The organism is Rothia sp. HMSC061D12, from assembly GCF_001836735.1.
Lineage (GTDB): Bacteria > Actinomycetota > Actinomycetes > Actinomycetales > Micrococcaceae > Rothia.
Genome location: NZ_KV830305.1, coordinates 481274 through 537844, shown reverse-complemented (window position 1 = coordinate 537844; position 56571 = coordinate 481274). Strand labels below are relative to the sequence as shown.

General features: G+C 60.9%; 47 protein-coding genes. 42 read left to right on the top strand and 5 right to left on the bottom strand.

Going from position 1 to position 56571, the window contains the following annotated elements; all coding sequences use genetic code 11:
• Positions 1-461: 461 nt before the first annotated feature.
• Positions 462-1730, bottom strand: coding sequence for a DUF349 domain-containing protein (locus HMPREF2682_RS02080; protein ID WP_049327232.1), 1269 nt, complete (start codon positions 1728-1730; stop codon positions 462-464).
• Between the two features lie 312 nt (positions 1731-2042).
• Between HMPREF2682_RS02080 and hisS the strand changes: the two genes are divergently transcribed.
• From hisS to nusB, 18 genes are all read left to right on the top strand, one after another.
• Positions 2043-3404 (top strand): histidine--tRNA ligase, encoded by a 1362-nt coding sequence (gene hisS / locus HMPREF2682_RS02075; protein WP_070830923.1) that lies wholly within the window; start codon positions 2043-2045, stop codon positions 3402-3404.
• An 821-nt stretch (positions 3405-4225) separates the two neighbouring features.
• A complete protein-coding gene (locus HMPREF2682_RS09555) occupies positions 4226-4720 on the top strand; it encodes a DUF559 domain-containing protein (RefSeq protein WP_246827237.1) in 495 nt (164 codons plus the stop codon).
• A 238-nt stretch (positions 4721-4958) separates the two neighbouring features.
• Positions 4959-6731 (top strand): aspartate--tRNA ligase, encoded by a 1773-nt coding sequence (aspS, locus tag HMPREF2682_RS02065; protein WP_044145827.1) that lies wholly within the window; start codon positions 4959-4961, stop codon positions 6729-6731.
• A 193-nt stretch (positions 6732-6924) separates the two neighbouring features.
• Positions 6925-7452, top strand: a complete 528-nt coding sequence (locus HMPREF2682_RS02060; protein ID WP_070830916.1) for a P-loop NTPase family protein — start codon at positions 6925-6927, stop codon at positions 7450-7452.
• 106 nt (positions 7453-7558) lie between these two features.
• On the top strand, positions 7559-7993 hold the full coding sequence (gene dtd, locus HMPREF2682_RS02055) for a D-aminoacyl-tRNA deacylase (protein ID WP_070830913.1): 435 nt from the start codon (positions 7559-7561) through the stop codon (positions 7991-7993).
• A 185-nt stretch (positions 7994-8178) separates the two neighbouring features.
• Positions 8179-9684 (top strand): replication-associated recombination protein A, encoded by a 1506-nt coding sequence (locus tag HMPREF2682_RS02050; protein ID WP_070830910.1) that lies wholly within the window; start codon positions 8179-8181, stop codon positions 9682-9684.
• A gap of 718 nt (positions 9685-10402) precedes the next feature.
• Positions 10403-11035 (top strand): 30S ribosomal protein S4, encoded by a 633-nt coding sequence (rpsD, locus tag HMPREF2682_RS02045; protein WP_070830909.1) that lies wholly within the window; start codon positions 10403-10405, stop codon positions 11033-11035.
• A gap of 305 nt (positions 11036-11340) precedes the next feature.
• Complete coding sequence (locus tag HMPREF2682_RS02040; RefSeq protein ID WP_070830906.1) at positions 11341-11772, top strand: DUF948 domain-containing protein; 432 nt, start codon at positions 11341-11343, stop codon at positions 11770-11772.
• Positions 11772-12266, top strand: coding sequence for a peptide chain release factor 4 (locus HMPREF2682_RS02035; protein WP_070830903.1), 495 nt, complete (start codon positions 11772-11774; stop codon positions 12264-12266). Before HMPREF2682_RS02040 ends, HMPREF2682_RS02035 begins: the two co-directional genes overlap by 1 nt.
• Positions 12267-12398: 132 nt before the next feature.
• Positions 12399-15086 (top strand): alanine--tRNA ligase, encoded by a 2688-nt coding sequence (alaS, locus tag HMPREF2682_RS02030; protein WP_070830900.1) that lies wholly within the window; start codon positions 12399-12401, stop codon positions 15084-15086.
• Positions 15087-15088: 2 nt separating this feature from the next.
• Positions 15089-15652 (top strand): Holliday junction resolvase RuvX, encoded by a 564-nt coding sequence (gene ruvX, locus HMPREF2682_RS02025; protein WP_060824745.1) that lies wholly within the window; start codon positions 15089-15091, stop codon positions 15650-15652.
• Positions 15649-16842: an endolytic transglycosylase MltG gene (gene mltG / locus HMPREF2682_RS02020; protein ID WP_070830898.1), complete on the top strand. Its 1194-nt coding sequence runs from the start codon at positions 15649-15651 to the stop codon at positions 16840-16842. The genes ruvX and mltG overlap by 4 nt, the downstream gene beginning before the upstream one ends.
• A gap of 200 nt (positions 16843-17042) precedes the next feature.
• Positions 17043-17978 (top strand): shikimate dehydrogenase, encoded by a 936-nt coding sequence (locus HMPREF2682_RS02015; protein WP_070830895.1) that lies wholly within the window; start codon positions 17043-17045, stop codon positions 17976-17978.
• Positions 17979-18097: 119 nt separating this feature from the next.
• Entirely contained in the window at positions 18098-19315 is a 1218-nt protein-coding gene (aroC, locus tag HMPREF2682_RS02010; RefSeq protein ID WP_070616382.1) for a chorismate synthase, read from the top strand.
• Entirely contained in the window at positions 19315-20703 is a 1389-nt protein-coding gene (locus tag HMPREF2682_RS02005) for a shikimate kinase (RefSeq protein WP_070830892.1), read from the top strand. Before aroC ends, HMPREF2682_RS02005 begins: the two co-directional genes overlap by 1 nt.
• A gap of 25 nt (positions 20704-20728) precedes the next feature.
• Positions 20729-21859, top strand: coding sequence for a 3-dehydroquinate synthase (gene aroB, locus HMPREF2682_RS02000; RefSeq protein WP_070830889.1), 1131 nt, complete (start codon positions 20729-20731; stop codon positions 21857-21859).
• A 226-nt stretch (positions 21860-22085) separates the two neighbouring features.
• On the top strand, positions 22086-22649 hold the full coding sequence (gene efp / locus HMPREF2682_RS01995; RefSeq protein ID WP_005505932.1) for an elongation factor P: 564 nt from the start codon (positions 22086-22088) through the stop codon (positions 22647-22649).
• Positions 22649-23059: a transcription antitermination factor NusB gene (nusB, locus tag HMPREF2682_RS01990; RefSeq protein ID WP_005505934.1), complete on the top strand. Its 411-nt coding sequence runs from the start codon at positions 22649-22651 to the stop codon at positions 23057-23059. The genes efp and nusB overlap by 1 nt, the downstream gene beginning before the upstream one ends.
• Positions 23060-23430: 371 nt before the next feature.
• Here nusB and HMPREF2682_RS01985 read toward each other — a convergent pair whose 3' ends face one another.
• A complete protein-coding gene (locus HMPREF2682_RS01985) occupies positions 23431-24153 on the bottom strand; it encodes a hypothetical protein (protein WP_070830886.1) in 723 nt (240 codons plus the stop codon).
• A gap of 323 nt (positions 24154-24476) precedes the next feature.
• On the opposite strand from HMPREF2682_RS01985, the gene pyrR reads away from it, so the two are divergent.
• From pyrR to rpsT, 19 genes are all read left to right on the top strand, one after another.
• Positions 24477-25145, top strand: coding sequence for a bifunctional pyr operon transcriptional regulator/uracil phosphoribosyltransferase PyrR (gene pyrR, locus HMPREF2682_RS01980; protein WP_246827236.1), 669 nt, complete (start codon positions 24477-24479; stop codon positions 25143-25145).
• Complete coding sequence (locus tag HMPREF2682_RS01975) at positions 25142-26143, top strand: aspartate carbamoyltransferase catalytic subunit (RefSeq protein ID WP_049352494.1); 1002 nt, start codon at positions 25142-25144, stop codon at positions 26141-26143. Before pyrR ends, HMPREF2682_RS01975 begins: the two co-directional genes overlap by 4 nt.
• A 30-nt stretch (positions 26144-26173) precedes the next feature.
• A complete protein-coding gene (locus HMPREF2682_RS01970; RefSeq protein ID WP_070830883.1) occupies positions 26174-27475 on the top strand; it encodes a dihydroorotase in 1302 nt (433 codons plus the stop codon).
• A 144-nt stretch (positions 27476-27619) separates the two neighbouring features.
• On the top strand, positions 27620-28159 hold the full coding sequence (locus tag HMPREF2682_RS01965; protein ID WP_005508722.1) for a PH-like domain-containing protein: 540 nt from the start codon (positions 27620-27622) through the stop codon (positions 28157-28159).
• A gap of 165 nt (positions 28160-28324) precedes the next feature.
• Positions 28325-29512, top strand: a complete 1188-nt coding sequence (carA, locus tag HMPREF2682_RS01960; protein WP_049327218.1) for a glutamine-hydrolyzing carbamoyl-phosphate synthase small subunit — start codon at positions 28325-28327, stop codon at positions 29510-29512.
• Entirely contained in the window at positions 29513-32833 is a 3321-nt protein-coding gene (gene carB, locus HMPREF2682_RS01955) for a carbamoyl-phosphate synthase large subunit (RefSeq protein WP_070830880.1), read from the top strand.
• On the top strand, positions 32833-33729 hold the full coding sequence (gene pyrF / locus HMPREF2682_RS01950) for an orotidine-5'-phosphate decarboxylase (protein ID WP_049337434.1): 897 nt from the start codon (positions 32833-32835) through the stop codon (positions 33727-33729). The genes carB and pyrF overlap by 1 nt, the downstream gene beginning before the upstream one ends.
• 442 nt (positions 33730-34171) lie before the next feature.
• On the top strand, positions 34172-34552 hold the full coding sequence (gene mihF / locus HMPREF2682_RS01945) for an integration host factor, actinobacterial type (RefSeq protein WP_005508715.1): 381 nt from the start codon (positions 34172-34174) through the stop codon (positions 34550-34552).
• Positions 34553-34593: 41 nt separating this feature from the next.
• On the top strand, positions 34594-35151 hold the full coding sequence (gene gmk, locus HMPREF2682_RS01940) for a guanylate kinase (RefSeq protein ID WP_070830878.1): 558 nt from the start codon (positions 34594-34596) through the stop codon (positions 35149-35151).
• Positions 35152-35437: 286 nt separating this feature from the next.
• On the top strand, positions 35438-35896 hold the full coding sequence (rpoZ, locus tag HMPREF2682_RS01935; RefSeq protein ID WP_044150418.1) for a DNA-directed RNA polymerase subunit omega: 459 nt from the start codon (positions 35438-35440) through the stop codon (positions 35894-35896).
• Positions 35897-35927: 31 nt separating this feature from the next.
• A complete protein-coding gene (locus HMPREF2682_RS01930) occupies positions 35928-37367 on the top strand; it encodes a bifunctional phosphopantothenoylcysteine decarboxylase/phosphopantothenate synthase (RefSeq protein ID WP_070830875.1) in 1440 nt (479 codons plus the stop codon).
• 338 nt (positions 37368-37705) lie between these two features.
• Positions 37706-38620, top strand: coding sequence for an RNase adapter RapZ (gene rapZ / locus HMPREF2682_RS01925; protein WP_049362661.1), 915 nt, complete (start codon positions 37706-37708; stop codon positions 38618-38620).
• A gap of 108 nt (positions 38621-38728) precedes the next feature.
• Positions 38729-39781, top strand: coding sequence for a gluconeogenesis factor YvcK family protein (yvcK, locus tag HMPREF2682_RS01920; protein ID WP_070690807.1), 1053 nt, complete (start codon positions 38729-38731; stop codon positions 39779-39781).
• Between the two features lie 146 nt (positions 39782-39927).
• Entirely contained in the window at positions 39928-40893 is a 966-nt protein-coding gene (whiA, locus tag HMPREF2682_RS01915; RefSeq protein ID WP_005505961.1) for a DNA-binding protein WhiA, read from the top strand.
• 245 nt (positions 40894-41138) lie between these two features.
• On the top strand, positions 41139-42356 hold the full coding sequence (locus tag HMPREF2682_RS01910) for a ComEA family DNA-binding protein (RefSeq protein ID WP_070830872.1): 1218 nt from the start codon (positions 41139-41141) through the stop codon (positions 42354-42356).
• Positions 42356-44470, top strand: a complete 2115-nt coding sequence (locus HMPREF2682_RS01905) for a ComEC/Rec2 family competence protein (RefSeq protein WP_246827235.1) — start codon at positions 42356-42358, stop codon at positions 44468-44470. Before HMPREF2682_RS01910 ends, HMPREF2682_RS01905 begins: the two co-directional genes overlap by 1 nt.
• Positions 44471-44667: 197 nt before the next feature.
• The gene (holA, locus tag HMPREF2682_RS01900; RefSeq protein ID WP_070830869.1) at positions 44668-45702 is read left to right on the top strand and encodes a DNA polymerase III subunit delta; all 1035 of its coding nucleotides are present in this window, start codon (positions 44668-44670) and stop codon (positions 45700-45702) included.
• 15 nt (positions 45703-45717) lie between these two features.
• Positions 45718-46365, top strand: a complete 648-nt coding sequence (locus HMPREF2682_RS01895; RefSeq protein ID WP_070830866.1) for a type II toxin-antitoxin system PemK/MazF family toxin — start codon at positions 45718-45720, stop codon at positions 46363-46365.
• A gap of 261 nt (positions 46366-46626) precedes the next feature.
• Positions 46627-46890, top strand: a complete 264-nt coding sequence (gene rpsT, locus HMPREF2682_RS01890) for a 30S ribosomal protein S20 (protein ID WP_005505969.1) — start codon at positions 46627-46629, stop codon at positions 46888-46890.
• Positions 46891-47175: 285 nt separating this feature from the next.
• Here the strand turns inward: rpsT and HMPREF2682_RS01885 are convergent, their stop codons facing one another.
• Positions 47176-47733, bottom strand: a complete 558-nt coding sequence (locus HMPREF2682_RS01885; protein ID WP_070830863.1) for a hypothetical protein — start codon at positions 47731-47733, stop codon at positions 47176-47178.
• Positions 47734-48047: 314 nt separating this feature from the next.
• On the opposite strand from HMPREF2682_RS01885, the gene HMPREF2682_RS01880 reads away from it, so the two are divergent.
• The 4 genes from HMPREF2682_RS01880 (at position 48048) to hemW (ending at position 52952) form a co-directional block, all read left to right on the top strand.
• Positions 48048-48383, top strand: a complete 336-nt coding sequence (locus HMPREF2682_RS01880; protein WP_070830859.1) for a hypothetical protein — start codon at positions 48048-48050, stop codon at positions 48381-48383.
• Positions 48384-48491: 108 nt separating this feature from the next.
• A complete protein-coding gene (locus HMPREF2682_RS01875) occupies positions 48492-49514 on the top strand; it encodes a PAC2 family protein (RefSeq protein WP_070830856.1) in 1023 nt (340 codons plus the stop codon).
• A gap of 96 nt (positions 49515-49610) precedes the next feature.
• Positions 49611-51452, top strand: coding sequence for a translation elongation factor 4 (lepA, locus tag HMPREF2682_RS01870; protein WP_371440900.1), 1842 nt, complete (start codon positions 49611-49613; stop codon positions 51450-51452).
• Positions 51453-51665: 213 nt separating this feature from the next.
• Entirely contained in the window at positions 51666-52952 is a 1287-nt protein-coding gene (hemW, locus tag HMPREF2682_RS01865) for a radical SAM family heme chaperone HemW (RefSeq protein ID WP_070830853.1), read from the top strand.
• A 658-nt stretch (positions 52953-53610) separates the two neighbouring features.
• Here the strand turns inward: hemW and HMPREF2682_RS01860 are convergent.
• Both HMPREF2682_RS01860 and HMPREF2682_RS01855 read right to left on the bottom strand, forming a co-directional pair.
• On the bottom strand, positions 53611-54030 hold the full coding sequence (locus HMPREF2682_RS01860; RefSeq protein ID WP_044150421.1) for a DUF4870 domain-containing protein: 420 nt from the start codon (positions 54028-54030) through the stop codon (positions 53611-53613).
• Between the two features lie 263 nt (positions 54031-54293).
• Entirely contained in the window at positions 54294-55163 is an 870-nt protein-coding gene (locus HMPREF2682_RS01855; protein WP_049353068.1) for a DUF3097 domain-containing protein, read from the bottom strand.
• 229 nt (positions 55164-55392) lie between these two features.
• Between HMPREF2682_RS01855 and dnaJ the strand changes: the two genes are divergently transcribed.
• Entirely contained in the window at positions 55393-56529 is a 1137-nt protein-coding gene (gene dnaJ / locus HMPREF2682_RS01850) for a molecular chaperone DnaJ (RefSeq protein ID WP_049349589.1), read from the top strand.
• Positions 56530-56571 lie beyond the last annotated feature (42 nt).

Sequence of the window (56571 nt, the reverse complement as noted above, 5' to 3'; positions counted from 1 at the left end):
GACGATGGGTAAGAAGGATAACCCGAACCCGCGCCTACGCAAGGCCGATATCCGTACCGGTCAGCGTTGGCACCTGAACGACAATGGCGACGGGGACACGGAGTATTCGCTGCATCGCGACTGGCCCGATATGTAAACCAGTTCTGACCCGACATATAAATAACCGCTGCAGGCGGCCCCGAATGTTTGAACATTCGGGGCCGCCTGCTTTTTAGACAGAGGTTTTCGATAGGTTAGTGTCTTCACCGTGGGTCTTTAACCCGCGTTAAAGTCACTAACCTATCGAAAATCCATGAACCCGGTGCGCCCTCCATCTGCATCGGGTGGGGGCGCGAATATAACCCCCCCGCAGACATGCAGAAGCCACATGTGTTTCGAGAAGCCACCAAAGAAGTGGCTTTTCGAAACACATGTGGCTTCTCGGCGTTAATTAGACCGTTATTTAGGCCGTCGGCTAGACCCTAGTTGCCGAAGCCCTGCAGGGTTGCTGCCCAGGCGCGGCGCGCCTCCAGAGCTTCCTTAGCCTTGGCGATCTTCTTAGAGTCGCCGCCCTTTTCAGCTGCTGCGAGCTCTGCTTCCAGTTCGGCGAGGGAGTCCTCGATCTGTGCGAGCAGGGAGTTCGCGCGTGCCGCCTTGGCGGGGTCGTTGCGCTTCCACTTTGCCTCTTCGGCGCCGTTGATTTCGTCCTGAATACGGCGCAGTTCGCCGTCGACGCGGCGCAGGTCGTTGCGGGGTACGCGGCCTGCCGCATCCCAGCGGTCCAGGATCTTCTCGAAGGCTGCCTTCGCGCCCTCAATGTCTTCGACGGGCAGGAGTGCGCGTGCTTCTTCGAGCAGCGCTTCCTTGACCTTGAGGTTTTCGGCGTAGACTGCGTCCTGCGCTGCTTCGGCTTCGTTGCGGGCGTTGAAGAACACGTCCTGTGCCGCGCGGAAGCGTGCCCACAGCTTGTCGTCTTCGCGACGGTGGCCGCGGGGTACCTGCTTCCAGGCGCGCATCAGGTCGCCGTATACGCGGGAAGTCTCAGACCAGTCAGTCGAGGTGGACAGCTCTTCCGCACGTGCAATCAGCTCTTCCTTGGCGCGCTTGATGCGTGCGTTGCGGTCGTCGAGCTGCGAGAAGTGTGCGCGGCGGTTGCGGTCGAAGGTGGTGCGGGCTGCGCGGAAACGCTTCCACAGCTCGTCCTCTACGCTCTTTGCCAGGTGAATTTCGCGCTGTGCCTTCTTCCACGCTTCGAACAGTTCGTTCATGCGGGAGTGGGAGTTCTTCCAGTGGATCTGGTCGGGGTCCTGGCCGGCGATCTGCTCGGCTTCCGCGACGATTTCTTCGCGGACGGCGAGGGCGCGTTCACGGTTTTCGGTGCGTGCCTGCTGCTGCTTTTCGCCGAGTTCAGCGATCTGCTCTGCGAGGGAGATGAGGCGCTTCTGCAGACCGGAGTAGTCACCGACCATGTTGCGCACACCAATCTGTGCGCCGATGGAGGTGATGCCCTTCTGCAGGTCTGCGGCGGGGGCGTTGTTGGCGAGGCGGGATTCGAGCAGGGCAACCTGCGCCTCGACGTTTTCAAACTTGCGGGCGAAGTAGCTGAGCGCTTCTTCTTCGGAGGCGCCGGGCAGCTGGCCTACGGCGTATTCTTCGCCGTCGACAATGACGAAGACGTGGCCGTCCTCGGAGACGCGGCCGTACTGGCGTGCCTTTTCGAGGTTTACAGTGTCGTCGGGTTTAGTAGTCACCGCTATAACTCTTTCACTCGGGGGTGCTGGGGGTGGGGCGCCTTTGCGCTGTTCCCCGTGGTGGGCACCCGTTTGGGTGTGCGTGTGCACCTCCTAAGCATAGCCTCTGTGGGGTGTGTGTGAGTAGTGTCTGGTCGTGTTGTGTTGTGGGCGAACCTTCGCACGGACGGTTTGCGGCGGGTTTGTACGGGTTTACGCCGGACGGGGCGGGGGAGTGCGTGCTGTGCTGGGGTGGGTGTTGGTATGATGGGTAGATGTGCCCGGCGTGTTCCGGGGTTTTGTTGTCGAGTTCTTTGTCAAGGAGTATCGAGTATGGCTCGCAAGGCTTCGCTGTCTGGTTTTCCCGAGTATCTTCCGGCTGAGCGGTTGGTTGAGAATCATGTTCTGGACACTTTGCGTGAGACTTTTGAGTTGCACGGTTTCTCCCCGATTGAGACTCGTTCGGTAGAGACTATTGAGCAGCTGCTGCGCAAGGGTGAGATTGACAAGGAAGTTTACGCAATTTCTCGCCTGCAGGAGGATGAGGCCGCGAAGGCTAAGGAAAAGCTGGCTCTGCACTTTGATCTGACCGTGCCGTTTGCCCGTTACGTGGTGGAGAACGCCGGTTACCTGAATTTCCCGTTCTCGCGTTACCAGATTCAGAAGGTGTGGCGTGGTGAGCGCCCGCAGGAGGGTCGTGCCCGCGAGTTCACTCAGGCTGATATTGACGTGGTTGGTGACGGCGAGCTGCCGTTCCGTTACGACGTGACCCTGGCGCTGGTTGTTGTCGATGCGCTGTCGAAGCTGCCGATTCCCGACTTCAAGCTACGCGTGAATAACCGCAAGCTGGCCGAGGGCTTCTACCTGGGCCTGGGCCTGACCGACACCGCGGCCGTGCTGCGCTCCATCGACAAGCTGGAGAAGATTGGTCCCGAGCGCGTGGCTGAGGAGCTTCAGTCCGAGGCCGGTGCGAGCGCGGAGGCTGCCGCGGCCGCCCTGGAGCTGGCGCAGATCCGCACTGAGGACGCATCCTTCGTGGAGCAGGTGCGTGCGCTTGCTGCTAAGTATTCGGTGGAGCACGAGCTGCTGGATCAGGGTCTTGCTGAGCTGGCTGAGGTCATTGAGGAGGCGTCCCGCCGTGCGCCGGGTAAGGTGCTGGCTGACCTGTCGATTGCTCGCGGCCTGGACTACTACACCGGCACCGTGTATGAGACTGTTCTGGTTGGTCACGAGTCGCTGGGTTCGATTTGCTCGGGCGGCCGTTATGAGTCGCTGGCGTCGAACGGTAAGAAGACGTACCCGGGTGTTGGCCTGTCTATCGGCGTGACCCGAGTGGTGGCTCGCATCCTCTCGCAGGGTTTTGCGCAGGCGAGCCGTAAGGTGCCTTCGGCTGTGTTTGTTGCCTTGACGAATGATGAGGGCTGGTCGGCCGCGAATGATGTTGCGGATGCGCTGCGTGCCCGCGGTATTGCCTGCGAGGTGTCTGCGAATGCGGCGAAGTTCGGTAAGCAGATTAAGTACGCTGAGAAGCGCGGCATTCCGTTCGTGTGGTTCATTTCGTCGGATGAGTCGGGTGCCCCGGTTCACGAGGTGAAGGATATCCGCTCGGGTGAGCAGGTTGCTGCTGATCCGGCTTCGTGGATGCCGCCGGCTGAGGACCTGCACGTTCAGATTGTGCGTGCTGAGGGCCTGTAAATAGTAGGGGCCTGTAATCTTAGGGACTGTAATGCCTGCGGTGCTTGGCCGCTGTAGTATCTAGCTGCTTGTAGTGTTTGGCCACTGCAAGCCTGCATATGGATGTGTACCCGCCTGGTGGGGAGGATGTTGACCTCCCCGCCGGGCGGGTCTTTTTGTCGCACTTTCTGCCCTGTGAATTTGTGCCATGGTTTAGCGGCTTCTGTCGTAGGTAAAAACCATGGCAGAAAACGCTAAACTATGGCACAAAAATCTGGGGATACAACCTAAACCTGTGGATAACGGATATTTCCATAAAAACAGCGAAGTTATCCACAGATTTCACGAATAGGCCCCACAACTTCGCAGAGACTGCCAGGATAAAGCCTATGAACACCGCAAATATCCTGAACCCCCAAACCCAAGCCGCACAACCCCAAACCACACGCGCCGCCGAGCTGTATCCTCTCGTGCTCACCCCTCGCATCCTCAACTCACGAGGTATTGGAACCCGGCATATCCGCGCAATGGTAGCGGAAGGAACCCTACAACGTATCCAGCGAGGAGCCTATATTTATTCCCGCGATGCCCAGTCGCTCACTCCGGATGAGCGGCTTGCGGTACGGTGCATTGCTGCTCACCTCATGGGTCTTCAGGGGGTCTTTTCACACTCATCAGCCGCTGCACTTTGGGGGCTAGATGTACTCAATGCGCCCTCAATCGTGCACGTGTACAGTACTGCCACTAGTCCATCTGATAGGGGGCGCATCTGCAGGCACAGGCGAGGTTTTGATCCTAATGCGGTGACTACAATACCCGGTACACCCATCACGGTGACTACGGTGGCTCGCACTCTGCAGGATTGCGCTCGCACCATGCACTTTCGGGAGGCGGTGGTCCTCGCTGACTCCATCATGCGGCGGGGACTCTTGGAACCCCACGAGGTGACTGAGATTCTGCTGAACCTCACCGGGTACGGCGGTTCCTCCGGGCGTGCTCTGGCGCAGGCGGTGGATGCATCCAGCGAGTCGGCGGGTGAAAGCCTCACCCGGTGCCTACTCATGGAACACAGACTACCCCTCCCCGTAACGCAGTATCAGATTTCGTGCGAGGGTCGTAATTATCGGGTGGACTTCGCCTGGCCCGAGGCGCGTGTGATTCTTGAGTTCGACGGTGAACAGAAGTACCTGGACCACCCCGGCAGGGACCGGTATGAGGCAGCTCGCGACCGTGCCCTAGCCCGCGCCGGGTGGACGGTCGTGCATCTAACCTGGGCTGATATTTTTCAGAAAGAGCGGGAAGTTATTGCCCATCTTCGGGGGCTGCTCATGCGGTAAAGCCAACGTTACAAATTTCGACCATAGGTTAGCGTCTTCTGCCATGGTTTTTAACTACGACAGAAGACGCTAAACCATGGCACAAATCCACACCCCGCCTCCTCAACTCATTTTCTGACCCTCGACCTGCCCGGAGGGGATACAATATATGAGGCGCACGCAGTGTGCGCATATCATCAACCGCGTGTACCCGGCTACTGTCTATAGTCGTGAGGTGCCCGCTATGAAAGGAATGTCTGTGCTTCGCACTCACACCAACGGCGAGCTGACCGCCGCAAACATTGGAGAGACTGTTACCCTGACCGGTTGGGTGGCTCGCCGCCGCGACCACGGTGGTGTCGCTTTCGTTGACCTGCGTGACCGTGAGGGTGTCACGCAGTGTGTTTTCCACAATGAGGCTGATTTTGAGCACCTGCGCAACGAGTATGTGCTGCGTGTGACCGGTCTGGTGACTAAGCGCCCGGAGGGTAACGAGAACCCGAACCTGGCGACCGGCGAGATTGAGGTTGAGGTGTCCGCCGTTGAGGTGCTGAACACTGCCGCTCCGCTGCCTTTCCAGATTGACGAGCACGTTGAGGTGGGTGAGGAGGCGCGCCTGCGCTACCGCTACCTGGATCTTCGCCGCCCGGAGCCGGCTCGCATCATGCGCCTGCGTTCGGACGCGAACCGTGCGGCACGCAACCTGCTGGCCGAGGACGGCTACATTGAGGTTGAGACCCCGACCCTGACCCGTTCGACCCCTGAGGGTGCGCGTGACTTCCTGGTGCCGGCTCGTCTGGCTCCGGGTTCTTGGTATGCTCTGCCGCAGTCCCCGCAGCTGTTCAAGCAGCTACTGCAGGTGGGCGGTATTGAGAAGTACTACCAGATTGCTCGTTGCTACCGTGATGAGGATTTCCGTGCGGACCGTCAGCCTGAGTTCACTCAGCTGGACATCGAGGCTTCCTTCGTTGATCAGGAAGACATCATTGAGCTGGGCGAGCGCATCGTTGAGGCTGTGTGGAACCTGATTGATGTGAAGGTTCCCCGCCCGATTCAGCGCATGACCTACAAGGATGCGATGGAGAAGTACGGTACGGACAAGCCTGACCTGCGTTTTGGTCTGGAGCTGACTGAGCTGACCGAGTACTTCAAGGACACCACTTTCCGCGTTTTCAAGGCTCCTTACGTGGGTGCTGTTGTGATGCCCGGCGGTGCTTCTCAGCCTCGCCGTACCCTGGACGCTTGGCAGGAGTGGGCGAAGCAGCGCGGCGCTAAGGGCCTGGCTTATGTCCTCATTCAGGAGGATGGCGAGCTGACCGGTCCGGTGGCTAAGAACATTACTGACGCTGAGCGTGCTGGCCTGGCTGAGGCTACCGGTGCGAAGCCCGGCGACTGCATCTTCTTCGCTGCTGGTGAGGCTAAGGCTTCCCGTGCGCTGCTGGGTGCTGCTCGTGTTGAGATTGGTCACCGTACCGGCCTGATTAAGGACGGCGAGTGGTCCTTCGTGTGGGTTGTTGACGCTCCCATGTTCGAGTCTTCTGCTGAGGCTACTGAGTCCGGTGACGTGGCTCTGGGTCACTCCGCGTGGACTGCTGTGCACCACGCGTTCACCTCCCCGAAGCCCGAGTTCATGGATACTTTCGACACTGACCCCGGCTCGGCTCTGGCGTACGCTTACGACATTGTCTGCAACGGTAACGAGATTGGTGGCGGTTCAATCCGTATTCACCGCCGTGACGTGCAGGAACGCGTGTTCGCTGTGATGGGCATTGGTGAGGAAGAGGCTCAGGAGAAGTTCGGCTTCCTGCTGGATGCGTTCAAGTACGGTGCGCCGCCCATGGGTGGTATTGCGTTCGGTTGGGACCGTATTGTGTCTCTGCTGGCTGGCGTTGATTCGATCCGCGAGGTTATTGCGTTCCCGAAGACCGGTAACGGTTTTGATCCGCTGACTGCGGCTCCTGCACCGATTACTCCGGAGCAGCGTAAGGAAGCTGGCGTTGATTTCAAGCCGAAGAAGAAGGACGAGGAGTAATCTTCTCTAGTCTTTGGTCGTGCGCCCCGTAGGGGGTGCGGGCCTGTGCGGCGTGGGCCCGGCGGGCGTTGAGTTGTGCCGGGGTCGCCGTTGAGGGTGGGCTGTGTATTCTGCTGGTGCAGGGTCGCAGCCCACCTTTTGTATCAACTGGTGTGCGTGCCGATTTGTGTACTAACCAAAGGGGGAGGGGAACATGCGTATTCTGATTGCCGGCCCGAGCGGTAGCGGTAAGACGACGTTCGCGGCGCGGTTGGGGCGCCTCCTGGCCATTCCGCATACGGAGATGGACTCGTTGCATTGGGGTCCGAACTGGACTCCGCGCCCTAGTTTTGAAGCGGATGTTCAGACGCTCATTGAGCGGCCTGCGTGGATTACGGAGTGGCAGTATCCGCAGGTGCGCGGCCGCCTGCTGGAGCGTGCGGATGTGGTGATTTACTTGCACTATAGCCGTGCGGTGGTTATGTGGCGTGTGGTTCGCCGGACGGTGCGCCGTGCCGTGACGGGTCAGAGGCTGTGGGCTGATAATGTGGAGCCGCCGCTGAAGAATATTCTGCGCGACCCGGACAACATGATTCGGTACACGTGGAGGAGCTACCCGCACGTCGGGGAGTTGCTGGCGGAGGCTCGCGGGCAGCATCTGCAGAAGCGTTTTATTGAGTTTCGTACTCCGCGGGCGGCGAACCAGTTTTTGCGTGCCGTGCAGCTACGCGGTGTGCTCTGAGGCTGTTACTTCTAGAACTGCGGCTCCCCTAAACCAGCCGCCGAGAGTGGCGTCGAAAGAGATGTATGAGCCCGGTGAAGGCCGGCTCCAAGTTGAAAGGTGAACGATGCGAGTAGTTATTCAGCGCGTGACCCGCGCGGCGGTGCGCTTGAACGGCGAGACGGTCGGCGCGATTGACCAGCCCGGTTACCTGGTGCTGGTCGGCATCACGCACGGTGACGGTGCGGCGCAGATTGCGAAGCTTGCCGATAAGACCGCGAACCTGCGCCTGCTGGAGGGGGAGAAGTCCCTCCTCGATGAGGGCGCGCCCGTGCTGGCGGTCAGCCAGTTCACCCTCTACGGGGATGCGAAGAAGGGCCGCCGCCCCTCCTGGTCTGCTGCGGCTCCGGGTCCGGTGAGTGAGCCGCTGTTCAACGACTACGTTCAGGCGTTGCGTGAGCGTGGCCTGCACGTGGAGACCGGCGTGTTCGGTGCGGACATGCAGGTGGAGCTCGTCAACGACGGCCCGGTGACCCTGATTCTCGACAGCGAGACCCTCTAAGGTCGGCGCTTTCGATAGGTTAGTGGATTGCTCCTGGGTTTATAGCCTTGCCCAGGGGTTTAAAACCCACGGCGAAGACACTAACCTATCGAAAACCCGTGTGGTGTCACGCCGCGAGCTAAATCCGCAGCTATATATCCACACTCCGTACCCGCCTCCAGATTGTGAAACGATAGAGTAAGACTATGGCTGATTCCCTCTTTGATCTTGAGTTGCCCGATGACGGGGACCGCGTGAGCCTGATTGGTGCGCCCGCTGAGGAGCCCGCCTCCTCGCGCGCCTCTGCGTCGCGTGCGCACTCTTCCCGTTCGGCGTCTCGTGCACCTTTGGCGGTGCGCATGCGTCCGCGCACGATTGATGAGGTCCTCGGCCAGGAGCATCTGCTGACTCCGGGTGCGCCTCTGCGCGTTTTGGCGGGGGAGAACGCCGGCCCGGCTGGCCCGTCCTCGGTGATTCTGTACGGCCCTCCGGGTACGGGTAAGACCACTCTGGCGCATGTGATTGCGCGCGCGCCGGGCCGCAAGTTCGTGGAGCTTTCGGCGATTACCGCGGGCGTGAAGGACGTTCGCGCGGTCATGGATCGGGCGCTGCTCGACCGTGACATGTACGGCACGACCACCGTGCTTTTCCTTGACGAGATTCACCGTTTCACGAAGGCTCAGCAGGATGCGCTCCTGCCCGGTGTGGAGAACCGCTGGGTGATTCTGGTGGCGGCCACGACGGAGAACCCGTCGTTCAGCATTATTTCGCCGCTGCTATCGCGCTCGCTGCTGCTACGGGTTCATTCGCTGGAGCAGTCCGATATTGAGCGGCTGATTGACCGTGCTCTGGCTGACCCGCGCGGTTTTGGTGGTGCGGCGGTCATTGATGCGGATGCGCGCGCCCACCTCGCGGCAGTTTCCGGAGGCGACGCTCGCCGCTCCCTAACCTCGCTGGAGGCGGCGGCTGCGATTGCGTTTAGCGAGGCCGAACAGGCTTCGGCAGAATCTGCCCGCTCCGCTGAGGGTTCAGAAGACCCGGAGGGGGAGAAAGACCCGGAACCTACCGCGCCCGTGCGCATCACCCTGGCGCATGCTACGGAGGCGGTGGACCGCGCCGCGATCCGTTACGACCGTTCGGGCGATCAGCATTATGACGTGGTGAGTGCGTTCATTAAGTCCATGCGCGGCTCTGACGCGGACGCCGCGGTGCACTACTTGGCGCGCATGTTGGAGGGTGGCGAGGATCCGCGTTTTGTGGCGCGTCGCATCATGATTTTGGCGAGTGAGGATATTGGTTTGGCTGATCCGCAGGCGTTGCAGGTGGCGACGGCTGCGGCGCAGTCGGTGGCGCTGGTGGGCATGCCGGAGGCGCGTATTATCCTGTCGCAGGCGGTGATTTATTGTGCGCTCGCGCCGAAGTCGAACGCCGCGTATAACGCTATTAACCGCGCGATTGCGGATGTGCGTGCGGGTGCTTCGGGTCAGGTTCCGGTGCATTTGCGTGATGGTCATTATGCGGGGGCTAAGCAGTTTGGTCACGGCGTGGGGTATGTGTATGCGCATGATGAGCCGGGGCATGTGGCGGCGCAACAGTACCTGCCGGATACTCTGCGCGGTACGGTCTACTACGAGCCCACGCAGCACGGTTTTGAGCGTACGTTGACGGAGCGTCGTGAGCGTATCCGCAGGATTCTTGACGGCGGCAACTAGCCGCGCCGATTCATCGCGTGAACTAATCGCGCGAACTAGCCGCGCGCATCAATCACACGAAACCAGCCGCGCGGGAGGGTTCGCCGGGCAGCTTACTGCGCCTCCTAAAAGACCCCACCGCCTAAAAAGAGGGTAAACAGAAAGCGGTGCGCAGTACCTCGGTAGTACTGCGCACCGCATCAGAGTTTTGAGTTGTGATAGACGTCTTGACTGTCGGCCAATCCCGGAAGGGCGGAGGTCAAGCTTGTTATGGTCTCTAGTCTAGGCGATATGGGAGTCTGATTCAAGCTATTCCCATAGATTCACAGGTTAAAAATAACGAAATGATTACAATCCAACATTGTGGCGCCGCAATTTTTCGGGGAAGGCGCACCTAAATAGCGCTGACGGGTGCAAATATTTTCTGTTGGGGTTGTGTGGGTCAGTGTCAAAAACCCACATGCACCGTGATGTGGGCCAAAGATTCCCTGAAAGGCTGGTAAAGCCGGGGCGCATCCGGTAAGCTTGACGGGTCTGGCAATTACTGTGCCCGCATCCGTGCGTGCGTCAGTAATGTAGCTGCGGGGTACTCTGCCCCGAGCTCTCCGCCCCACCGCCGTACAGCAACGACCGAACCGGTCGCGTACGGATCCCGGCGGGGTCAACCGAGGAGGCCAGTATTCAACAGACCGAGGCCCCACCCGTGAGGGTGCAGGAGCCTCACATAGAAAGGTAGATTGTGGCTAAGCACAACCGCACCCGCCGTACCGTGCGTCAGTCCCGTGCCCTGGGCATTGCACTGACCCCGAAGGCAGAAAAGTACCTCGAGCGTCGTCCTTACGGCCCCGGCCAGCACGGCCGTGCCCGCAAGAAGGCTGACTCCAACTACGCTACCCAGCTGAAGGAAAAGCAGCGTCTGCGCGCTCAGTACAACATCCGCGAGGCACAGATGCGCCGCGCATACCTCGAGGCTAAGCGCATTGAGGGCCAGACCGGTAAGAACATGGTCGAGCTGCTCGAGACCCGCCTCGACGCTCTGGTTCTGCGTGCAGGCTTCGCCCGCACCATTGCACAGGCACGTCAGATGGTTGTTCACCGTCACATCATGGTTGACGGCGTTCGCGTGGACCGCCCCTCGTTCCACGTCAAGCCCGGCCAGCTGATCCACGTTCACCCCAAGGCTGAGAAGACTGCCCCCTTCCAGGCTGCGGCTGCTGGCGAGCACCAGGCAGTTCTGCCCGAGGTTCCCGCATACCTGAACGTTGAGATCGAGAAGCTGCACGCAAAGCTTGAGCGCAAGCCCAAGCGCGAAGAGATCCCTGTGATCTGCGACGAGCAGCTGGTCGTTGAGTACTACTCGCGTCTGGCATAATCTCGATTTTTCGAGAAGCAACCCGTCCTGCACCGGTTCGGTGGGGGCGGGTTGTTCCCGTTTAACGCGCGGGTTTTGGGGCTTATACACCAGAGGGGAGTGGCGCCGCTGAACCTGTGAATCTTCCGTCGCTGGGAGTTTCATGAGAGTTTAAGGGGCGCTTGAAGGATTTATCGACTAAAATAAGGGATTGAGCTGTGTATATAGTCCTGAACTGTGTATGCAGTCCGGCTGCGTGCCACGGTGGCACGCGGTCCTGTACGACTATTGATAAGCATCATGCATTGAGCGGAATGGGGTTATAGATGACCGGCGGAGATATTGCGGGCCTGATTGCAGCGGGAGTTTTTGCGATTCTGGTGGCTCTGCTTGCGCTACCCATTATTCGCTTGACTAAGGTGTTTGATGAGCTGATCGTGACGATTCGTTCGCTGAACCAGAGCACCGGCCCCCTCATTGAAGAGGTGACCCGCACTGTGGTGACTACTAATGAGCAGTTGGAGAAGGTTGACGACATCACCTCGAACGTTTCGGACGCATCCGCGAACGTTTCTGCACTGTCCTCGCTGGTGACTTCGACTGTGGGTCAGCCGCTGATTAAGGTTGCTTCCTTCTCGTACGGTGTGCGTCAGGCATTCCGTGGCGGTAAGTCCGGCGATGCACACGGCAACACCCACGCCGGCGGCCAGTACGGTTCGGCACAGGGCGGCTCTTACTCTGCAGGCGGTGAGAACTAATGGGTCTGCTTCGTTCAGCTCTTCTGCTTGGCGCCGGCGCGGCGGTTGGTTACTTCGCTTCCAGGCGTGCCGCCTCCGAACCTGCTCAGCGTACCCCCGGCAGCGCCCTGCTCATGCGTGAGCACGGTGAGATTGCCCTCAACCCGGAGTCTCAGATGGGAAAGTTCTTCGATTCGCCGATTGGCAAGCCCCTGCAGCCGTATGCGTTGCGTGCTGTTGAGTTCGCCGCCCGCGTGCGTGAAGGCATGCAGGAGAAGGAGATGGAGCTCAACGCTAAGGTGGAGCGTCAGAAGCAGGATTTGCGTCCTGGTTCTCTGGACACCTGGGATCGTCAGATGAGCTCGGCTGAGATTGAGTCCACGAACCGCCGTCTGGCGGAGCGTGAGCTCATTGAGGTGGAGGCTGAGATTGCCTCCTTGGAAGAGGCTCAGAAGCGAGCGCGTGAGCAGCGTATTGCGCGTGACCGTCAGCTCGGCGACGGCTTCTTCAACTAGGTTTTAAAAGGTGGTGCTTTTGTCCGTTAACCACGGTACGAGGGTGGCTCGATTAGCCATTTTGCTCTCGGACAGGCACCATAGGTCAGTAGACTAATTTAGAATTTCGCACAGATTACTCTAAGGAACGAGATGCTCTCACAGGAGATTTCCAAGCGCTGGATCGATTTCTTCGCTTCCCGCGGCCATACTGTGGTGCCTTCGGCATCGCTGATTTCGAACGAGCCCGGCGCTATGTTCACCATCGCCGGTATGGTGCCGTTCATTCCCTACTTCCTGGGCCGTGAGACCCCTCCGTTCTCCCGCGCGACCAGCGTGCAGAAGTGCATCCGCACCCTGGACATTGAAGAGGTCGGTAAGACTGCGCGTCACGGTACCTTCTTCCAGATGGCTGGTAACTTCTCGTTCGGTGATTACTTCAAGGAGCAGGCGATTCCGTTTGCTTACGAGCTGCTGACCACCCCTCAGGATAAGGGTGGTTTCGGCCTGGATCCGGAGCGCCTGTGGGTCACCATTTATGAGGGTGACGATGAGGCCTTCGACATTTGGCACAACAAGGTGGGCTTCCCGGCTGAGCGTATTCAGCGTATGGGCATGAAGGAAAACTACTGGTCCACCGGTCAGCCCGGCCCCGCAGGCCCCGACTCGGAGATCTTCTACGACCGTGGCCCCGCGTACGGTAAGGAAGGCGGCCCGGCGGCTGACGACGACCGTTACATTGAGATTTGGAACCTCGTGTTCATGCAGTACCAGCGTGGCGAGGGCATCGGTAAGGATGACTTCGAGATTCTGGGTGATCTGCCGAAGAAGAACATCGATACCGGTCTGGGCGTTGAGCGTCTTGCCATGCTGCTGCAGGGTGTTGAGAACTTCTACGAGACCGACCAGGTCCGCCCGGTTCTGGATGCTGCTTCTGAGCTGTCCGGTAAGAAGTACCACGGCTCTGAGTCTGCTGAGGATGAGGGCTACGAGGATGACGTGCGTATGCGCGTGGTGGCTGACCACATCCGTTCCTCGCTGATGCTGATTGCTGACGGCGTGACCCCCTCGAACGAGGGTCGCGGCTACATTCTGCGCCGTCTGATGCGCCGTGCGATTCGTGCGATGCGTCTGCTGGGTGTGACTGAGCCCTGCCTGCCCGTGCTGTTCCCGGCTTCGCGTGATGCGATGAAGGGTGCTTTCCCATACGTTGCTGACGACTTCGAGCGTATTTCCCGTATTGCGTACGCTGAGGAGAAGGCGTTCCTGCACACCATTGAGACCGGTACTGAGCGTCTGGAAGAGGCTGTTGCGGCAGCTAAGAAGGACGGCTCCAACGCTGTTTCTGGTGCTGAGGCGTTTGCTCTGCACGACACCTACGGCTTCCCGATTGACCTGACCCTGGAGATGGCTGCTGAGGCTGGCGTGAAGGTGGATGAGAAGTCCTTCCGCGAGCTGATGGCTGAGCAGCGTCACCGTGCGCAGGCTGACGCTAAGGCGAAGAAGGGTGCATTCGCTGACCTGTCCGAGCTGCGTAAGCTTGTGGACGAGCGTGGCTCCATCTTCACCGGTTACACTGAGCTGCGTACTGAGACTAAGCTGCGTGCAATCCTGGTGGACGGCGTTTCCGTGCCCGCCGCTAAGGCTGGCGACAAGATTGAGGTTGTCCTGGACGAGACCCCGTTCTACGCGGAGGCTGGTGGCCAGGCAGCTGATACCGGTGTTATTACCGGCAACGGCTTCATCATTGACGTTCAGGACGTTCAGCAGCCCGTGAAGGGTCTGAGCGTTCACCGCGCCGTTGTGCGTGAGGGTGAGGTTCACACCGGTGCCGATGTTGTGGCACAGGTTGACGTTCAGCGCCGCCGCGACGGTGAGAAGGCACACTCCGGTACCCACATCATTCACGCTGCCCTGCACCAGGTGCTCGGCAACGAGGCTACTCAGCGCGGCTCTTTCAACAAGGAAGGCTACCTGCGCTTCGACTTCGCGTGGAGCGAGGGCCTGTCCGAGTCCGCTAAGCGTGAGGTGGAAGAGGTCGCTAACCTCGCTATCCGCGATAACCACGAGGTAATTACTCGTGAGATGCCGCTGGCTGAGGCTAAGGCTCTGGGCGCGATGAGCCTCTTCGGCGAGAAGTACGGCGACGTGGTGCGTGTTGTTGAGATCGGCGGCGAGTTCTCCCGCGAGCTGTGCGGTGGTACCCACGTTGGTTCGTCCGCTGAGATTGGCTCCCTGACCCTGCTGACCGAGGGCTCTGTTGGCTCCGGTAACCGCCGTGTTGAGGCTCTGGTGGGTCTGGACTCCTTCAACCACCTGGCTGCTGAGCGTACCCTGGTGAACCAGCTGACCGGCCTGATGAAGGTTCAGTCCTCCGCTGATCTGCCCGAGAAGATTAACCAGACTCTGTCTAAGCTGAAGGCCGCTGAGAAGGAACTGGCTCAGCTGCGCCGCGAGAAGCTGCAGGCTGAGGCTGGCAAGCTGCTGGAGAACGCACAGACCATCGGTTCCGTGCGCGTTCTGGCGCATGACGCTGGCGAACTGGACGCTAACGGCGTTCGTGAGCTGGCTCTGGATCTGCGTTCGCGCTTCGGCTCCGAGGCCGCTGTTGTCGCCGTGGTGGGTGTGGCTAATGGCCGCCCCGTCGTCCTGGTGGCAACCAACGAGGGTGCTCGCGAGGCTGGCGTAAAGGCTGGCGCTCTGGTCCGCGTCGCTGCCGGTGTTCTCGGCGGCGGTGGCGGCGGTAAGGACGACGTCGCTCAGGGTGGTGGCCAGGACGCATCCAAGATTGGTGCTGCACTGGACGCTGTCCGCGACGCTATCGCACAGGCTCAGGCCTAAACATGGCGGAATTCCAGCGCGGAGTGCGGATGGGTGTCGATGTGGGTAATGCCCGCGTCGGCACCGCCCTCAGCGACCCCGACGGCATTCTCGCCACCCCGCTCAAGACGCTACGCCGCGACGCGAAGAAGAACTCTGACCGCCGTGTTTTGCGTAAGCTGATTGAGGTGAACGAGGTGGTGGAGGTTTTCGTCGGGCTTCCGAGGACCATGCGTGGTGGGGATTCTCCCTCCACGGAAATGGCTCGGGAGTACGCTCAGGCTCTGCGCTCCGAGTTGGATGCCGAAGAGAAGACACACATTAACATTTGGCTGGTGGATGAGCGACTCACCACCGTGAGCGCTCACCGTGCACTGCACGAGGCTGGGGTTTCCAGCCGAGATTTCAAGACTATGGTTGACCAGGTGGCGGCTGTGAATATTTTGCAGTACAGCCTGGATGCCCTCAAGGCGGGGCAGTCCGTAGCCGGGTACAAGGTGAGCGATCCGGCCCACGAAGAAAACCGACCGTCCGAGTCAGAAGGGACCACGGTCGGTGCCGTCAACGAAACGGAGAACCTTCAGTGACCGAACAGAATAAACATCCCGAAGAAAGCGGGCTCGACCTCTTTAGGCCCACGGCCGAGGACGAACGTAAGGGTATTACCGGCATCACGATGGAACAGGAAATCGTGTCGGTGGCTACGTTGCGTGCGCGTAAGCGCCGTCGCCGCGCCGTTATGCTGAGCGCAATTTCCCTGTTTGTCGTGGCTCTGGTCATCATTTCTGGTGCCCTGATTACTCGCTACGACCCGTTCAAGACTCGTGACTACTCGGGTGGCGGCAATGGTACGACCGTGACGTTCACGATTCGTTCTGGCCAGTCCACCGCGCAGGTGGCGCAGGAGCTTGAGGCGGCGGGCGTTATTGCTGATGCTGATAAGTTCGTTGAGGTGTACACCAAGGAGAGCAAGGGCAAGTACCTGCAGCCTGGCACCTACGAACTGCAGCAGCACATGAGCAGCTCGAGCGCTATTAGCACCATTATTGAGGCGAACAGCAACGTTCTGTACCTGGCAATCCCGCAGGGTAAGCGCGTGAGCGAGACCGTTGACCTGATTGTTTCTGGTTCGGACGGTGCGTTCACCCGCAAGCAGGTTGAGGACGCAATCAGCAACTACACCCAGTACGGTGTGCCGAGTAACTTCCCCTCGATTGAGGGTTGGCTGCACCCGGGTGAGTACCGCTTCCCGAAGGACACCGACATCAAGAAGGTCATTCAGACCATGGTTGATAAGACCAAGGCTGACTTGAAGGAAGCCGGCGTGAGCGGCGACCAGAAGATCTTCGAGGTGCTGACCATCGCATCCATCGTGGAGCTTGAGGCTCAGCCGAAGGACTACGTGGCGGTTGCAGGCATCATTGAGAACCGTCTGAACAACCCCGATGGTGAGACCTCGGGTCTGATTCAGTCGGATGCGACCGTGACCTACGGTCTGGGTGTCCGCTCGTACCACCTGACTGAGGAGCAGAAGGCCGATAAGAGCAATAAGTACAACACTTATGCGAATAAGGGTCTGCCGAAGGGTCCGATTGGTTCCCCGCAGCTGGCTTCGATTAAGGCAGCAGCGGCTCCCGAGAAGAACCCGTACTACTACTGGGTGACTGTGGACCTGGACTCCGGTGAGACCAAGTACTCCCGCACTTACGCTGAGCACCAGCGTTACGTTGAAGAGTACAACCAGTGGTGTACTAAGCACCCGAACCGTTGTAGCTAAGTTGTAACTAAGCGGTTTAGCCGGTAGCTACGATTCGGTAGTTTCGGCGTGAAGGTTCCTTGCTGAGGCGGGTACCGCCTCCACGAGAGTGGGGGAGGTGCCCGCCTTTGCTGTACCCGCTAAAATGGGAGGTGGCCCCCGCGGCCGTCCCTGTACCCAGCGTTGAGAACGACCCCCAGCGTGAGAGCGAAAGAGAGCCGATGAAGACTGAACCGTACCGCGAGGCCCCGTATCTTCGCCGTGCCTACGTGCTGGGGCACCCTATTGCGCATTCGCTGTCGCCTGCGCTGCATCGTGCGGCGTATGACTTTTTGGGTGAGGCGAACCTCGAGTACGATCGCCGTGACACTCTGCCCGATGATTTGCCGGAGATTATGCATGGCGTGCGCCACCCGAAGGGTACGGAGGACGCCCCGTATATTGCGGGCCTGTCGGTGACGATGCCGCTGAAGACCGCCGTCATCCAGTATTGCGATGAGTTGAGTGAGACTGCCTGCGTGACCGGTGCGGTGAATACGGTGTATCCGCGCGGTGAGAAGGTTCTGGGCGATAACACTGATGTGGTCGGCATCGTGAATGCGCTGCGCCATGCCGGTTTGGAGCCGGAACCGTTTAAGGATTCTGCCGCGATTGTGGGTGGAGGAGCGACCGCTATTTCCGCCCTGACCGCCTTACATGCGCTGGGTTACCGCCGCGTGAGCGTGTACGCCCGTTCCTTGCATAAGCTCGGTAGCGTGCAGGAGGCGGCGGACCGCCTGGGTGTTCAGCTGGAGCAGATTTCCTTGTCTGAGCTGCCGCAGAACCTTGCTGAGCGCGGCCATCACCCGGTGGTGTCTACGCTTCCGGCGCATGCGGCGGACGAGTGGGCGAGCCAGCTGACCGGTCTGAAGGGCGCCTCCGCGACGCACCGGCCGGTACTGCTGGATGTTGCGTATAACCCGTGGCCTTCGGTGCTGGCGAGCGTCTGGGAGGCGAACGGCGGCACGGTGGTCTCCGGCCTGGAGATGTTGCTGTACCAGGCGGTGGAGCAGGTTCTGCTGTTTACCGGCCGCACCCTGTCTGAGGGTGAACTGCTGGGTCTAATCAACGCGATGTGTGCGGCGGTTGATCTTGCGCCTCGCGCTTCCGTTTCGTGAAAAAAGCATGCTTCCACTCGCTCAGTAAACGGGCATTTTATACACTATTTATACACGTGAAGAATTATTATTCCTTCCTCCTGCGCTTCGGTGCGGGTGCGATGAAAAGAGGTTAACCTATGGCCCTGCGTTGGCTCACTGCCGGAGAATCCCACGGCGAGGCGCTCGTCGGCATTATTGAGGGCGTACCCGCCGGTGTGGAACTCACCAGCGACATGGTGCGTGACGCCCTGGCTCGCCGCCGACTCGGCTACGGCCGCGGTGCCCGCATGAAGTTCGAGGAGGACCGCGTGCGCATCCTGGGCGGTGTGCGCCACGGCCTGACTCAGGGTGGCCCGGTCGCGATTGAGATTGCGAACACCGAGTGGCCCAAGTGGACTGACGTGATGAGCTCTGACCCGGTGGATCCGAAGCTGATTGAGGGTCGTGCGCGTAACGCGGCGCTGACTCGTCCGCGCCCCGGTCACGCTGACTTTACCGGCATGCAGAAGTACAACTTCTCTGAGGCTCGCCCGGTGCTGGAGCGCGCTTCTGCTCGTGAGACTGCGACCCGCGTGGCTCTTGGCGTGGTTGCCGCTCAGATTTTGAAGGCTCTGGGTGTTGAACTGGTTTCTCACACTGTTGCTGTGGGCGGCGTGCACGCCCCCGAGGGTGCCCCGGTGCCTTCACCCCGCAACGTTGAGCAGCTGGATGCTGACCCGCTGCGCTGCTTCGATAAGCCCACCTCGGAAGCTATGGTTCAGCGTGTGGATGAGGCGCACAAGGACGGCGAGACCCTCGGCGGCGTGGTTGAGGTGCTCGCGTACGGTATGCCTCCCGGACTGGGTTCGTACGTGCACTGGGACCGCCGCCTGGACGCGCGCCTTGCCGCAGCCCTGATGGGTATTCAGGCTATTAAGGGCGTTGAGGTTGGCGACGGTTTCGCAACCGCTGACCGCCCCGGCACTGCCGCTCACGACGAGATTTCTATCGGCGAGCACGGTGTTACCCGCGATACCAACCGCGCAGGTGGTATTGAGGGCGGCATGAGCATTGGTGACCTGCTGCGTGTGCGCGCGGCAATGAAGCCCATTGCGACCGTGCCGAAGGCTCTGAAGACCATTGACACTTCCACCGGTGAAGAGGCTCGCGCCCACCACCAGCGTTCGGACGTGTGTGCCGTTCCCGCCGCCGGCGTGGTGGCGGAGGCTATGGTCGCCCTGGTGCTGGCCGAGGCGGCACTGGAGAAGTTTGGCGGCGACTCGATTGGTGAGACTCGCCGCAACATGGATTCCTACCTGGATGCTATTCCGGCGTCTCTGGCGTGGGAGTCTAACGTTGCCGGTTGGGACGCGTAGTGCCTCTTCCGGCGGAATCTGAGGGCCGCGGCGCTAAGGGTCGCGGTTCCGGGGAGGTTTCTGTGGAGCAGGGTGTTCGCCCGGTCGCTTCGAGCCCCCTTGCACGTATTGCTGCGGCGACGCAGCGTGCGCGAGGGGTCGCTTCGCCGCGCCCGGAATCCGGTGCATCTGCCGCGGCTGAGCAGGCTGTTGAGGCGGCGGGCACTGAGGTTGCGGGCGTTGAGGCTCGTGAGGCTGTCGCGTCGGTTTCTTCTGCGCGCCCGGCTTCTCGCGTGCCGACCCCGGCTGACCTGATGCGTTCGGGGGTTCGCCGCCTGCCCGCCGCTGCCGCGAGCACGCAGGGTGTGCGCCTGTACGCCTCCTCGGTGTCTGAGGACGCCGACCCGGCGCTGGGCCTGGACGAGGACCTGCGCCTGAAGCTACTCAGCGCCCTGCAGGGCATGGCTGAGAAGGAGCCTCGCGAGGAGTCGGCACAGGCCGAAACTTCCGCAACCCCCGCACCCAAGCCCGCCGCCCCGAAGCCGGTAGCTCCCAAGCCGACCGCACCTCAGCAGGCTCAGCCCGCGGCGGGGGAGAGCGCAACCTCTGCCCCCGCACCCAAGCCCGCTGCGCCCAAGCCGTTGCGTCCGACCCCGGCGCTGTTCGGCAAGGTTCAGGTTTCTGCGGCCGAGTCTGTGGCCGAGGAAATCGCGGCGGTGGATTCTGCTGAGGCCGCTGCCGAAACCGAGGCGCGCGCCGCATCCGAGGCGGAGCTGGATGTCGAGTCCGAGACCGTTGAGCTTGAGGAGTGCGCGCGCATCCACCCGCAGCAGGTGCGTGAAATGCACGAGAACTTCGCAGAACGCTCCCGCCCCATCGTGCTCATCGGCCCCATGGCGGCAGGCAAAACCTACATTGGTACGCACCTGGCGCGTTTCTACGGCTACGAGTTTCTCGACGCCGACCAGCTGATTGTGGAACGCTACGGCGAAGTCTCCGAGATCTTCGAGATTTTCGGTGAGGCGCACTTCCGCGAGCTCGAACGCAAGACTATCGAAGAGGTCCTCACCTCGCCCGTGTACCGCAACACGGTGTTCTCCCTGGGCGGCGGCGCACCCATGACTGACTCGGTCGCGGAGCTGCTCAAGGACGAATGCGTGGTGTACATCCTCGTTGATGCCGAGACTGTCACCCCGCGCATTACCGGCAACAAGACCCGCCCGCTGCTGCAGCCGAACCCGGTCGAGCGGTGGACCGACATTTTTGAGCGCCGCCGCAGCCGATACGAAGAGCTGGCACACTTTACCCTGGATGCACGAGGCGGTCGCCCCATTACCGAGATGACCGCCGAGATCCAGGCGTACGTGACCGCGACCCGCGCCTCCCGCGCGCAGCGCCCCCAAGCTTAACCCCTCACCTGTGAAAGGACACATGATGAGCACTCAGCCCACCCCCACTTTCGGTGCCTCCGGCGCGGAAGATATTACCCGCATCCCGGTGACCGGCAGCTCCCCGCGTGAGAACTATGAGGTTCTCATCGGCCACAACCTGCTCGGTAAAATCCCCGAAATTCTGGGCAACCGCACCAAGAAGGTGCTCGTGATTCACCCGCGTGCCCTGCGTTCCACCGGTGAGCTCGTCATGGAAGACCTGCGTGCCATGGGTTACGAGTCGTTCAGCGCCGAAATCCCGGACGCTGAGGAGGCGAAGCACTACCAGGTGGCGGCGTTCTGCTGGCAGGTGCTCGGTCAGAACGACTTCACCCGCACCGACGCTATTATTTCCGTGGGTGGCGGCGCTATTACTGACGTTGCCGGCTTCGTGGCGGCAACCTGGCTGCGCGGCGTGCGCGTCATCCACATTCCGACCACCCTGCTCGGCATGGTGGATGCGGCTGTGGGTGGTAAGACCGGCATCAACACCGCCGAGGGTAAGAACCTGGTGGGTGCGTTCTGGCCGCCCGCCGCGGTGCTCTGCGAGATTGGCACCCTGCGCACTCTGCCCGAGCACGAACTGCTGACCGGTATGGGTGAGGTCGTCAAGTGCGGCTTCATCGCCGACCCCGAAATCCTCGACCTGATCGAGGCGAACCCGCAGGCTGTGCGCGACTCGCAGTCCGCCGTCATGCGTGAACTCATTGAGCGCAGCGTGCGCGTGAAGGCTGAAGTTGTCTCTGAGGACCTGCGCGAGTCCGGCCGCCGCGAAATCCTGAACTACGGCCACACCCTCGCACACGCCATCGAGCGTAACGAGCGTTACCAGTGGCGCCACGGCGCGGCAGTTTCCGTGGGCATGGTGTACGCCGCCGAGCTGGCGCTGGCAACCGGCCACGCCGACGAAGAACTCGTGGCACGCACCCGCCGCATCCTCGAATCCCTGGGCCTGCCCACCTCCTACAAGGCAGACGCATGGCCCCAGCTGCTCGAAGCAATGCGCCGCGATAAGAAGGCACGCGGCAACCTGCTGCGCTTCATCATTCTTGACGGTTTGGCTCGCCCGCGCGTCTACGAGGTGCCGGACGATTCGATTCTGTACATGACCTACCAGGAGATTATCTCCGAGTAGGTGATGAGTCCCGTACATTCACCGGAAGCACACGCCACGCGACCGCCAGCATACGGCAGCCAGCATGCGCCAGCCGGGTGGGGTGCCACAGAAACTGTGGCGCACCTGCTAGGCAAATTCGTGCACATCCTGTAGAATGTACGGGACATAATTTTGCTCATTGAAAACTTAGCGCCGCGCCGGGTACCACTACGGCGTGGGCGTCGATGACACGAAGGAGAGCCCCATGGCATCCACTACCGATATTAAGAACGGCGCCGTCCTGAAGATTGACGGCAACCTCTGGTCCGTTGTAGAGTTCCAGCACGTTAAGCCCGGTAAGGGTGGCGCGTTCGTCCGCACCAAGCTGCGCAACGTTACCTCCGGCAAGGTCGTCGACCGCACCTTCAACGCTGGCGCTAAGATCGAAACCGCAACCGTTGACCGCTCCGACTACCAGTACCTGTACCAGGACGGCGACGACTACGTCTTCATGGACATGAAGACCTACGACCAGATCAACGTTCCCGCAACCGTTGTCGGCGACGCAGCAAACTACATGCTCGAGTCCCAGACCGCAACCATCGCAATGCACGAGGGTAGCCCCCTGTACATCGAGTTGCCCGCATCCGTGGTCCTCGAAATCACCTACACCGAGCCCGGCCTGCAGGGTGACCGCTCCACCGGCGGCACCAAGCCCGCAACCGTTGAGACCGGCTACGAAATCCAGGTTCCCCTGTTCCTGGAGACCGGCACCAAGGTCAAGGTTGACACCCGCACCGGTGAGTACCTTGGTCGTGTGAACGACTAATGAATTCGCGTACGAAAGCCCGATTGCGCGCCCTCGAAGTGCTCTTCGAGGCGGATCAGCGCAACGAAGATTATATTGAGGTACTCCGCCGCCGCCGACTGTACACGGTAGCGCAGATTTCTGCATACTCTGAAGAAATCATTCGTGGCGTCCGCGACCACGACGAAGAGATCCGCGAGTTTGTTGAGACTTACGCCCGTGACTGGTCCTTCGAGCGTATGCCCGCCGTGGACCGTGCCGTGCTGCGTATCGGCACTTGGGAACTTCTGTACAACGACGAAGTTCCGGATGCTGTCGCAATTTCTGAGGCTGTCGGTCTGGCGCGTGTGCTGTCCACGAATGAATCTCCGAAGTTCGTGAACGGTCTGCTGGATAAGCTCCGTCAGGTGAAGCCGACCCTGCTCGCGTAAGACGTCCCGCCGCGGCCTGCCCGCCAGCTTTTATGACTGGTTGGTTTGCTGCTGTTGAGGATGCACCCGCAGGGGAGCGTACGTGAAACCCCCGCCGTACTGTAGTTCGCTACAGGACGGCGGGGGTTTTCTGTGTCTAGGTTGCGTTTGGTTGGTGCAGTTCTGCGTGGGGTTCCGTATTGGGTGCGGATGCGCTCGCAGGGTTTGTTAGCAACAGTTGAGGTTTCATCGGAGCCCGTGGGTAGGGTAGGCGGCAACAGTCGAGGCTTCACCGGACAACGCAGGCGGGGGAGTGCCCCCTCTGCGGCGCTGAGCGCCTTGAGGACGGAGCCCCCGCCCTGCGTGTCCGGTATGCGCCTCGTTTAGTATCACTACTCGCTTTGAGCGGATGCGGTCGCCTCGCTCGTAGCGTCTGCTTCGTCTCCGCAACCGTAATGAAGGGTCTCAGATTTGACAACAACAAACGCATTATCTTCAGAACGGCGAAGAACAAAGACCCGTCGCGTTAGTTGAGGGTCCTTAAATTTCTTACCCTCAGCAGAGCGAACGTTACTCCAGTCTTCACAGAACGTGATGGTTGCGCCGGTGTTGTATGAGACAGAACCATCGTCGTGCATGGTTCCATAGGTGACTGGATCGATGTTATTGAAGGCAATTTCGCCCTTGATAGGACCGTGGTTTTCTTCTGTGAACTTTTGAATATTCTCCACTTCCTCCTTTGTGTCTTCCAGGAAGGATTTATCCACGTATCGGAGCAGCTCTTCATCACTCGTGTGCTCCAGGCTCCCATGCATCCATGCATTCCAAACACGTCGGTACTGTTCCAACGCATCGTATGCAGCCTTGAGGGTCGCATCTGCTGCTTCCTTCGACGGGTTATCCAAATCAACGTTCGCACGAATCAGCACGGGCTCATAACCCGTCGGAGTGGGTGAAGGAGTGGGAGTCGCGGAAGCTTCAGTGCTCGCCGACTCAGTGCTCGCGGAGGTGGAAGCACTCGATTCTGCGTTGACCTGCGCGCCGCCGGAACATGCGGACAGGGTGAGCATCATTGCCGCAGAAAGTGCGGCAATAGAAGTACGGTTAAACATCATTGTTAATTCTTTTCTGGTGTGTGGTTGTGTAAACCGCAGAATTATCCATACAACAACGTGTGGAATTCAGCGGAATGTTATCGGTTGATGTCATTACCCTAACATACATCTGCAGAGCGCACACCCCGGTTTAGTTTTTGTCCATTTTGTCGAGAGTCTGCTTGTTGCAGCGCAGATTAGGGATGCGGTACGTGCCTCACCGCTGTCTCCCCCTCACCGTGAGCGGTCTCTCGCCGAACCTGAACGTAGCCTGTGAACTGTGGTACCCTACTAGAAGCACAAAACCTTTAAATCCGTCCCGTGAGGCGGGGAAGGAGACGGCTATGCCTGGGTCAACTGTACCCACATCCGGCGCGAATCAGGGGCGAAATGTAACCGCAGCCCCCCATTCGGCAACCCCTCAAAGCACCTCCGAGGACGTGACCACCGTCGGTCGCACCATCCTCAGCGAGGACGAAATCCGCCGCGCCCTCACCCGCATCGCCTACGAAATTATTGAAACTAATAAAGGCGTAGAAAACCTCGTACTCATCGGCATCCGCTCCCGCGGCGTGCCCCTCGCCGTACGACTCGCCGCCCGCATCCAAGCCATCGAGCCGAACTTCAACGCAGAAACACGAATCGGCGCCCTGGACATCACCGCCTACCGCGACGACCAGCGAACCGGCGGCACCACCTCCCCAGACACCGCAGGGGAAAGCATCATGCCCACCATCGGCATTGAAGGCAAAACCGTAGTCCTCGTTGACGACGTCCTCTACTCCGGCCGCACCGTACGCGCCGCCCTCGACGCACTCAACGCCCACGGACGACCCGCCCTCGTACGCCTGGCAGTCCTCGTAGACCGCGGACACCGGCAACTACCCATCCGTGCCGACCACGTGGGCAAAAACCTGCCCACCAGCGCCAGCGAAACCGTGCGCGTCGTACTGACTGAAACCGACAACGCAACAGACCGAGTTGACATTATCCAGCTGGGAGGGCTCTCATGAAGCATCTGCTCGACACCCGCGAACTAACCCGCGAAGAAGCTATCGAAATCCTTGACGTCGCCGACTACATGGCGCAGGTCAAGGCCGAAAACCGCACCCTGAACGTGCTCAACGGCAAGACCGTCGTCAACCTCTTCTTCGAGGACTCCACCCGAACCCGCCTCTCCTTCGAAGCCGCTGAGAAGCGCCTGGGTGCAGCGGTCACCAACTTCTCCGCTTCTGGCTCCTCCGTGTCTAAGGGTGAGTCGCTCAAGGACACCGCGCAGACTCTCAAGGCGATTGCCGCGGATGCGTTCGTGATCCGCCACTCGGCATCCGGCGCGCCGCAGCGCCTCGCCGAGGCAGGCTGGACCGACATCCCCGTACTCAACGCGGGCGACGGCACCCACGCACACCCCACCCAGGCACTGCTCGACGCCGTATCCCTGCGCCAGTACAAGGCAGAACGCGACGGCCTCGACAGCCCCCGCGGCACCGACCTGTCCGGCATGCGCGTGCTCATCGTTGGCGACATCCTGCACTCGCGTGTGGCACGCTCCAACCTCTGGCTGTTGCACACCCTCGGCGCACAAGTCGTCTTCGTCGCACCGCCGACCCTGCTACCGCTGAATACCGCCTCCTGGGTTGAAGAAGCCGGCCTGGAAATCTTCCACGACTTCGACGAAGCCATCGCCACCAACCCCGACGCCGTCATGCTGCTGCGCATCCAGAAGGAACGCATGAACGCCGCGTACTTCCCCTCCGCCGAGGAGTACACCGAGCTGTGGGGCCTGACCGCCGAGCGTTTCGCCACCCTGCAGGCGCAGCCGCAGCCGGTCGCCATCCTGCACCCGGGCCCCATGAACCGCGGCCTGGAAATCTGCACCGAAGCCGCCGACGCCACCAACTCCTGGGTCCTGCGCCAGGTCAGCAACGGCGTGGCGCTACGCATGGCGGTGCTCTACCTGCTTCTGACCGACGGCTCCAGCGCCAAGCTCTACGCCGGCGACGAATCCTAAACGACCTTCCTAACGAGAGGAACCAACACCATGAGCAAGTACCTGATCAAGGGCGCAAGCCTCTACGGCGAAAAGGTCGCCGACATCCTCATCGAGGACGGCGTGATTAGCCGCATTGCAGAGAACATCGACGCCGCGGATGCGCAGGTCGTCGAGGCTGCCGGCCAGGTGGCGCTGCCCGGCCTGGTCGACATCCACACCCACCTGCGTCAGCCCGGCTACGAGGCATCTGAAACCGTTGAGACCGGCACGCGCGCGGCAGCCCTGGGCGGCTACACCGCAGTGTTCGCCATGGCAAACTCCATGCCCGTGGCAGACACCGCCGCAGTTGTTGAGCAGGTTGACCGCCTCGGCAAGGAATCCGCATGGTGCCGCGTGCAGCCCATCGGCGCAGTGACCGTGGGCCTGAAAGGCGAGCGCCTCTCCGACATCGGCGGCATGGCGAACTCCACCGCGAACGTGCGCGTGTTCTCTGACGACGGCATGTGCGTGTACGACCCCGCCGTGATGCGCCGCGCCCTCGAATACGTCAAGACCTTCGACGGCGTTATTGCGCAGCACGCGCAGGAGCCGCGCCTGACCGAAGGCGCCCAGATGAACGAAGGTAAGGTGTCCGCTGACCTCGGCCTGGCCGGCTGGCCCGCCGTCGCTGAAGAGGCAATCATCGCCCGCGACGTGCTGCTGGCTGAGCACCTGGACTCCAAGCTGCACATCTGCCACCTGTCCACCAAGGGCTCCATTGAGGTTGTGCGCTGGGCTAAGTCCCGCGGCGTGAAGGTGACCGCGGAGGCAACCCCGCACCACCTGCTGCTCACCGACGAGACCGCACGCACCTACGACCCGATTTTCAAGGTGAACCCGCCGCTGCGCACCGAAGAGGACGTCATGGCGCTGCGTCAGGCTGTTGCTGACGGCATCATCGACGTGATCGGTACCGACCACGCACCGCACCCGGCAGAGACCAAGGAATGCGAGTGGGCGTGCGCCGCGAACGGTATGACCGGCCTGGAGCAGGCACTGTCCATAATCCAAATGACCCTGGTTGACACCGGCATGATTACCTGGCGCGATGTGGCACGCATCCTCTCCGAGGAGCCCGCGAAGATTGGTCGCCTGGACCACGAGCAGGGCCGCCCGCTTGCCGAAGGCGAACCGGCAAACATTGTGCTGGTCGACCCGAAGGCAACCCGCGTCATCAAGCCGGAGGAGCAGGCAACCAAGGGTAAGAACAACCCCTACCGCGACATGGAGGTGCCCGGCTCGGTCCGTGCAACCTTCTACGCTGGCCACCCGACCGTGCTGAACGGCGAGCTGGCAACCCCGCGCCGCTAAACCCGCGAGGCGAACGTACGTGGTGACCGTGCCTGGCGGTGGTAGGTTCACGCCTGCCACCGCCTCGCCGGGAGCACCGCCCCCAACCTCACCAACCCAGGCCGAGATCATCGACCGAGACCCTAACCGAAAGAGAGAACCTTCGTGGGAAAGTTCCTGACCGCCGTCATCTGCATCGCCCTGGTCGCCCTGTGCATCTACGGCATGTGGCACGGATGGCGCTCGCGCCTGGCACGCCAGGCGAACATGTTCGGCTCCCTCAAGGAAGTTCCCGAACGCTACGAGGGCATGACCGCTGACGCCGCTTTCGAGGGCGAGTACGTCAGCACCACGATCTTCGGTAACTGGCTGGACCGTGTGGGTTTCGATTCGCTCGGCTTCAAGAGCAAGTCCACCCTGCTGATTTACCCGGACAGCATCATCTTCACCCGTAACGGCGCGAAGGACCTGTGGATTCCGGCGAAGAAGCTCGCAGTCATCACCACCGACCGCGGTATGGCGGGCAAGGTTGTGGAGAAGAACGGCCTGGTCGTGATTGGTTGGACCCTGGACGGTCACCGCGTGCAGACCGGCTTCCGCACCCGCTACGCCGAGGACAAGCAGGCGGTACTGCGGGAGCTGCGCCGCATCGCCCCGAACGCTGTGGATGCGCCCGAGAAGTGGGCGGCAGAACCGGAAGCCTAAATCCCGGTGTAATATCCCGGCGCAATATCCCTGCGCACCCACACCCAAGATTTTGCCCCACGGCAGGCGCACAACCCGCCGAAGGCACCATAGACTACCCCGGAACCTGCACGGTAGAGGCCGTACAGGAAGCGGGGGAGAACACCAGAGAAAAGGAAGAAGAGCATGACTGACATGACACGATCCGGCGCCCTGCGTACGGACCGCGCGCTGCTCGTCCTGGAGGACGGCACCGTCTACCGCGGCTACGGCTACGGCGCAACCGGCGCGTCCCTGGGCGAGGCGGTTTTCTCGACCGGTATGACCGGCTACCAGGAAACCCTGACCGACCCCTCCTACGCGGGTCAGATTGTGGTTCAGACCGCTCCCCATATCGGCAACACCGGCGTGAACACCACCGACGCTGAGTCCCGCAAGATTTGGGTTGCCGGCTACGTGGTTCGCGACGCAGCACGCGTGGCATCCAACTGGCGTTCTGAGCGCACCCTCGACGAAGAGCTCATCGAGCAGGGCATCGTCGGTATTCAGGGCATTGACACTCGCGCCCTGACCCGCCGCCTGCGTTCGAGCGGTTCGATGCGTGCGGGCGTGTTCTCCGGTGAGCACGCAGAACGCCCCGAAGCTGAACTGCTGGAGGAGGTGCGCGCCTCCGAGCCGATGGCTGGCCGTAAGCTCGCTGACTCCGTTTCGGTTGACACCGCCTACACCGTTGAGCCGCACCAGTTCAACTGGTTCGCACCCCCGGTCGCGACCATTGTCGCCCTGGACCTGGGTATCAAGTCGATGACCCCGCAGCGTTTCGCTGAGCGCGGCGTGCGCGTGCACGTGCTGCCCGCAAGCGCAACCCTTGAGGACATCTACTCCCACAACCCCGACGGCGTGTTCTTCTCCAACGGTCCCGGTGACCCGGCAACCGCTGACGAGCAGGTTGAGCTGCTGCAGGGCGTGCTGCGTAAGGGCACCCCGTTCTTCGGCATCTGCTTCGGTAACCAGCTGCTCGGCCGCGCCCTGGGCTTCGGCACCTACAAGCTGCCCTTCGGTCACCGCGGCATCAACCAGCCGGTCATGGACAAGACCACCGGCAAGGTTGAGATCACCGCGCAGAACCACGGCTTCGCTGTGGACGCGCCGATTGGCGACTACGTGACCGCACCGAACGCCGAGTTCGGTCAGGTCATGGTCTCCCACGTGGGTCTGAACGACAACGTGGTTGAGGGCCTGACCTGTAAGGACATCCCCGCGTTCTCCGTGCAGTACCACCCCGAGGCTGCTGCGGGCCCGCACGATTCCGCCTACCTCTTTGACCGTTTCATCGACCTGATGGTCGCAACCAAGACTGCAAAGGAAGCATAAATGCCTCGTCGTACTGACCTTAATAGCGTCCTCGTCATCGGTTCCGGCCCTATCGTCATCGGTCAGGCAGCGGAATTCGACTACTCCGGTACTCAGGCGCTGCGCGTGCTGAAGGAGGAGGGCGTGCGCGTCATCCTCGTGAACTCGAACCCGGCAACCATCATGACCGACCCCGAGTTCGCGGACGCCACCTACATTGAACCCATCACCCCCGAGGTGATTGAGAAGATCATCGAGAAGGAAAAGCCGGACGCAATCCTGCCGACCCTGGGTGGTCAGACCGCGCTGAACGCGGCTATTTCCCTGGATGAGCGCGGCGTGCTCGCCAAGTACAATGTTGAGCTCATCGGCGCGAACATTGAGGCGATTAACCTCGGTGAGGACCGTGAAGCATTCAAGGGTGTTGTGGAGCGCGCCGGCGGCGAGTCTGCACGCTCGGTCATCGTCCACTCCATGCCGGAGGCACTGGAAGCCGCTAAGGAGCTGGGCTACCCGATGGTGGTTCGTCCCTCCTTCACCATGGGTGGTCTCGGCTCGGGTATGGCGTACAACGAGGAAGACCTCTACCGTATTGCCGGCGCCGGTATTCAGTACTCGCCGACCAGCGAGGTCCTGCTGGAGGAGTCCATCCTCGGCTGGAAGGAATACGAGCTGGAGATGATGCGTGACACCAACGACAACGTCGTGGTCGTCTGCTCCATCGAAAACTTTGACCCCGTGGGCGTGCACACCGGTGACTCCATCACCGTGGCACCCGCACTGACCCTGACCGACCGTGAGTTCCAGAAGCTGCGCGACATCGCGATTAACGTGATTCGTGAGGTTGGCGTGGACACCGGTGGTTGTAACATCCAGTTCGCGATTGACCCGAAGACCGGCCGCATCATCGTCATTGAGATGAACCCGCGTGTGTCTCGTTCCTCGGCGCTCGCGTCGAAGGCTACCGGCTTCCCGATTGCGAAGATTGCGACCAAGCTGTCCCTGGGCTACACCCTGGATGAGATTCCGAACGATATCACCCAGAAGACCCCGGCGTCCTTCGAGCCGACCCTCGACTACGTGGTTGTGAAGGTTCCGCGCTTTGCGTTTGAGAAGTTCCCGGCTGCTGACCCGACCCTGACCACCACCATGAAGAGTGTTGGCGAGGCTATGGCTCTGGGCCGTAACTTCACTGAGGCTCTGCAGAAGGCGATGCGTTCGCTGGAGCAGAAGGGTGCGTCCTTCTCGTTCAAGCCGCTGTCCCTGTCTGAGGCTGAGCTGGCTGAGCTGATTGAGAAGACTAAGGTTCCGACCACTCAGCGTATCTACCAGGTTCAGCAGGCTCTGCTGGCTGGCGCTACCGTGGAGCAGCTGCACGAGGCGACCAAGATTGACCCGTGGTTCCTGGATCAGCTGGTGCTGCTGAATGAGGTTGCTGGCGTGGTGTATGAGAAGCGTGACCACCTTGACCCGGAGACCCTGAAGCTGGCTAAGCGTCACGGTTTCTCGGACGCTCAGATCGCTGAGATTATCGGCTCTTCTGAGGATGTTGTGCGCGGTGTTCGCCACGCTCTGGGTATTCGCCCGGTCTTCAAGACTGTTGACACCTGTGCTGCTGAGTTTGAGGCGTTCACCCCGTACCACTACTCCTCCTACGACCTGGAGGACGAGGTTGCGCACCACGAGAAGCCCTCGATTATGATTCTGGGTTCGGGCCCGAACCGTATCGGTCAGGGTATCGAGTTCGACTACTCGTGTGTGCACGCTTCGCTGGTGCTGCGTTCGCTGGGTTACGAGACCGTCATGGTCAACTGCAACCCTGAGACCGTTTCGACCGACTACGATATTTCGACTCGCCTGTACTTCGAGCCGCTGACCCTTGAGGATGTGCTGGAGATTGTTGAGTCGGAGCGTCGTACCGGCGGTCTGATGGGCGTGTTCGTGCAGCTGGGCGGTCAGACCCCGCTGAAGCTGGCTCGTGCCCTGAAGGATGCGGGCGTGCCGATTCTGGGCACCACCCCCGAGGCTATTGACCTGGCTGAGGACCGCGGCGAGTTCTCCCGCGTGCTGGAGGAGGGCGGCCTGATTTCGCCCAAGAACGGTACCGCGTTCACCTTCGAGGGTGCTAAGCGCATCGCTGACGAGATTGGTTACCCGGTTCTGGTTCGCCCCTCGTACGTGCTGGGCGGCCGCGGCATGGAGATCGTCTACGACGAGGCGAACCTGGCTCGCTACCTGGAGAACGCTACCGAGGTTTCGCCCTCGCAGCCGGCTCTGATTGATAAGTTCCTTGAGGACGCTATCGAGATTGACGTTGACGCCCTGTTCGACGGCGAGGAGCTGTACCTGGGCGGCGTCATGGAGCACATTGAGGAAGCCGGTATTCACTCGGGTGACTCTTCTTGTACTCTGCCTCCGATTACTCTTGGCCCGGACATCATCGCGAAGGTGAAGGACGCTACCGAGAAGATTGCTCGCGGCACCGGCGTGCGCGGCCTGATTAACATTCAGTTCGCGTACGTGTCTGAGAACCTGTACGTGATTGAGGCGAACCCGCGTGCGTCCCGTACTGTTCCGTTCGTGTCGAAGGCTACCGGCGTGCAGATGGCTAAGGCCGCTGTGCTGATTGGTCTGGGTAAGACCATTGCTGAGCTGAAGGCCGAGGGCTACCTGCCGTCGAAGATGGATGGTGCGTCCCTGCCGCAGGAGACCGCGATTGCTGTGAAGGCTGCGGTTCTGCCGTTCGCTCGTTTCCGCACTCCCGAGGGTGTTGTGGTGGATTCGCTGCTGAGCCCGGAGATGCGTTCGACCGGTGAGGTCATGGGTCTGGATAAGCACTATGACACCGCGTTCGCGAAGGCTCAGGCTGGTGCTGGTTCGCCGCTGCCGACCTCCGGTAAGGTGTTCATCTCGGTGGCTAACCACGATAAGCGTAACGTCATTATTTACGCGAAGATGCTGGAGTCGCTGGGCTTCGAGATTGTTTCGACCGGTGGTACCGCTGAGATTCTGCGCCGTAACGGCCTGAACTCGGTGATTGTGGCGTCGAAGTTCGCTGAGGCGAATGGCGACCACTCGATTGTGGACATGGTCCGCAACGGTGACATTGACCTGATTCTGAACACCCCTGCCGGTGGTGCTGCTCGTAGCGATGGTTACGAGATTCGTGCCGCTGCGGTTTCGGTGGGCTGCCCGGTCATGACCACCATTTCTGAGTTCGCTGCGGCTGTTCAGGCGATTAATGCTCTGCGTGAGCACAGCTGGGACATTATGAGCCTGCAGGAGCATGACGTTCAGCTGGCTGCCGCTGTGGATGCTCGTTCCGAGGGTGGCGAGGCGTAATGTCCGCTGCTTTTGGTGATCGTCTGGCGAAGGCGATGGCGGAGCGCGGCCCGCTGTGTGTGGGTATTGATCCGCATCCGAACCTGCTGGAGCAGTGGGGTCTTGAGGATTCCGCTGCCGGTCTGGCCGCCTTCACCGAGGCCGTGTACGAGGGTTGCGCCCCGTTTGCGGCGGCGTTGAAGCCTCAGGTGGCGCTGTTTGAGCGTCACGGCTCTGCCGGTCTTGCCGTGCTGGAGGCGCTGTTCGCCCGCGCTGCCGCTGATGGTGTGCTGATTGTTGCTGACGCTAAGCGCGGCGATATCGGCTCGACCATGAAGGCGTACGCGGATGCGTGGCTCGGCTCCTCGTCGCCGCTGGGTACCGATTCGGTGACTTTGAGCCCGTATCTGGGTTTTGAGTCGCTGCGTCCGGCGCTGGATTTGGCTGATGAGAATGACCGCGGCACGTTCGTGTTGGCGTTGACCTCGAACCCCGAGGGTAAGAGCGTTCAGCACGTGGGCGCATCGGAGTCTGGTCATTCCGGCGAGTCTGAGGGTCATTCTGGCGAGTCTGGGGGCGCTGTGGCTAAGCGTATTATCGCTGCGGCTACCGCTGAGAATGCTTCCCGCCAGTGGGAGCAGATGGGCCCGTGCGGCCTGGTGGTTGGCGCGACCGTTGGTCAGGCGCTGGTTGATTTGGGTATTGACCTGAGCGTGTTCAACGGCCCGATCCTGTCGCCGGGTTACGGTGCACAGGGCGCTTCGGCAGCTGACCTGTATCGCGTGTTTGCGGGCGTTGAGTCACAGGTGCTGGTGAATTCCAGCCGTGGCGTGCTGGCTGCTGGCCCGTCGGTTGAGGGTTTGGCGCAGGCTGCGCAGGCGGCTCGTGATGACCTGTTGGCGGCTCGCGGCGCATAGTTCGCGTGTTGTGTGAGAGGGGCGTGTGCTCCGGGTGGATTCTGTTGAGGGTCTGCTCGGGGTGCACGCCCTTTGTGCGTACCTGGTTTTTCTATTGGTGGTTTGTGCCGGTAGCGCGGCAGTTTTGGGTGTTTTATCGCATTTTTTCGGTACATCCGCATGCATAATTTTGCCGCCGTGCACTCGCGCCGATGCGAGTTTGCTCACCTCTGTAGTGGGGGAGTGTGCCTGCTCTATGAGGTGCGTGCGTGGCTCCACTTTTGATAGGGCGAATACTCCGCTATGCTATAGGGGTACTCCCTGATATTTACGTGCTGACGTGCGTAGACGCATTGTTGGTGCGAGGGTGAGTGCCGCGGGTGGAACGAGGGTTCTTGCGCTATCCGTGTTACATTAGTTGATAAGTAAAATTCTATAACTCGCAGAAATGGGGGACCCAACCATGCCGCTGACTCCGCTAACTGAGGATGCGCGCGCCTCCGCCCGCGAGAAGGCAGTACTTGCCCGAGCACACCGCCAGGAAATTAAGCGTGCACTGAGTGAACGCGAACTTTCCGTGCGTCAGGTGCTCGATATGGTCGATTCCGACCCTGCACTGGCTAAAATGCCGGTGGGGCAGATGCTGCGCGCACTTCCGGGCATTGGTGCCGTTCGAGCTGAACGCATCATTGAAGAACTTCATATTGCACCGACTCGCCGCCTTGGCGGCCTTGGTGTACACCAGCGTCGCAAGATGGTGGAGTACTTCAACCGTAATTCGCGGTATTTGAACCGTGCACGTCGTAAGACTGCTGGTCAGTCTTCCGAGTCTTCTCAGTCCTAATACCTCGTGCCTTCAGCCGATGAAGGCGCAGTAAGGAAGCTATGTCTCAGCCGACTCTCACCGTACTGGCTGGCCCCACTGCTGTTGGCAAGGGTACGGTGTGCCAGTACATTCGTGAGAACTACCCGAACGTGTGGTTCTCTGTTTCCGCTACCACTCGTGATTCTCGCCCCGGTGAGGTTGACGGTACTCACTACTATTTCGTTTCGATGGAAGAGTTTGACCAGATGATTGCTGACGGTCAGATGCTTGAGTACGCTGTGGTACACGGTAAGAACAAGTACGGTACTCCGCGCGCTAAGGTCCAGGAGGCTCTGGATGCTGGCCGCCCGGTGATCCTTGAGATTGACCTGCAGGGTGCTCGCCAGATTCGCGAGACCATGCCTGATGCTCGCCTGATTTTCTTGGCTCCTCCGAGCTGGGATGAGCTGGTGTCGCGTCTGGTGGGTCGAGGTACCGAGAGTGAGCAGGAGCAAGCTCGTCGCCTTGAAACCGCGAAGGTTGAGTTGGCTGCTGAGAAGGAATTTGACGTCACGGTCGTCAACGACTCTGTTGAGCGTGCAGCGAAGGAGATTGCTGAGCTGATTGGCGCCGCCTAATCTGCATGCTTTGCGTTTGCGGTGGGGTTAGAGTTTCTTCCGACCTGTAGTTCTGCCGTGAGGCGTTGTGAAAGGTGGGGGTTTCGAAGAGTTTTCTTCGGGCCCCCACCTTTTTGGCTGTGCTGACAGCTTTTGTCCAGGCTGGTACGTGCGTTTTAGCCGTTGAGAGGGTAGAATAGTTCTTTAGTTTTGACCGTGCCCTCAGTGTGCCCGGTTTGCGCCATAGCGCGAACGGTGTGCGGGGGCGTTCGGTACGTACATTCCATCAAGCTATTTGGAGTTTTTAGTGGCAAACGAAATCAAGGAACACGAGGACTACAACTTCGTTGACGGTGTCGCTCCCGAGGGCATCGTGAGCCCCAGCGCTGACGCGCTGATTGAGAAGGCGGAGTCCAAGTACGGCCTGGTGATTTTCGGTGCCCGCCGTGCACGCCAGATTAACGCGTACTACGCTAACCTGCAGGACAATACTGCTGCGCACGTTGGCCCGCTGGTTGACGCTGAGTCGAACGAGAAGTCCCTGTCAGTGGCAATGCGTGAAATCATTGCTGACCGTGTTGTGGCGGAGCACCGCCCGGACGCAAAGTTCGACGAGGACGGCTACCCGATTCCCGAGGATCTGTCCGCTGTGATTGATTTCAGCGCGGCTGAGTTCTCTGGCGCTATCGAGGAGGAGTACATCCCCGCAGGTAGCGAAGAGGTTATTGCTATCGAAGAGGTTATCCTCGACGAGTCCGCTGAGTAATCTGCTTTTTACAAGGATTCTTTGACGTACCATGCGCATTATCGTTGGTATTGGAGGGGGCATTGCTGCGTATAAGGCGGCGATGCTCCTTCGTCTTTTTGCGAAGAATGGCGACGAGGTGATCGCCATGCCCACCCCGAACGCGACGAAGTTCGTGGGTGTTCCTACTCTGGAGGCGCTGAGCGGCAACCCCGTCTCAACGGACGTGTTTGACCGTGTACCGGAGGTGAACCACGTGCGTCAGGCCGAGCAGGCTGACGCTGTGGTGGTTGCCCCGGCGACCGCTGATTTGCTGGCTCGTTTGGCGGCTGGTCGTGCGGATGATTTGCTGTCCTCTACGGTGTTGACGACGCACGCCCCGGTGATTTTGGCGCCGGCGATGCACACCCAGATGTGGGAGCATCCGGCGACTCAGGCGAATGTGCAGACGCTGCGTTCGTGGGGTTATCACGTGATTGAGCCTGCGATTGGGCGTTTGACGGGCCCGGATTCTGGTCCGGGTCGCATGCCTGAGCCGGAGGATATTTTCGCGGTGGCGCTGGATGTGATTGCGCGCTTCCCGAAGGGGCAGGTGCACCCGGTGTACACGCCCGGTTACGCGCCGACTGAGCCCCTGTACACGGGTACGGAGCAGGAGCGTATGGCGGCGGCACGTGCGGCGACGCTGACTTCGGCATTGCTGGAGCAGGTTGATTCGGGCAAGTCTGAGCCTGGTCAGGGTGAACATAGCCAGGCAACTGGCGCATCCGAATCGCTGCGTGGTCCTCTGGCAGGTCGCCTCGTGGTCATTACCGCTGGCGGCACCCGTGAGGCGCTGGACCCGGTCCGTTTCCTCGGCAACCGTTCGACCGGCAAGCAGGGTGTGGCGCTCGCGGAGGCGGCACGTGACTTGGGTGCGACCGTGCACCTGATTGGTGCGAACCTTGAGGTTCCGGTGCCGGAGGGCGTGCAGGTGACCCGCGTGGTGAGCGCCCTGGAGCTGCGTGAGGCGACCCTGGAGGCGAGCGCGGCGGCGGATGTGCTGATTATGTCCGCGGCGGTGGCTGATTTTAGGCCTGCCGAGTTTGCCGAGTTCAAGATTAAGAAGAGCGCCGATTCTGAGGACGCGCCGGTGATTCAGCTAGTGCGTAACCCGGATATCCTGCGTGAGGTTGTGGTTCGCCGCCAGCAGGCTCGTGAGGCGGGGGAGAACACCCTCGGTCCGAAGCTCATTGTTGGTTTTGCGGCGGAGACCGGCTCGGCGGAGAAGACCCCGCTGGAGCTGGGCCGTGAGAAGCTGCAGCGTAAGGGCACGGATTTCTTGGCGGTCAATACGGTGGGTGTGAATCGTGGTTTCGGCACGGACGATAACACGATTACGCTGCTGTCGACTCTGGTTGATGAGGCGCCGGTGTTCTCCGGTTCGAAGAAGGAGCTGTCGGTGCGCCTGCTGGAGCATGTGGCGGCTTTCCTGCCTGAGCTTTCTGCCTAAGAATCCTGGCGCGAGAGTCCTAGCGCGTCCGCGTAGCTACTCAGCTGGTGCGCGCTCGCTTACGTATCTTCAAAGCCCGTGCGGTACCTCCTGGGAGGTGCCGTGCGGGCTTTGCTGTACCCTGCGTGACCCTGCCGCCCGCCTCCTTCTGTAGACCCCTTGGAGAGGATTATCCGCAGGGATATGTGACCCCGCTTTCTTTCTCTCCGGCTTCCGCCGGGAGAGCGGTTTTTATTTCTGTCATAGTGGTGAAATTTCTGACCGTACCCCTGAACCGTCAGATAAAGGTCTTGTATCATGGCATAGAGAGTATTTCGCGTCGAAGGGGAAGAAGCACCATGCCCGAGAATCAGAGCAAGCCCGCCACGGTACAGCCCGCCCAGAGTGAGGAGCGTCCTCAGATTCTGGTCATTACCGGTATTTCTGGTGCAGGCCGCAGCACTGTCGCAAATGTGCTGGAGGATGAGGGCTGGTACGTTATCGACAACATCCCGCCGCAGATGCTCGGTTCCCTGGCTGAACTGGTGACCCGCGACGGTGCACGAGTGCCGAAGGTGGCGCTCGGTATTGACGTTCGCGCCCGCGCCCTGTTCTCCGATCTGCCCGCAGCGATTGAGACTCTGCGCAAGTCCGATATTGACTTCTCCATGCTCTTCCTTGACGCCAAGGACGAGACCATCATTGCCCGCTACGAGGCTCAGCGCCGCCCGCACCCGCTGCAGGGTGAGGGTCGCGTCCTCGACGGCATCCGCGCTGAGCGCACTCTCTTTGAGGGCCTGCGCCTCGCTTCTGACCGCACCATTGACACCACCGGCATGAACGTTCACGAGCTGGCTCGTACCGTGCGTGAAATGTTCGCTGAGGGTGCGGATAAGAAGCTGAACCTGACCGTGATGAGCTTTGGCTTCAAGTACGGTGCACCTTCGGACGCCAACTACATGGCTGATATGCGTTTCATCCCGAACCCGCACTGGGTTCCGGAGCTGCGCCCCCTGACCGGTCAGGACGCCCCGGTGCGTGATTACGTGCTGGAGCACGCCGGCACCGAGGAGTTCATCAGCAACTACCTTGCGGCTCTTCGCCCCGTGCTTGAGGGCTACCGCCGTGAGGGTAAGTACTACGCCACCATCGCAATTGGCTGCACCGGTGGTAAGCATCGTTCCGTGGCTGTGACGGAGGAACTGGCTCGTCGTCTCTCTGCTTTCGGTGAGCTGAACGTGAATGTTCAGCACCGTGACAAGGGCCGCGAGTAAGTTTTTCCCGGCGCGTCCCAACCACCGCGCCGTGTTTCATTAGCCGCCGTCCGGCCCCGCACCCGTGGGGCCGGCATACCATTCCTTCCGGGTATGTGAGGTATTACTATGTCCACCCATTCGACCAGTTATGACACTCAGGGTATTCCGCGCCTGCCGGCTCTGCCGACTCAGGCGTTGCGCCTGTTGAAGACCACGCACCGTTCGCCGAAGGTCACGGCGATGGGCGGTGGCCACGGGCTGTACGGTTCCCTGTCTGCGCTTCGCCACGTCACGCCTGATTTGACGGCTGTTGTGACGGTTGCTGACGATGGCGGTTCGTCGGGTCGTTTGCGTGAGGAGATGGGTATTCTCCCTCCGGGGGACTTGCGTATGGCGCTTTCTGCGCTGTGTGATGACACCGATTGGGGTCGCACGTGGCGTGATGTGATGCAGCATCGTTTTAGCGCGCCCGAGGGGTACGAGGGCGAGTTCCCGCTGGATTATCACGCGCTCGGTAACCTGCTGATTGCTACTCTCTGGCAGCTGCTGGATGACCCGGTTGCGGGTCTGGACTGGGCGGGTGCGCTGCTGAATGCGCGCGGCCGCGTGCTGCCGATGGCGTTGGATCCGATGGTCATTTACGGCACCGTGCTGCGTGAGCATAACGGCGGCGGTATTGAGCGCGTGAAGGTGGTCGGCCAGGTGAACCTCTCTAAGGAGGAGCGCGTTCACGATATCGGTTTGACCCCTGAGAATGCTCGCCCCTGCCCGGAGGCGCTCTCCGCTATTGAAGAATCGGACTGGATTGTTTTGGGTCCGGGTTCTTGGCGTACGTCGGTTCTGCCGCATCTGCTGTTGGACGCTCAGCGTGAGGCGATTATCCGCACGGAGGCGCGCCGCTGCGTGGTCATGAACCTTTCCGACGATAAGGAGACGGTCGGCTTCACCCCGGCAACGCACTTGGATTTGTTGCGCCAGTATGCCCCGAAGCTTCACCTTGACGCGGTGATTGCTGACGCTGACATGCAGGCTGATCACCGTTCCGAGCTGGAGCGTGAGGCTTCCGCAATGGGCGCGAAGGTTGTGTGGGCGCATCTGCGTTCGTCCGCTCAGCCGAATGTGCACGACCCGCTGAAGCTTGCGGCCGCGTATAACGAAGCGTTTGAGCTGAGCGCATAGCGCTTCGGCTGGCGCATCCTAACGCTCAATCCTCACCGGCTTGCTTCACCGCGTATCTGCGGTGTGAGTCCGGTTGTTGCGCGCGCCTCTCCCGCATTTCCCCGAATTTATAGACTCTTAGACACTACGCCCAGAAGGACCTGTTCATGGCATTAACCACGCTCGTCAAGGACGAACTTGCCAACTACGAGGCAACGAAAGTCTCTGCACGTAAGGCAGAAATCTCTACGATTCTGCGTTTTACCGGAGGTCTGCACATTGTCTCGGGGCGAATCGTGGTGGAGTCTGAGGTCGACCACGAGGCAACCGCCCACCGCATGCGCCGCACCATCGCGGAGATTTACGGCCACGACTCCGAGCTGACCAGCGTCAGCGGTGGTGGTCTGCGTCGAGGCGGCAGGTACATCGTGCGCGTGGATCACGGCGGTGAGGCGCTGGCTCGCCAGACCGGTCTGCTGGATTTGCGCGGCCGCCCGGTGCGTGGCCTGCCGCCGGCCGTGGTGAACGGTTCCCTGCAGGATGCCGAAGCGGTCATGCGCGGTGCGTTCCTGGCGCACGGTTCGCTGACTGAGCCGGGTCGTTCCTCCTCGCTGGAGATTACCTGCCCCGGCCCGGAGGCGGCGCTCGCGCTGGTGGGTGCGGCTCGTCGCCTGGACATTATCGCGAAGGCGCGCGAGGTGCGCGGTACCGACCGCGTGGTGGTCCGTGACGGCGAGACGATTTCGCAGCTGCTGGAGCGCATGGGCGCGACCGGCACCCTGACCACGTGGCGTGAGGCGCGCACCCGCAAGGAGGTTCGTGCGACCGCGAACCGTCTGGCGAATTTTGATGACGCGAACCTGCGCCGTAGCGCGCAGGCGGCTGTTGCGGCGAGCGCCCGCGTGGAGCGTGCCCTGCAGATTCTGGGTCATGAGGCGCCGGATCACCTGCGTTATGCCGGTGAGCTGCGTGTGCTGCATAAGCACGCTTCGCTGGATGAGTTGGGTCGTCTGGCTGATCCGCCGATGACGAAGGACGCGATTGCGGGCCGTATTCGCCGTCTGTTGGTGATGGCTGATAAGCGTGCTTCGGAGCTGGGCGTTCCGGGTACTGAGCTGCCGCGTGAGGACTAGGCAAGGGCTAGATTCTGGTCTTGCGCGGGGCTGACTGCCCGTGTGGCTAGGCATGTGTCTGCGCGTGTGGCTGAGGTGTTTGTGACGGTTTTATGACAACCCCGACCCCGCCGTTTTTAAACAAAAACCGCATATTTTTCAAAAATGAGCCTGTGGATGGCTCCTTTCTCGTTGCGAGAGGGGAGTTATCCACAGGTTCTTTGTTTGCGCTCGTGCGTTCGCGCGCGTGAGCCTAGGGTAGGGGTATGACGAGCATGACCCCCAACCACGAGCAGAACCACCTGCAGAGCCTGAGCCCTGAACAGGACAACGGTGCTGTGCAAGACAACGTATCCCAGCAGAGCGGCGCGCAGCGTAGCGCCCGCTCCCTGATGAACAGCCTCTACCGCAGCCCGCGCGCCCGCAAGAACGGTGCGCCGGATGCCGAGGACACCGTGCCGCTGGCTATCGCCGCTGAGGTAACGCCCGAAGATGCTGAGGCGCCGCAGGGCGAGTCCTCAGACGTTGATTTTGCGCAGCCTGAAGTTTCGCAGTCTGAAACTTCTCAGCCCAAGGCTAACCAGCCCGCACCTACCAGTCAGCCCGCGGCATCCCACCCGGAGTCGAACGGCTGGTCTGATTGGGATCAGCAGCCCGACTGGAATGAGGTGGACGACTGGGCGGAGTGGGAGCAGGCTGATCAGCCCGGCACCACCCGCAGTACCCGTTGGGGTTTGTCGCCGCGCGTGCTGCTTCTGGTGGCGGTGCTGGCGTTGGTTGCCGTGGTGTGGGGTGCGACCCAGTTTTCGGCGGCGCCGCGTGCCGAGCAGCTTGCCTCTCCGAGTGCTCCCGCCGAGTCGGTGCAGGCGGTGGGTGCCCAGCAGAGCCCCGGTGCCCAATCCACTGCCCAGCCGAGCGCTAACCCGAGTGAATCTGCGCAGGGTGGTGCCTCCGGTGAGGCTACCGTGCGGGTGCACGTGGCGGGTGCCGTAAACAACCCCGGCGTGTACACCCTGCCCGCGCAGGGCCGCGCCGTGGATGCGATTGCCGCTGCCTCCGGTGCCGCCGCGGATGCTGACCTGGACCGCGTGAACCTTGCCGGTGCGCTCAGTGACGGGGTGCAGATTTATGTGCCGCATCGCGGTGAAACGGCTGCCCCGGCACAGATTCAGCCCAACGGTGGCACGGCAAATGTGGGTCAGGGTAATACCGCGCAGAGTGGCGCGGCTCAGAATAATGCCCCTCAGCCTGCACGCACGCTGACCGCTTCGGGAAGCGCGCAGAAGGGCTCAACCCCGGTGAACATTAACACCGCCACCGCCGAGGAATTGCAGAGCTTGCCGCGTATTGGCCCGGCGATGGCTCAGCGCATTATTGCCTGGCGTGAGGCGCACGGCGGCTTCCGCAGCGTGGATGAGCTGGATGCGGTGCCCGGTATCGGCCCATCCATGCTGGAGAACCTGCGCCCGCTGGTGACGGTCTAATGCTTGCGTGGAACCGCCGGGATCCTGCACCGCAGGGGCGCCCTTCGCGGGGCAAGCGGGTATCTTCGCGAAAGCCCGCCGCACTGCAAAAACTCAGTACACCTCAAAAACTCAGCGCACCGCGCAAGCCCACGGGGCAACTAGGGGAGCGGGAGCTCTTTCCCGGCTCCTCGCGCCTCACCCGGCGCCTCACCCGGTCCGCGGCTGCGGCGTATGACCGTGCCCGCTACCGCTGGAGCATCGGCGCTGAACGGTGGCGTACCCGCCGTGATGAGCAGGAACTGCGCGCCCAGGGAAGCCTCATTCACCTGGACCTTCGCCTGAGTTTCACGGTGCTGGCGCTGTGGGCTTTTACCGCGGCGGCGCTGACCGTGGGCACGTGGCGGGTGGTGCATCCGCTGGCGTGCGTGCTTATTGCCTTGCTGGGGTGCCTGGCGATTCTGCTGTTCTTTCCGCCGCGTGCGGTGATGCCCTACAGCCTGCTGTTTCGCACGACCGGTCAGCTGGTTTTCCTGGCGTGTATTGTCACGGTTCAGGCGGTGCTTTTGTGCGCTACGGGGGTGGATGTATCCCGCGCCACGCTACAGCAGGCGCAGGGTGCTTCGCTTCGTCTGAATGGCACGGTGGAGCAGGTTCGCCGCGTGGATTCGCGCACTACTCTGGTGGTTATTAAGCTGGAGGAAATTCAGGGGCGGAGCGTGCGTGCGCTGGTGAATGAGCGGGTGCGCGTGTACCGGCGTGACGGTTCGGCGAAGAGCGCCGCGCAGCGTCTGGAGGCACGTTCGGCGGCTAAGCACCAGGGGAGCGGTACCGCGCGCTCGCAGGCAATTTATCCGGGTATGAAGGTGACCGCCCTCGGTACGGTGGAATTCAACGGTTCCACGGCGAAGCTGAGCGGCGCAACTATTTTTCCTGCGCCCGCCTCCGGTGCCGGATCGAACGCTACCGACCAGACGGCGGAGGAGCCGTATCTGTCCACGCTCAAGGAGCAGCTGCGCACCCGCGCCCTGGACACCCTCGGCACGGAGTCGGCGGCACTGGTTTTGGGTACCGCCTACGGGGATGATTCGCTGATGAGTTCCACCGCGCGGGAGGACTATAAGCTCAGCGGGCTCAGCCATATTACGGCGGTGTCCGGGGCGAATATTGCCATTGTGTTTTTGGGTGCGTACCGGCTGGTGTTGGCTATTCGCCCGTACCGCTTCGCCAGCGCGTACCTGCTGTTCCGCTCGTGGAGGCAGCGGCTGCGGGGGATAAGCGCGGCTCATTCTCGCCGCCCCGTCCAGCCCCATCAACCTACCCCGCCAAACGCTCACGCCCTGCCGCCGCTCGTGCACCGGCTGAGCACCCTCGCCATTCCGCACCGCGTCATGGTGCTGTGCGGGGTTACGGCGGTGCTCGCCTACGCCATGCTGCTGGACTCTGAGGGTTCCGTGATTCGTTCCCTCGCCATGGGTCTGCTCGGTGCTTACGCGATGCTGCGCGGTTCGGGTCGCCAGTCTTTGGCGGCGCTTCAAACCACGGTGCTGATGTGTCTGCTTGCCGCCCCGCACCTCGCCGTGGATATGGGGTTCGCCCTGTCGGTGACGGCAACCTCCGCGCTGATTCTGCTGGGCCCGCCGCTGATTCGTCTGCTCATGCGCGTCATGCCGGTGTTCTGCGCGGAAATGCTCGCCACGCCGATTGTGGCGTCCCTGTGGTGCACCCCGCTGATTTTGGCGATGAGCGGTAAGGTGCCGCTCTACTCGGTTCCGGCGAACCTGATTGCGGCTCCTTTGGCGCCGCTGAGTATGCTCGCCGGGCTGGCGGCGCTCGGATTCATGCTCCTGGGTCTGCCCACTGCGGCGGATCTGTGCCTGCGTGCCGGTGGCCTTGCCTCGCAGGGCATCGAGTGGGCGGCACACACTGCCGCGCACGCGCCGGGTAACCCCTGGGAGCCAGGTTCGAGTGTCCCGGCGGTGGTGTGTAGCGCCCTCTGCGTGCTGGCGTTGAGCGTTGCCCTGTGGTGGGTGGATGCGCGCCGCTACCGCGCGGTCACACACCGGCAGTATTTGCGGGTGGTACCGCACACCGCGCCCTCCCATCAGCGCCCCAATCAGCCCGCCCGTTCCTGACCGACTAACCCTGGGTATCTAACCGCAAGCATCTACCTCTGACCGACTGACCCTGACCAACTAACCCTAACCAACGCTAGGAGGCATCTGAGAAGAAAACGCTATGATGGATACTCAAGACTCTACCCGCGCAGCACCCCCGTGCGCAGCGGGGCCGAGTTCAGCCCGTACCCTGCAGATAAAGGCGAGTGATAAGCGTGTCCGAGCGTAAGCGTTCAACCCAGCGTGGTGGTTCCCGAGGCTACGCCCGCCGAGGCGGCCCCGCCCTCGACACCGCGTGGCGTACCGTCACCCCGGCACCCGCCGTCATGCTCTACGGCCCGGAGGAGTACTTCGCCTCCCGCGCTGCGGCGCGCCTGCGTGAGTTGTTCCGCAGCATCCACCCGGAGGTGGACCGCGTTCAGATTAACGCCGCCACCTACACGGCGGGGGAGCTGATCCTGCACGCTTCGCCCTCCCTGTTCGGTTCGGCGAAGATCATTGAGGTTGAGAACGTAGCCTCCATGAGCGACGAGTTTTTGACCGATACGCTCGCCTACCTGAACGCCCCCGAGCCGGACATCATGCTCATTCTGAACCACTCGGGCGGTAACCGCGGCAAGAAGCTCATCGACCTGGTGCGCTCCCAGTTCGTGCTCATTAACTGCAAGGCGCTCAAGACCGACCGTGAGAAGAGCGAGTTCTTGGCGGGAGAATTTGCCGCCGCTCAGCGCCCCATTACCGGTGGCGCTCTGGCGTTGCTGACTGCCTCCGCCTCCGACACTGCGGAGCTTGCCGCCGCATGCCAGCAGCTGCTCTCAGACGTACCCGGCGAAATCACCGAGGAGGCGGTGAACCGCTACTACGGCGGCCGCACCGAAGTCACCGCATTCCGCGTCAGTGACGCCGCGATTTCCGGTAACGCCCCGGAGGCTCTGCGTCTGCTCCGCCATTCCCTTGCCACCGGCACGGAGCCGATTCCGATGTTGGGTGCGCTCGCCATGCGCATCCGCAATATTGCGCGCGTGCACCACGTGCGCATGAGCGCTAACGAGCTGGCGCGTGAGGTGGGTATGGCGCCGTGGCAGGTTGAGCAGGCTCAGCGTGACGGGCGCCGTTTTACCGGCGCCCAGTTGGCGCATATTGTGCAGCTTCTGGCTGATGCTGACGCCCAGCTGAAGGGCGAGTCGCAGGACGCCGTGTATGCGGTGGAGCAGGCTGTTTTGGCGATTGCTCTACCTCCGCGCCTGTAGTGCATAATAGAGCCCATGCTCGAAATTCTGAAGAAAATTTTCTTTGCCCTGCTGCCCTTCCTGCAGAAGGCGGCAGAGGATGCCCTCAACGACGCTACTGCGTCTAAGGGCGGCTCCGAGTCCTCCCAGAAGAGTGAATCCCGCAAGGATGAATCTCGTCAGCGTGAGGCTCGTACCTCCGGCTCTTCGGCGCCTAAGCCGAGCGCCCCGAAGTCTTCCTCAGCACCTAAGCCTTCCGCACCGGCTTCGACCGTCGCATCCGACGGTTCGGATTACCCGGGCGATTACCGCGACATGATCAACTTTGAGTACTCGCCCTCCCTGGATGGCGACGCTGACCCGGGTGAAATCGTGTGGACGTGGGTTCCCTTCGAGGAGGACCACTCGCAGGGTAAGGATCGCCCGGTGCTTCTGGTGGGTCGTGACGGTGAGTACCTGCTGGCGCTCATGATGACCAGCAAGGATCACAATAACCGTGAGCACGCTGACCCGAACTACCTTGATATTGGTTCGGGTCCGTGGGATCCGCAGGGCCGCGCTTCTGAGGTGAAGCTGAACCGTGTGATTCGTGTTCGCCCGGATTCGATGCGCCGTGAGGGTGCGATTATGCCGGAGGATACGTTCCGCCTGATTGAGCGTGCGTGGACTCGCCGTAACGGCTAACGTCCTGCGCCGGTAGTTTCACCGGCGACCGGCGCCAATCGTCTGCGCCGGATGTGGAGGCTGCGTGTAGTGGTTTTCACAGTATTTTTCTCTCCGCGAGGGTCTGTCGTGGAGGCTGTTCATCTGGTATTATGTGTGGTTGAGTGTCCGATGGTCATCGGGCACTGCTGGCCGGTTGCCATAGGCATCCCCACGCCGCTCAGTCGATGATCGGCCAGCGTCGCCCTCACCGACCAATAAGACAAAACAGAAAGTTTAATTGTGGCTAACATTAAGTCTCAGAAGAAGCGTATCCTCACCAACGAGAAGGCTCGCCTGCGCAACAACATTGTAAAGTCCGAGCTGAAGACCGCGACCCGCAAGGTCAAGGCTGCTGTTGAGGCACAGAACCAGGAAGCTGCTGTTGAGGCTCTGCGTTTTGTGAACCGTAAGCTGGACAAGGCTGTTTCCAAGGGTGTTCTGCACAAGAAGACCGCTGCAAACAAGAAGTCCGGTCTTGCTGCGCTGGTAAACAAGGCTTTCTAAAACTTGCGGGGTACCTAAGTACCTCTCTGGTTTAAGGGCAGAGACCCCCTGCGTTCCCCCTCCTCTAAGGGGAACGCAGGGGGTCTCTTTTTGCCCGAATCGTTTATTGTGGGTGTTTACCCGTTATAAAGTTGTGAGTAAATTGTGACCAATTTATGCACAGACGATGTTCTTCGAACTATGCCTAGTTATCGTGAGGCACAACTAAAGTAAAGGGGTTTTTCAGGAGGACCATTACCGGTTTTGACCTTATGCTGATAAGGACAGAGTAATGATGCATTTGACCTACTGATTCGAATAACGAATCGGGACGTAGACGATGTCATCCCGCCCATCAATTTGAAGCTCCAGGTTGGTAACGTTAGCCATATGGCTCAGTGTGACTCTGACCTCCTCGCCGGACCTCAATACACCAGGAATACTTGGGCAATGGCACATTTTAAACCTGTTGGCGTTCGCTACTTTAAGAATCTTGATAGGGGCATTAGTGACATTACGTAGCTTAAACCAATTAGCTCCTTCATGCGTCAGTTCAAGCTCAGGCCGCCATAGGCTGGATGCAATATCTGACATCTGCTCGAGTAATTCCTCCGCTTGCCGGGATCGTTCCTCTGCCGCTTTACGCGCCAGTTCAGCCTGGTTAGCCTGTTCTTCTGCAGCCTTTGCAGAACGCTTAGCCGCATCACGCATGTCTAGAGCTGCTTTGTGGGCCTCATCTGCCTTTGCCTTGGCCTCCTTAGAGCCAAGGGCTTGACGCCACGTAATATAGGCTAAAATTGCCGAAACGATAGCCCCAAGTGCTGATACACCAGCAAAAAGATTTCCTATACCTTGTGAATCCATACCAGCTATCTTAACCCGCCCTACCCTGTTACGGGGACACACCATGACAGGACACAGGGTAATAGGCGAAAGCCTAAACGCAACTGCGGGTGAGTGATGTGTTCGCATCTGGTGACTCGTTACTGAATTTTTACACCCAGATTCGGGGAGGCGCCCGCCCGGTGACCAAACCACTTGCGGGTCGCGTGGAAGCCCGTATAGTGGGAACTATCGGCGGTACCACACACTACCCGCGCCTATCAGAGCGCCCTAAGCGGCGTTGCACATAGCGCCGATGTGGGTACATATTTTTGCATATTATCAGGAGGTTTCCCATGAGTAGCGAGATCGCAGAAGAAGCTTACGATTATCGTGAAGACCCTGAGTATTGGCGTGCTCCGTTCGATTTTACGAAGCCCCTGTTTGATGTAAATACTCCGGAGGGGTGGATGCGTGCTGAGTTGAGAGGGCGTTTTTTCAATGCTCCGGTGGCACGCCCCGGTGCCGAATATGAGTGGGGTCTGGCAGAGATTAAGCGTAGGAACGAAGCTAAGGAATTCCCCTTCAAATATAGCGAAGTAACCAGCTTGTATCGTGAGAAGGTAGCTAATGGTGAGTTGCCGGATGTTTATGCTGGCACTCCATACGATTTGGCGCTTCTGCCTTTCTAACATAGTTTCCCTTTCCGTCCGGGGTTTTGGGCGGCATAACCGAATATAGAACATATTTTTTACAACACCACCCACCACACAACCACCGACCACGAGCTAAGGACAACGATGAGCCAGCCGAACTTCCCTCCCGCCCGACTCTTTGACGCTTTCGCCAAGCCTGCCTCCACAGAACAGCCCGCGAAGAAGGGCCTGCTCGGCAAGCTAGGCCTGGGCGAATCCTCCGAGGAGGACAACTACACGACCGTCATGCTGGTCGGTTTCAACTCCGTGAAAGAACCCCCGGGCAACGGTGAGGACGCCCTCGACGTGATTCACCGCGCGTTCGACCCGTGCGATGAGAGCCCCGGCTTCGACATGGACGACTTCTACGACTATGCTTCCGTCGCCCCGCAGCTGCAGAACAGCGACGACTCCGAATCCACGGTTCTGGTGTGGCCCAAGATGTTCTACAACATGGTCACCATCCCGGAGCGCCGCCTGCGCCTGCTCGTGGTGACCGGCCCCGCACCCAGTCTGTGCCTGCAGCGGTTCATGACCCGCTTCTTCAAGTACGTGAAGAAGCTCCACGTGGACCACGCAATCTTCGTTGAGACCTTTGAGGATCAGGTGGCGCACACCCGCCCGTACCCGTACACGCTGACCACTTACGACGAGAAGCTGGCGGCAATCCCCGGTATTCTGCACGAGTACTTCACCGGTTCTACCTCGGTGACGATGGCAATGTCTGCGCTCGCCGCCGAGCACGGCCTGTCTTCCTCGGTCATGCTGCGTATGAGCATCCCGGGGTATCTGAGCTTTGACCAGCAGAACCCGCGCGCGGTCGTGAGCCTCATCGAGGCGCTGGAGGTCATCCTCGGTATCAAGGTCGAGTCGGAGGAGTACGACCGCCTGCGCACCCACGCTGATGAGTGGGAGGCGGAGCTCGCCGAAGAAATGGCGAAGGACTACGAGAAGGTTGAGCTGGTGCGTGAGATTGAGCAGAAGATGGATTCGACTCTGCGCACTGTCTCCGGCGAGGTGATTGCTGAGGATATTGAGGGCTACCTGGATTCCCTCAGTGGCGCATCCGAGGGTGAAAACCCTGCAGATGGTGGTGTGGATTCCGGGGAGGATTCTTCGGAACGCTAGGTCCGTTCGCACATATGGCGCGGGTATGGGAAAATGATAGGTAACTATGCCCATACCCGCAGCCAGCATCTCGAAAGGATGATGTGATTGGCACCCATGTCGAAGAACCCGCCCGTTCCGGCGGCGACCGACCCCGCGATTATTCGCAACTTCTGCATTATCGCCCACATTGACCACGGTAAGTCCACCCTCGCAGACCGTATGCTGCAGGCCACCGGCGTGGTTGCCCCGCGCGATATGAAGGCGCAGTACCTGGACCGCATGGACATTGAGCGTGAACGCGGCATCACCATTAAGTCTCAGGCTGTGCGCATGCCCTGGGATGTTGACGGCACCTCCTACGCGCTGAACATGATTGACACCCCCGGCCACGTGGACTTCACCTACGAGGTGTCCCGCTCCCTGGCCGCGTGTGAGGGTGCGCTTCTGCTCGTGGACGCCGCCCAGGGCATTGAGGCTCAGACCCTGGCGAACCTGTACCTGGCGATGGAGAATGACCTGACCATCATCCCGGTGCTGAACAAGATTGACCTGCCCGCGGCTCAACCCGATAAGTACGCTGAGGAGCTGGCAAACCTGATTGGTTGCGAGCCGGACGAGGTTCTGCGCGTATCGGGTAAGACCGGTGAGGGTGTTGAGGCTCTGCTGGACCGTATTGTGGAGGCGATTCCCGCCCCGCAGGGTGACGCATCCGCCCCGGCGCGTGCCATGATTTTTGACTCGGTGTACGACTCCTACCGCGGTGTGGTCACCTACGTGCGTGTTGTGGACGGTAGCCTGCAGCCGCGCCAGAAGATTAAGATGATGTCCACCGGCGCTGAGCACGACCTGCTCGAAATCGGCGTGATTTCCCCTGAGCCTGTGCCCTCGAAGGGCCTGGGCGTGGGCGAGGTGGGTTACCTCATCACCGGCGTGAAGGACGTCCGTCAGTCCCGTGTGGGTGATACCGTCACCTCCGCCGCCAAGCCCGCCGAGGAGTCCCTGGGCGGTTACGAGGACCCCAAGCCGATGGTGTTCTCCGGCCTGTTCCCGATTGACGGTTCGGACTACCCGGCGCTGCGTGACGCGCTGGATAAGCTGAAGCTTAACGATGCCGCACTGATTTACGAGCCGGAGACTTCTGCCGCTCTGGGCTTCGGTTTCCGCTGTGGCTTCCTGGGTCTGCTGCACCTTGAGATTGTGCGTGAGCGCCTGGAACGCGAGTTCAACCTGGACCTGATTTCGACCGCGCCGAACGTTATTTACGACGTGGTGGACGAGGCTGGCAACGCTAAGCGCGTGACCAACCCGAGTGAATTCCCCGAGGGTAAGGTCGCGACGATTCGCGAGCCCATGGTGGCGTGTACGATTATTGCCCCGAGCGAGTACATTGGCGCGATTATGGAGCTGTGCCAGGCTCGCCGCGGCCAGATTGGCGGCATGGATTACCTCTCCGAGGATCGTGTGGAGATGCGTTACCGCCTGCCCCTGGCAGAGATCGTGTTCGACTTCTTCGATCAGCTGAAGTCCCGCACCCGCGGTTACGCGTCGCTGGACTGGAAGTTCGACGGCGAGGAAGAGGCAGACCTGGTGAAGGTCGACATCCTGCTGCAGGGTGAGAAGGTGGATGCGTTCAGCGCTATTACTCACCGCGATAAGGCGTACTCGTACGGCCTGATGATGACTTCTAAGCTGCGTGAGCTGATTCCTCGCCAGCAGTTTGAGGTGCCGATTCAGGCGGCTATCGGTTCGCGTATTATTGCCCGCGAGAATATCCGCGCGATGCGTAAGGACGTTCTGTCCAAGTGTTACGGTGGCGATATTTCGCGTAAGCGTAAGCTGCTGGAGAAGCAGAAGGAAGGCAAGAAGCGCATGAAGATGGTCGGTCGTGTGGAAGTCCCGCAGGAGGCCTTCATCGCGGCGCTGTCTTCGAGCGAGGAGAAGGAAAAGAAGAAGTAGCCTTTCGCTGCTGTAGCTTTTCCGGCTGTGTGCTGACCTGTTGATTGTGGAGAACCCGGCTGGTGCCTCGTGTACCGCCGGGTTCTCTGCACGCTGTCTGTTGATACTACCCGTCCGTTGATGCCATCCGCCTGCTGATACTACCCGCGTAGCCGCATGCGCGGTGCCCATATTTGATCCCCCCGACCTCTACACCTAGTTCCAGGAGGCAGAATGCCCGCCCAACCCACCGGCGACCCCGCACCCCGCGACGGGCGCATCCCCGCCACCAGCGCGGCAGGATGCGAAACCCGCGACTTCAGCCTCTACGTACACATCCCCTTCTGCTCCGTACGCTGCGGCTACTGCGACTTCAACACCTACGCCACCGAAGACTTCGGCGACGGCATCGGCCTCGGCACCTACGCCGACGACGCTATCGCAGAAATCCTCTTCGCCGCCCGCACCCTCGAAGCATCCGGCATCGCAAAACGCCCCATGTACACCGTCTTCTTCGGAGGCGGCACCCCCACCAAACTGCCCGCCCGCGACCTCGTACGCATCCTACAGGCAGCCATCGACGTATTCGGCCTCGTCGAAGGGGCAGAAGTCACCACCGAAGCGAACCCCGACTCCGTCACCCGCGAAGACCTGCAGACCCTCAAGGACGGCGGCTTCACCCGCGTCTCCTTCGGCATGCAGTCCGTCGTCCCCGAGGTGCTACAGGTACTCGACCGCACCCACACGCCGTCGAACGTACCGAAGGTCGTCGCCTGGGCTAAGGAGGTCGGCCTGCAGGTGTCCGTGGACCTGATTTACGGTTCGCCGGGGGAGAGCCTGCACCAGTGGGAGCGCAGTGTTCGCGCCGCAATCTCATACGAACCCGACCACATTTCCGCGTACTCGCTCATTGTAGAGGACGGCACCAAGCTCGCCGCACAGATCCGCCGCGGCGAATACACCATGCCCGACGAAGACCTCATGGCGGACATGTACCTGCTCGCCGAGGAGCTACTCACCGAAGCCGGATACAACTGGTATGAGGTCTCCAACTACTCGCGTAGCGAGGACACCCGCAGTGACCACAACCTCGCCTACTGGCGCAACCAGGACTGGTGGGGCATCGGCCCCGGCGCGCACTCGCACGTGAACGGTACCCGCTGGTGGAACGTGAAGCACCCGGTGCCGTACGCGCAGAAGGTGCGTGCGGGGGAGTCCCCGGCGGCGGCACGTGAGGTGCTGGACACCGCCACTCGTGCTTTTGAGACGATTATGCTCATGATCCGTGTGCGTGAGGGCTTGGCGATGCGCGAGCTGCTCGCCGTGCACGATGAGGCGCAGCTGGGCGCCTCCCTGCGCTGGCTGGTTTCTCAAGCTTTGATTGAGCCTGATGCTTTGAATTCTCAAGCTGAACCTGACCCTGAAGCTCACGTGTGCCTGACCCTCAAGGGCCGCCTGCTGGGCGATGCGGTCACCCGCGAGCTGCTCCCGGAGGTCTCGGAAGAGCACGAGGAGCACTAAGAAGCATTGGCCTGACAAGGGGCTTTTCAATCGGGGCGGCGTTCCGGTTCTGGTCTGTCGCAGCTCCACTTGATGCTTTTCTCTAACGCTGCCTGCGAATGGCGTGCACCCCGGTATTGCCGTAATATTTCGGTGATTTCGGGGTGTTTTTGCGGGTCTCAAAAAACTTTTAAAAAAATTTTTTGGGGCTATTTGGAGGGACTTTGGGGGAGCATCACACCTTACACCGGTGTGCTAATTGTTCGCATTTGTGCTGGACTAGCCGAAAGAATTTTCCACTCCTTCATGCCACTTTTAGAGTGCGTATTTTTCGATTACTTTCCCGAGAAAAAATTTTCCAAAACACCCAATTTCAAGTTGTGGTTGAAGGTTACGCTGTGCCATAATAGGTCATGGCAGGACGGTATATGTCTAACAGCGTGTTCTCGTCTTTGCTGAAGTTGAGTGAATACGGTTGTGGGCTCCTGGTAACAGGGGCCCACGATCGTTTAACAACGATTATCTACAGCACCATTCGGTAGAGTTTGCAGTAATTCACGCGCACAGGGTAAAGAAGCCCCACTTAAACGTAGAACGCCCCGCACGTTGTGTGCGGGGCGTTCAAACGTAAAAGCTATCAGCGCGGTTCTGAGACAGCGCGGTTTAGGACCGTCAATTCTTAGGACTCTGCGGATTCTGCGTTCTCGGTGGAGTAGAAGCGGTCCAGCAGGCGCGGGTTAATGCGGTAGCTGTACGGCTCACCGCGGTTCACCTCAATGCCAGCGCGCAGCGACGCAATAGCCATGAACAGCCACACGAGCGCACCCAGAACCATGGCAATGTTGCCCATGCCGGGCAGGAACGACACAACCCACAGCGCCACCAGAGCAATGGAGGGCAGGAGGGTGAAGTTCATTGCCTCGCGAGCTTCCTGCTCCGCGAAGGGCGCGTTATTGCGGCTGACGTAGAAAACCGCAGCGGAAGGGATGATGCCGAGAATGCCGCCGAAATGCGCGAGAGTCGCACGGTTGCGGTCCTGAATCACGCTAATCTTACGGGTTTTCTGAGGCCCGGTTGCCGGGCGAACATCGTTAGTCACGAAAATCCTGGTTCGATAGAAGTTTCTTGTGGTGATCACCTAAGCCGGTGGATATACCCTCCGAAGAGGCAAATCGTTTGAGCGGTGGTGACCTAAGAGTGTAGTGATGTTGCGGCAAAACCCACAGGGGCAATGCCACACGCTCAACTATTGTACCGCTTTAGGGGACAAAACCCACAGGATAATGCCCTCGAGGGAAGGGTTCTGAGCAAATTCACACCTGCGCTCGCAGACGGGGGCGCAATAGCGGGTTTCGGGTGCGGTTAGGCGCCCGGCTCGGTCAGAAAGTCAATGAGCGATTCGACCGGGCCGAGCAGGGTCGGATCCAGGTCTGCGTAGGAGTCAACGCGGGAGAGGATGTGCTTCCACGCCTGCGCCACGTCTGCCTGCGTTTCGTGCGGCTGGCCCAGGCGGCGTAGCGTGCCTTTCTTGAAGTCCTCGCCGCGCGGTACCTGCGGCCACGCCTTCAAACCCAGCACCGACGGCTTGACCGCCTGCCAAATATCGATGAACGGGTGGCCCACAATCTTCACGTGCCCGGCGGCACCCGGCACGGCAAGCGCCTCCGCAACGATGCGCTGCTCCTTCGTTCCCTCAATGAGGTGGTCGACCAGAATACCCAGGCGGCGGCCAGGGCCCGGCGCGAACTCACGAATCGCACCGGCAAGGTCATCCACGCCGTGCAGCGGTTCCACGACAATACCCTCAACGCGCAGATCGTGACCCCAGACCTTCTCGACCAGCTCGGCGTCGTGCAGACCCTCAACCCAGATGCGGGAGGCGCGCGCCACCCGAGCGGGGGCGTTCTTCACCGCAATAGAACCGGAACGAGAAATCGTGCGCTTCGGCTCCTTCGCCGCCACCGGGGCGACAATCTCAACAGGCTCACCCTCAATCAGGTAGCCCGGACCCAGCGGAAAATTCTTCACGCGGCCCTTCGCGTCCTCCAGCCCGAAGAAGAGGGCACCGCCGATGCGTTCAGCCTTCACGACCTCACCCACCCAGCCGTTAATATCCTCAATCAGCAGGCCGCGCTGCAGCGGCACCTTACGCGGAGGCGGCGCCTGGCGGCTCATGCGGGCGGCGTTTAGATCCTGGGCACCCCAGCCGTAGGGGGAGTGGTGGGTACTCAACGTATTCTCCTTCGGGGCAATCTTCGCAGGCGGTAGGGGCACAGATACGGTAGGACTACGGAACCGATTTCAGGGGCACGCGCGCCGCAGATTAAGCGGATAGCGGGAGCGACCCCCATTCAGCCTAGCCATTGTATCGGGTCGGGGGTAGTATCCCCTAGAATTGATACGACCATTGTTGGCGGTGCACTCATCGAGCACCGCCATCGTCTCGAGAGGAAGGAAACGCATGAGCCACTACGATACTCTCGGCGTATCGAAAGACGCCAGCCCCGAAGAGATCAAGAAGGCGTACCGAAAGAAGGCACGCCAGCTGCACCCCGACGTGAACCCCTCCGAGGACGCAGCCGAAGAATTCAAGCGCGTCACCCTCGCCTACGAGGTGCTCTCCGACCCTGAAAAGCGCCGCAACTACGACACCACCGGCGACGAACAGGGTCGCGCAGGCTACCCCGGAGGCGGCGGCTACCCGGGCGGCGGATTCAGCGGCTTCGGCGGTTTCGAGGACCTACTGAACATGTTCACCGGCGGCGCGGCGGGTGCCCGCGGCCCCGCATCCCGCATGCGTCAGGGCCAGGACGACCTGATTACGGTCTCCATCAGCCTGCAGGACGCCGTGTTTGGTGTTGAGAAGACCATTGAGCGTCGCTCCGCCGTGACCTGCAAGTCCTGTAACGGTGAAGGCACCGCAGAGGGCACCCAGCCCGAAACCTGCACCACCTGCTCTGGTCACGGTTTCATGCAGCGCCGCGTGCAGTCCATCCTCGGTACCGTCATGCAGCAGGTCGAATGCCCCGACTGCCACGGCTACGGCACCGTCATCAAGACCCCCTGCCCTGAATGCCACGGTCAGGGCCGCGTACGTGAAGACGTGCCGCTGACCTTCAACGTTCCCGCCGGCGTGCACGACCAGGCGCGTATCCGCCTGCGCGGCAAGGGCGAGGCAGGCCTGTACGGTGGCCCCAACGGCGACCTGTACATTGACCTGAACGTCAAGCGCGACAAGTACTTCAGCCGCGAGGGCGACAACCTGGTCACCACCGTGAATATCCCCATGGTCGCGGCGGCACTGGGCACCACCATCCCGCTGAATACCTTCGATGGCGACCAGGAAGTTGCGATCCCCGCAGGCACTCAGAGCGGTGACGTAATCACCCTCAACGGCCTGGGTGCAACCGTGCTCGGCACCGAGCGTCGCGGCGACCTGCTGGTGCGTATCCAGGTGGTCACCCCCACCGACATGACCGAAGAGCAGCGTGAACTGCTGCGCCAGTTCGCCGCCCTGCGCGGTGAATCCCTCACCGAAGGTTCGCAGGTCAAGCACCGCGGCGGCCTTTTCTCCCGCCTGAAGGACCAGTTCAAGTAGGATCCCTACACCAAGCTGAGGATGCGGCGGGTGCGGTACTCA

Coding starts and splice junctions, on each gene's coding strand:
- hisS (WP_070830923.1), top strand. CDS start 2,043: ATGGCTCGCAAGGCTTCGCTGTCTGGTTTTCCCGAGTATCTTCCGGCT.
- HMPREF2682_RS02060 (WP_070830916.1), top strand. CDS start 6,925: ATGCGTATTCTGATTGCCGGCCCGAGCGGTAGCGGTAAGACGACGTTC.
- dtd (WP_070830913.1), top strand. CDS start 7,559: ATGCGAGTAGTTATTCAGCGCGTGACCCGCGCGGCGGTGCGCTTGAAC.
- HMPREF2682_RS02050 (WP_070830910.1), top strand. CDS start 8,179: ATGGCTGATTCCCTCTTTGATCTTGAGTTGCCCGATGACGGGGACCGC.
- HMPREF2682_RS02040 (WP_070830906.1), top strand. CDS start 11,341: ATGACCGGCGGAGATATTGCGGGCCTGATTGCAGCGGGAGTTTTTGCG.
- HMPREF2682_RS02035 (WP_070830903.1), top strand. CDS start 11,772: ATGGGTCTGCTTCGTTCAGCTCTTCTGCTTGGCGCCGGCGCGGCGGTT.
- alaS (WP_070830900.1), top strand. CDS start 12,399: ATGCTCTCACAGGAGATTTCCAAGCGCTGGATCGATTTCTTCGCTTCC.
- ruvX (WP_060824745.1), top strand. CDS start 15,089: ATGGCGGAATTCCAGCGCGGAGTGCGGATGGGTGTCGATGTGGGTAAT.
- HMPREF2682_RS02015 (WP_070830895.1), top strand. CDS start 17,043: ATGAAGACTGAACCGTACCGCGAGGCCCCGTATCTTCGCCGTGCCTAC.
- aroC (WP_070616382.1), top strand. CDS start 18,098: ATGGCCCTGCGTTGGCTCACTGCCGGAGAATCCCACGGCGAGGCGCTC.
- aroB (WP_070830889.1), top strand. CDS start 20,729: ATGAGCACTCAGCCCACCCCCACTTTCGGTGCCTCCGGCGCGGAAGAT.
- efp (WP_005505932.1), top strand. CDS start 22,086: ATGGCATCCACTACCGATATTAAGAACGGCGCCGTCCTGAAGATTGAC.
- nusB (WP_005505934.1), top strand. CDS start 22,649: ATGAATTCGCGTACGAAAGCCCGATTGCGCGCCCTCGAAGTGCTCTTC.
- HMPREF2682_RS01985 (WP_070830886.1), bottom strand. CDS start 24,153: ATGATGTTTAACCGTACTTCTATTGCCGCACTTTCTGCGGCAATGATG.
- pyrR (WP_246827236.1), top strand. CDS start 24,477: ATGCCTGGGTCAACTGTACCCACATCCGGCGCGAATCAGGGGCGAAAT.
- HMPREF2682_RS01975 (WP_049352494.1), top strand. CDS start 25,142: ATGAAGCATCTGCTCGACACCCGCGAACTAACCCGCGAAGAAGCTATC.
- HMPREF2682_RS01970 (WP_070830883.1), top strand. CDS start 26,174: ATGAGCAAGTACCTGATCAAGGGCGCAAGCCTCTACGGCGAAAAGGTC.
- carA (WP_049327218.1), top strand. CDS start 28,325: ATGACTGACATGACACGATCCGGCGCCCTGCGTACGGACCGCGCGCTG.
- carB (WP_070830880.1), top strand. CDS start 29,513: ATGCCTCGTCGTACTGACCTTAATAGCGTCCTCGTCATCGGTTCCGGC.
- pyrF (WP_049337434.1), top strand. CDS start 32,833: ATGTCCGCTGCTTTTGGTGATCGTCTGGCGAAGGCGATGGCGGAGCGC.
- mihF (WP_005508715.1), top strand. CDS start 34,172: ATGCCGCTGACTCCGCTAACTGAGGATGCGCGCGCCTCCGCCCGCGAG.
- gmk (WP_070830878.1), top strand. CDS start 34,594: ATGTCTCAGCCGACTCTCACCGTACTGGCTGGCCCCACTGCTGTTGGC.
- HMPREF2682_RS01930 (WP_070830875.1), top strand. CDS start 35,928: ATGCGCATTATCGTTGGTATTGGAGGGGGCATTGCTGCGTATAAGGCG.
- rapZ (WP_049362661.1), top strand. CDS start 37,706: ATGCCCGAGAATCAGAGCAAGCCCGCCACGGTACAGCCCGCCCAGAGT.
- yvcK (WP_070690807.1), top strand. CDS start 38,729: ATGTCCACCCATTCGACCAGTTATGACACTCAGGGTATTCCGCGCCTG.
- whiA (WP_005505961.1), top strand. CDS start 39,928: ATGGCATTAACCACGCTCGTCAAGGACGAACTTGCCAACTACGAGGCA.
- HMPREF2682_RS01910 (WP_070830872.1), top strand. CDS start 41,139: ATGACGAGCATGACCCCCAACCACGAGCAGAACCACCTGCAGAGCCTG.
- HMPREF2682_RS01905 (WP_246827235.1), top strand. CDS start 42,356: ATGCTTGCGTGGAACCGCCGGGATCCTGCACCGCAGGGGCGCCCTTCG.
- HMPREF2682_RS01895 (WP_070830866.1), top strand. CDS start 45,718: ATGCTCGAAATTCTGAAGAAAATTTTCTTTGCCCTGCTGCCCTTCCTG.
- HMPREF2682_RS01885 (WP_070830863.1), bottom strand. CDS start 47,733: ATGGATTCACAAGGTATAGGAAATCTTTTTGCTGGTGTATCAGCACTT.
- HMPREF2682_RS01880 (WP_070830859.1), top strand. CDS start 48,048: ATGAGTAGCGAGATCGCAGAAGAAGCTTACGATTATCGTGAAGACCCT.
- HMPREF2682_RS01875 (WP_070830856.1), top strand. CDS start 48,492: ATGAGCCAGCCGAACTTCCCTCCCGCCCGACTCTTTGACGCTTTCGCC.
- lepA (WP_371440900.1), top strand. CDS start 49,611: ATGTCGAAGAACCCGCCCGTTCCGGCGGCGACCGACCCCGCGATTATT.
- hemW (WP_070830853.1), top strand. CDS start 51,666: ATGCCCGCCCAACCCACCGGCGACCCCGCACCCCGCGACGGGCGCATC.
- dnaJ (WP_049349589.1), top strand. CDS start 55,393: ATGAGCCACTACGATACTCTCGGCGTATCGAAAGACGCCAGCCCCGAA.